Here is a 54,829-nt window from a genome sequence, read left to right as displayed (position 1 = left end):
ATTCCAAGACCCCGAGACTAATCCGCGTGGAGCTCAGCTGATCTTCACCACGCATGATACGAGCCTGCTCAACCACCTCAATCGGGATGAGGTTTGGCTGACCGAGAAGGGCTCTGACGGCGCAACCGTCCTTACTGCGTTAGCAGAATACGGTGGCGACAAGGTGCGTCGCTCTTTGAATCTGGAAAAGGCATACCTTCAGGGCAGATTTGGGGCCGTTCCCGAATTCGACCAGCATATCTTGCGTCGGGCACTAGGCCTCACTCCAGAGGGGCGCTAATGGGTCGGGACCGCCAACGAGGAACTACCTCACTAAGGCGAAGAGTTGGTGTACGGAGGCCCCGTAAGACTATAGCCATCTTTTGTGAGGGCGAACGAACGGAGCCCGAATACCTGGAAGCCTTGAAGCGACAACCTGCAGTCCGAGACGTTGCGGCCGTGGATCTGAGGATCGACACTCAGCATCTTGGATCAGTTCCGCTAACGCTTGTCAGGTTAGCCGTCGGGGCAAAAGAAAGGGCGGCTCGCGAAGAAGGCGAAATTGATGAGTTCTGGTGCGTATTCGACGTGGAGTGGCCGACGAATCACCCGGGACTTCGGGAAGCCCTAGAGCTAGCCAGTAGGTATGGCATCCATACGGCAGTTTCGAATCCATGCTTCGAGTTGTGGTTGGCACTGCACTTCCAGGATCATCGAGCCTGGCTCGATAATGATGCTGCACGTCGGCTTCGCCGTTCTCACGACCGTCAAGTCGATAAAGGACTTAAGGGAGCTGATTACATGGCGCACATCCAGCTGGCGGCCAGTCGGGCGGCCGCTCTGGAGCAATGGCATGCGGACAATGGGACGAGATTCCCTCACGACAACCCCTCATCCGGAATGCACCGTCTTATCATCTCCACTACGTTGCCGCCGTCATTTTGATGATCTCCTCGTCGGGCAGTTGCAGACCGTCCAGCCTCCCCGGACGGGGACAAGGTGGAGCGCCCTACCGGACGACCTTGGCCCCGTCCGGGGAGGCTGGTAGCCCTTGTGGTGCCCGGCGAGGTGATCCGCGGCCGATCTTTGAGGAGGGCCGGGGTTCGGGGCGGAGCCCCGAGGTCTTCATGGTCTGGTAGTCCCGAAGCATGGCCGGCCGGCCCGGCCGATGCCGGCCGGAGGTCGCCAGCAGGCCGGGGCCGGGCCGGCGCGGCCCGCTCGCGGGCCGCCTTGATCTGATAGAGCGGAATTCGGCAACCAACTGCTACCGCTGCTACCGCTGCTACCGCTGCTCGGCTGACCGTTTCCGGGTGAGGGTGACCCCGGCGAGGACCAGCGCGATGCCGGCGGCGATCGCGGCGGTGATGGCTTCGTCGAGAAAGAGCCACCCGAGGACCACGGCGACGATGGGCAGGAGGTAGGTGACGACCGATGCAGCGGTCGGGCCTTCGTCATCGATGATGCGGTAGTTCAGGACGTAGGCGGCTCCGGTGCCGAGTACTCCGAGGACCGCGATCACCAAGGATGTCTACGGGCACCTAATGGAGGGCGACCGCCGTTCTGCCGCCGAGGCCATGTCCCGTGCGCTGTTCGGGCAGTAAGGAATCCGGTGGCTCCCAACCTGGCTCCCACCGCCGCTCGAAGCCTGATTCCGGCGGACACGAAAGAACCCCCGACCTTGCCGTTTTGGCTGGTCGGGGGCTTCTTCTTGCTCTGTGCGCCCGAAGGGACTCGAACCCCTAACCTTCTGATCCGTAGTCAGATGCTCTATCCATTGAGCTACGGGCGCTCGTGCTCAGCCAGTCTACACACCCGGCTTTCGCGCGGAGACTCCGGGATTCGAACCCGGGAGGGGCTTTAAGACCCCAACCGCATTAGCAGTGCGGCGCCATAGACCAGACTAGGCGAAGTCTCCCAGGTGGCCCGCAGACCACCGCGCCCGAGGATACAGGTCGCTACCCGCCGGGAGCAAAACGACTTCCAGCGTACGTCCGCCACGACTCCTGCCAAGGGTGTTCCCGGCTGTGCGGCAGCGTGATCGGGACTAGGCTCCATCAATATGCAGGAGCAGCCGCCCAGCGAGCCGACCCGTCGAGAGCCTGCTGACCGAGCGCGGCGGCGCTCTCCGCGGGCGACGTTCACTCCGCCGACGGCCACTGAGCAGCCGGTCGAGAGGGCGACACCTCCTGGGCCGGCAGCGGCCGGTGCCGCACCGGCCGAACAGCGTCCGCGGCGTACCAGGCCCGCCCCGGCGGTGCTGTTCCAGCCACCGGAGCCGGACCGCTCCCTGCCCCGGCAGCCGGCCCGCTCGCCAGGCCTTCCGTCAGACAGCCAGCGAGCCCGGACGGCGGGCGCCGACAAGCAAGCCCCGACATCGGGCGCGAGCGAGCAGGCCCCGACATCGGGGGCCGATCAGGCAGCACCGGTGAGCGGTGCAGTGGCGGACGCCGAACACGCACCCGTCGACCCGCCGGCAGGCGTCGACCACCCCGGCCCAGCAGATGTCGCAGATGAAGCGGGCAGTGCCGATCCGAGCGGCTCGACAGCGCTGACCGCGGATGGGCGAGCGCCCGAGGAAAGCGCGGAACCACCCGCCGGCCCGGTGTCGCGGACGCCGAAGGCCCGCGCCACCCCCGCCCGGAAGGCTCCCGTCCGCAAGAGGACGGGAACGTCGGCCGACACCACGGCACCGCCGCCGCCCAAGCAGCCCGCAGCAGCCAAGCGAACCGTTCCGAGTAAACGAGCCGCACCCTCGGCGACCCCCGTCGAGCGCGCCGAGAAGGTGACCAAACGCGCGGCAACCCCCCGCAAGACCGCCGCGCCGAGGAAGGCCGTGGCAGCGCCCGAGCAGCCGCAACCGGACGCCCAGACGCCTCTCGCCACCACAGGCAGCGATGCCACCACAGACAGCGAGGCGTTCACCCCGCAGGCCGCGCACGAGCGGGCGCTGACTCTGGGGCGTACCCCCGAATTGGATTTGCGGGCGGTGACTGCCCGCGTGCTCGACCACCCGGGTTTCGCGCCGGAGTTGCTGGCCCCGGCGGCGGTGCGGGCGCTCGGGCCCGGTGCCGCCGAGTGGGCCGAGCAACTTCGGGCCCGCTACCCGGATGCCCCGGCGGACGGGCTGGCCCGGCTGGCGACCCGGCGGTTCGTTGGTGCGGCCGCTGCGGGTGGTGCGACGGCCGCGCTGGCCGGGTTCTTCGCGCCGTTGGCCGAGTTGGCCTCGGTGCTCTGGGCCCAGTCGAACCTGGTGCTGCACCTGGCTGCGGCCTACGGCCGGGATCCGGCGCATCCCGACCGGGCCGTGGAGTTGCTGGTGCTGACGCATGTGCATCCGGACCCGGCGAGCGCGCGTGCCGCGCTGGATGCCGCGCAGGCAGCCGGCGATCCGGTGGAGGAGGCGTGGCCGAGGGCTGCGGAGGCCGCGTGGCGGCTGGCCGCGCCGCTCACCGCGCAGGCCGGCGGCTGGGTTGCGTTGCGGCTGGCGGCCCGGCTGCTGCCGGGTGCGGCGGTGCTCGCCTCGGCGCTGGGCGACTCGGCGGCGGCCGACCGTCTCGCGGCGCGGGCGGTGGCCACCTACAGGCCGCGTCAGAGCCAGTCGAACCACTCGCGGGGCAGCAGCGCGTAGCCGACGAACGCGAACACGTCGAGCAGCGTGTGCGCGATGATCAACGGCATGACCCGCCGGGTACGCAGGTAGAAGAGGCTGAACACGACGCCCATCACGGCGTTGCCGACGAACGCGCCGAAGCCCTGGTAGAGGTGGTAGGAGCCGCGGAGCAGCGCGCTGGCCGCGATGATCGTGGCGAGCCGCCAGTGGAGTTGGCGCAGCCGCGTGACCAGGTAGCCGACCACGATCACCTCCTCCAGCACGGCGTTCTGGATGGCGGCGAGGATCAGCACCGGGACGGTCCACCAGAGGTCCGGCAGCGCGGCCGGCACCAGCGTGGCGTTGATGCCGAGCTGGGCCGCGACCCAGAACAGCGCCAACCCCGGCAGGCCGATCAGCGCGGCCAGGCCGACGCCACGGGCCACGTCCTGGCCGGGCCGCCGGGCGTCCAGGCCGAGGGTCCGCGCCGGGTCGCCGGGATCGCGGCTGAGCAGGTGTACGGCGAGCAGCACGGGCAGCAGCGCGAAGACGATGCCGAGCAGCTGGTACGTCAGGTCCAGCCAGGGACGGGCCGACGCCGAGGTGTTCAGCGAGGCAGTCTGCTTGGAGAGCGGCCCCTCGGCGGTCAGCTTCGCGATGATCGAGACCACCGCGTAGACCGCTGACTGGCCGAGGGACAGGCCGAGGACCAGCAGCGTCTCGGTCCCCAACACTCGACGGGACACCGGGCGGGTCAGCTCAACGGTCACCGCACCACTCTGCCCGACGGACGGCACCGCAGGCACGGCCGACCGGCCGGCGTGAACCGATCGCACATTCTGTGCGACCGGTCGACACGCTCCGTGGACATTCTATGAGCGCCCGATCCGCTGCCGTCTGGGGAAGGAGCACCGGTGGACAATGTCGCGCGGTTGCTGAAGGAGAGCTGGACCCTGGTCGAGGAGGACCGGGAGCGGCTCAGCGGCTACTTCTACGCACGGCTGTTCCTGCTCGACCCGGCCCTGCGGCAGCTCTTCCCGGTGCAGATGTCGGGTCAGGGCGACCGCCTGCTGGAAGCGATCATCACGGCGGTCCACACGGTGGACGACCCGGAGAGCTTCGACGAGTTCCTGCGGGCGCTGGGCCGGGACCACCGTAAGTACCACGTCGACGACAAGCACTACGCGACGATGGGCGTCGCGCTGCTGGACGCGCTGCGCACCACCGCCGGCGACGGCTGGAACCTGGAGTACGACCAGGCGTGGCGGGACGCGTACGCGGCGATCGCGGCGAAGATGGTGGCCGGCGCGGCCGACGACGACAACCCGCCGTTCTGGCATGCGGAGGTGCTGACCCACGAGCGGTACGGCCCGGACACCGCCGTGTTGACCTGCCGGGCGTTGCAGCATCCGCTGTCATGGCGCGCCGGCCAGTACGTCAGCCTGGAACTGCCCCGCTATCACCCGAGGGTGTGGCGCACCTACTCGGTGGCGAACGCCCCGAACGACGACAACGTGCTCGAATTCCACGTCCGGAGCTCCGGCGCGGGATGGGTGTCCGGGGCGCTCGTCCGCCGGGTTCAGCCTGGGCACCTGCTGCGGCTGGCGGCACCGATGGGTTCGATGACCCTGGACCGCTCCTCCGAGCGGGACATCCTCTGCGTGGCCGGCGGGGTCGGGCTGGCGCCGATCAAGGCCCTGGTGGAGGAGTTGGCGACCTACAACCGGACGCGCTGGGTGCACGTCTTCTACGGGGCACGGCAGGCGGCGGACCTGTACGGGCTGGCCGCGTTGCAGGAGTTGATGGCCGTACACCCGTGGTTGTCGGTCACGGCGGCGTGCAGCGACGACCCGGACTTCGACGGCGAGTTGGGCGACATCCCGGACGTGGTGGCCCGGTACGGCCCGTGGACGACGCACGACTGCTATGTCTCCGGTTCGGCCCGGATGGTTCGGTCCACGCTGCGGGTTCTGGCCGCGGACGAGGTGCCGCCTCCGAACATCCGCTACGACACATTCGGTGACCTGTAGACGTTCCTCCCCCCATGCCGGGGCGCGTGCCCCTGCCCCCTGGGGCACGCGCCCCGGCCCCCGTTCCCGCTCAGCGCCCGGCCAGGCGCTCGGCTCAGTAGCGCCAGGGTCGCCCGGTCTCCCGGTATTCCTCCACCGGCACCAGCGGCACGCCCGGTGCCATCCGGTCGACGTAGAGCCGGCCCTCCAGGTGGTCGATCTCGTGGGCGACGAGCCGGGCCATGCCGAACTCGAACGACGTGATGACCCGACTGCCGTCCCACTGGGCGTGCTCCACGTCGAGGCGCAGCGGCCGGGGCACCAGACCACGGTGGTCGAAGAAGGAGAGGCAGCCCTCGTACTGCTCGTCGGTCTCCGGGTCGGCGTCGACCACCCGAGGGTTGAGCAGGATGACCGGCTCCGCCGACCGGTCGGGAGGTCGGACGGCCGCCGCCGCCCGGCCGATGCCGAGCTGCGGGGCGGCGATGCCCACCCCCTTGCTGAACGGGTGCAACTCGTCGAGCCGGGCCAGTGCCGTGGTGAGCCGGTCGACGATCTCCCGGGCCACCTGCTCCTCGGCGGGCAGGTGGAACTGCCGGACGCGCTGCCGGAGGAGGTCGTCGCCGCGTTGGACGATGCCGAGCCCTCGCATCCGATCGCTGGGTCGGACCCGGATGCCACCGGGGCCGACGTCCGGGTCGGTGTCCGGGCGGGACCGGAAGCGCCACTGCATCCGGTAGCGGGCGTTCAGCGGCGGGTCGTCGGTGTGCCAGTCGAAGAGCGCACGGTCGCCCTCGTCGTGGCGCTGCGGCGCCGTCCGCAGGGGGCCCTCCTCCGCCGAGAGCGAGGTCTCCACGCCCCAGACCTGTGGGTCGAGCGCCGCCGGCAGGTCCAGGCGTACGGCGAGCTGCCGGGTGGGCAGCCGGACGGCCCGCTGGAACCAGGGGCCCCACTTCTCCTTGCCGACGCTGTACGCGTACTCGATGGTGGCCCGGTCACCGGGGTAGAGCGGGAAGCGCCGCTCACCGTTCTCGAACAGCAGCCAGATCTCCTTGAACGCGTCCCTGTCGTGTTTCGCCCGCCAGTGCATCGGCTCCGGGTCGCCGCCGCTGTCGTACCGGCGGGCCTGCAGTTGCAGTTCGGCGAAGGTGAGGGGGTGCTCGCGGTGGTGCCGGTTGGAGCGTCCGGGGTCGTTCGGGTAGCGGTCGACGGCGACGCGTACCAGGTAGCGGGTGACCGGTTCGGTGCCGGCGTTGTAGAGCTCGCGGCGGATGACGCACCGGTAACCCTCGTCGGTGTGGGTGAGGGTGGCCAGTTCCCGCTCCACGACGAGGCCGGTGCCGGGTGGCAGCCACTGGCCGGGCAGCGAGGGCTCGCGGTGCGGTTGGCCGGTGCGGGCGTGCCGGAGATTGTCATACTCCCGGAAACGCTGCCAGATCGCGCCGCTGGCCTCCAGGACGGCCTCGGCGCGGCGGGCGAAGTCCTCGGTCGGGCGGTGCCGGCGCCCCTCGACGTGGCTTACGTAGGACGGGTCGAACCCCATGAGGACGGCCAGTTGCTTCTTGGAGAGCCCGCGCCCGGTCCGCTGCCGGGCAAGCTCGGCCGCGAAGGAGTCGGCAGCCCGTTCGAGGGGGGATGTCGTCATCGTCGTCCTCGTGGCCGGGAGTATCATCTTCACGTTCTGTGGCCGAACGCACACTCATCTGGCAACTTGACGACACTCCGCTTGACAATCTCTCGGCGGCTCGCCGGGGTGTTTCGGCGTTTTCGAGGGCCCGTGCCGGGTAGTACGCGAAGCGCGGAGCATCCGCTTCCGCCGGGAGTCGACCCGATGTGACAGGGGCCTCCCGCTCCGATCGAGGTGAGGCTTCCCTTACTCGGTACGCGTGGTTAGGCTAGCCTTAGCTTGGACGCACTGATGTCCGCCGGGCACGCCTCGGCCACGCAGACAGGGGATGACACGGTGACAGCGGTGATGCCGAGGCGGGACATGTCCGCCGCGCCGCTCGCCCCCGTCACCGCGACCCTTCGGGCCATGTTCGGCACCGACGACCTCCCCGGGCTCGCCCGCGGCCTGCTTGTCGACGACGAGTTCGGTTGGGCACCCGCGACCACCCTTATCGACGGCACCCGGCTGCCGGAGCTGCTGCACGCGGCAAGCGTCCGCTGGCGCGGCACACCGCACGCCTGCGCCGCGCTGGCCTGGAAGTCCTACAGCTACTGGACGGCGCTGCCGGTCGTGCTCGGCTGGGCTTCGGCTCGGCGGGTTCCGCTGCTCGACCCGTCCGACGTGCTGATCCACTTCGAGGACCACCGGCCCCTGATCACACTCGGTCTGCGCCGCAGCACCACCGTGGCCGTGCTGCCGAACGACCCCTTGGCGGTGGCCGGCCTCCCTCAGGTACGCGTCGTCGCCGACGAGACGGCACTGCTGGGCGAGCTGCGCGCCTCACTACTCGACGCGCACCTGGCACCGCTCATCACGGCGATCCAGTCTGAAGTTCGGGTGGGCACCCGGACACTGCTCGGTTCGGTCGCGTCCGGCATCTCGCACGGCCTCCTGCGGGCCGCCGACGCGTTGCCCGGCCCGACGGTGCAGAACATCGAAACGGTGCTCGGGGCGCTCGATCTGGCTGACCTGGTCGAGCTGGTGCCCGGGCCGGCCGGCGAGCCGACGGTGCAGCGGCGCACCTGCTGCCTCGCCTTCACGCTGCCCAGCCCGAAGGTTTGCCAGGGCTGCTGCGTCCGCCAGCCCTGACCCCGCTCAGTCGGTAAGCGGCCGGACGTCCCACACCCACACACCGCCTGTGAACACCGGCTGGATCCCGGTCAGCTCGGTCATCCCCCGACGCAGCGCATCCTCGTGCTCCTGGGGCCCGAGAATGACCGCGCCGGCCCGCCAGTAGCGCAGGTCGTCGATCGCGCTCACCCGGTCCTGCGGGGTGATCGGCGGCACCGCGCCGGTGCGCCGGATGGTGGCGAAGAAGCTGCTTGTAGCGCGCGGCGGTGCGCTGAACAGCGCGACCTTCGGCGGATCCGCGCTCGGGCGGGTGTCCGGGCCGAGGAAGTAGCCCCGGGCCAGCGGCATGTCCAGCCGGGTGGCCGCCGACCAACGCAGCGGCTCCGCGTAGGTGGTGTCCGGCAGCGGCAGGGTCACCACACTGCGCCCACCGGCCACGTAGGGGCGCCAGGCTCCGCTTGTCACGAATGTGGGGACCGGGTCGAGACGGACAACGGGCAGCGGGGTGGGCAGGATCGGCAGCAGGGCCATCGTCAGCACTGTGGCGGTGGCGAAGCGGATCTGCCGCCGGGCCGTCGGGTGTGCGGCAGCCAGCTCGCGTACGCGCTCGGCGCCGTAGGCGAGCAGCACACCGATGATCGGGGTGATCGCCAACGCCCAGCGGGTCGGCACCACCGAGTGCAGGATCGGCAGGTTCTCCAGCGCGGCCCACGGCCCCGGCACACCGGTGCCCCGACCGGCGAAGCGGATCTCCCGACCGAGCGAGAGCACCGCGAAGAGCAGACCGAGCCCGGCCAGCGCGAGCACCACCACCGAGCGCCGCATCCACCAGACCACTGCGACCACAAGCACCAGCAGGGACCAGCCGAAGAAGCTGTTCTCCTCGGTCGGGTTCTTGGCCAAACCCGCGGCGGTGCGTGGGCTGCCGGCCAGCGACTCCCTGGCGTACGCGACAAACGAGGCGAGGTCGCTGGAGTAGCCGCGGATCAGGCTGGACAGCCCGGAGTACGCGCCGGGGCCGAAGAACTGCACATACAGCGGGTACGCCAGCAGCAGGGCGGCGACTCCGGCTGCCACGGCCAGGCCGGCGAGGAAGGGCCGTGCCCGCGACCGCAGGGCCGGGCGACCGATGGCGAGCGCCACGACGACCACGCCGAGCCCGATCGCGGTCATCAGCAGGATCTCCAGGTTGAGGAACGCCTGCCAGACGATCACCAGGGCGAGCAGCACCCCGTTGCGCAGCCAGCGACCGGGCTCGGCGAGCCGCAGCGTCCGCCAGATGATCAGGGGGACGACGAACTGCGACACGATGTTCGGGTGCGCGTTGGCGTGCGACACCATGGCCGGCGCGAAGGCGCAGAAGCCCGCGCCCAGCCACGCCGGCCCGCGAGCGCCGATGAGGACGCGGGAGAGCAGGAAGTACCAGGCGGTGGCGGTGGCGATCATCCCCAGTGTCAGGAAAAGCAGGAACGCCGCGCGTGGTCCCAGCAGCAGGGTGACAGGCGTCATTGGCAATGAAATGGATAATACGGACGTATTAGCCATGAGGTTGACGCCGTCGGGCACGTTCATCTGGCCGGAATGGAATGGATACACGAATTGCGTGACGACCCGCGCACCGTGCGCCATCATCCATTCGAACTGCGACTGGTCGGTGCGGTTGTCGCGCACCCCACTGCCCGGGTCCAACCAGAGGCGCCCGGTGACCCAGAAGGCCAGTGCCACGAAGCTCAGCACGGCAGCCAGGTCGACCCGCTTCCCGTTACGACGCAACCGATCGCCGCCAGCCCTCTCCACCGACGACACGGTGGCCGGGCCGTCGCTCGGCACGTCCGGTTCGGGAGTAGTCATGACAATTCATAGGGTAGTCAGCGCATGGCTCTGCCGTGACATGTTTCGGGGTACTGCCGTACTATGTGTCGGGTTCGCCGACCGCCGATCACGTGCCCACCCCCCGACCGCAATTCGGCCACAACGCTGCCCCGATTCTTCTGCCATCCAAGCGGATGATTCACTCTGTCGGTTCAGGCACGGGTCGAGTTCATATCGTGAGGAATCGACGCATGGCAGAAATCACTGGGGACCAACGCGTCCAGTCCGAGGTGCTGGAGGGTCTGGCGACGGCCGTCAACCACCGCCGCTGGTTCGTCGAACTGGCGGTGCCGTACCTCGGCGACGACCCGATCGAGATCGGCAGCGGCCTCGGCGACTACGCGCTGGAATGGTCGCAGCGGCTACCCCGGTTCACCGCCACGGAGGCCGACCCCGACCGGCTGGTGCAGCTCAAGGAGCGGCTCGCCGCCCAGCCCGGCGTCGACGTCCGGCAGATGCTGCTGCCGCACCACGAGCGGGGCGACTACAGCGCTGCCGTCTCGTACAACGTCCTGGAGCACATCGAGGACCACGTGGGCGCGCTGCGCAGCATGCGCGACCTGGTCCGCCCGGGCGGTGCCGTGATCATCATCGTGCCGGCCTTCGAGTTCGCGATGAGCCCGGCCGACGTCGCCACAGGCCACGTCCGCCGCTACACGAAGAAGACGCTGGGCACGGCGATGACCGAAGCCGGGCTGACGGTCGAGAAGATCCACTACGCCAACGCGCTCGGGTTGATCGGCTACTTCATGGCCACGAAGGTCTTCCGGCTGATGCCGAAGGAAGGCCCGATGGTCAAGGTGTACGACACAGTCGTACTCCCCGCTACCAAGGCCGCCGAACAACTAATCCGCCCCCCGTTCGGCCAGTCCGTCTTCGCAGTAGCCCGAGTCACCCCCTAAGTGACCCCCCAACCCCCACCCTCGCCCTCCCACCCCCCGCCCTCCCACCCCCGCGATCTTGCACTTTCGGTCGCCCTTGTGCGCGGTATGACAGATATGTCGGGGCAGAAAGTGCAAGATCGCGGGGAGGGTCGGGGGTTAGTCCTTGATCTGGTACGTGGGGCGGATTACCGCCCGGGCCAGGGTGTGGAAGGTCAGGTTGAAGCCGACGTAGGCCGGCGACGCGTCCGGGGTCAGATCGAGCCGGTCGACGTCGAGGGCGTGCACCGCGAAGACGTAGCGGTGCGGCCGGTCACCGGGCGGCGGCGCCGCCCCGCCAAAGCCCTGCTCGCCGTAGTCGTTGCGGACGGAGAACGCCCCGCCGAGATCGGCGGTCGCCGCGCCACCCGCGCCGCTGGGCAGTTGCGTGACGCTTGCCGGCACGTTCACCAGCACCCAGTGCCAGAAACCGCTGCCGGTCGGCGCGTCGGGGTCGTAACAGGTCACCGTGAAGCTCTTTGTCTCGGCCGGGAAATCCGACCAGGTCAACTGCGGAGATTCGTTGCCGCCCCCGGTGCTGCCGTGCGCGTGCCGGGCGTCCATCGGCTCGCCGTTCTGCACGTCGTCACTGGTCAGGGTGAACGAGGGCACCGTCGGCAGCAGCTCGTACGGGTCCGGGGCGATCGGTCGTTCCAGGGTCATCGGGACGCGTCCTTCCGGTGCGGGCAGATATCTGCCTCTTCATACCCCGTTCGGCGGCTTGAGACGACCCGGACGGCCACTGTCGGGGAGCCACCCCCGAAAAGCTATCGTTGCTGGCGCAACGTTCCACGGGGGGATTATTTGCCCAACATGTGGCGCGATTTTCTGATCGCCATCGTCACCGCGATGCGCAAGCCGGACGAGCAGTCGCTCGCCCGCGAACGCCGTCGTGCGGTCGAACGATTGGCCGACGAGACGATCCGAAAGAACAAGCCTCCCGCCGACCCGCCGGCGTAACGGAGGCTCGGCATGGCGGAGGGTGTGGGATTCGAACCCACGGGGGCTTGACCAGCGGGAACACCGCCAATCAGTTGCGTTTTTAGCGTTTACGGCGCATGCTCCACCTATGGCGACGACGGGTGGAGACCTTCTGACCACTGGTCAGGTTGCCAAGCTGCTGGGGTCGTCGCGTCAGCAGGTGGTCAACCTGTGCGAGCGTGGAAAACTACCGTTCGTGAAGGTCGGCATGCACCGGCGCATAGAGCGGAGCCAGGTTGAGGCGATGCTGCACCCCAAGCCGGAGCTGACCCGCGATCAACTCAAGTCACTGTGGCTGCACCAAGCGGTGGCGGGCAGCTTGGTTACCGACCCGGACGCGGTGCTGGGCAAGGCCCGGAAGAATCTTGATCGACTCCTCCAGCAGCACCGGGAGACCATGACCGAGGTGTGGCTGAAGCTCTGGCAAGACAAGATCGACGAGGGTGTCGGTGCCGTCCTCAGGGTGCTGACCTCCGAAGATCCGGAAGCTGTTGAACTACGACAGAACTCACCCTTCGCCGGGGTCCTGTCACAGTCACAACGCAAGAAGGTTCTTGAGTCGTTCACGCGCAGCGGTTGGCGACGAGCGGCGTGAAGCGCGAGCAACTGGAGCATGTCCTGCGGTCCGCGTGCCAGATCGCCGGAGACCCGGACGTCCTCGTCATCGGCAGCCAGTCGGTGCTGGGGGCGATCCCGGAGAGCAGACTCCCGCTGGAAGCCACCGCCTCCATGGAGGTCGACGTGGCATTCTTCAACGACCCGGACGACCGGAAGGCTGACCAGGTCGACGGCGCCATTGGCGAGCTCTCACCGTTCCACGAGACGAACGGTTACTACGCCCAGGGCGTGAGCGTGTCGACCGCGGTGCTGCCCGACGGCTGGCGCGATCGGTTGATCCTGGTGGAGTCTCAAAGCACACAACCGGGACGCGGCTACACGCTCGAACCGCACGACTGTGTCGTGTCCAAGCTGATAGCCGGCAGGGAGAAGGACCACGCCTTCGCCAACGCGCTGATCCGGGCCGGGCTCATCGAGCCATCACTAGTCGCCGAGCGGATCGAGATGGTCAACGTCCATCCTCTGGTGCTGAAACGGCTCAGGGACTGGATCACCATTTACCTGCCGGCAACCTGACGAGCGCAGACACGCCTCCTGACCAGCGTTGCGGTCAGGGGGCGTTTTCGCTGCCCAGAGGGGCGGAGGGTGTGGGATTCGAACCCACGAAGACATCGCTGCCTTACCGGTTTTCAAGACCAGCGCCATCGGCCACTAGGCGAACCCTCCCGGGCCGCCACCCAAGGGCGTACGGCCACGCATAGTCTGCCACGGCTCCCGCCGCGCGGCTCGGCGTCCCTCCCCGAATGGGCCGGCCAGGAGGGTCGGGCCGTCCACAGTGTTCGGTGGGATACGGCGGGTCCGCCTGCGGCCCGGTTGGGCGTCGGGTAAGACTGAGCCATGCGAGCCGTCACCATTCCGCAGCCCGGTGGACCCGATGCCCTGGTCTGGGCCGAGGTGCCCGATCCTGAGCCGGGCCCCGGTGAGGTGATCGTGAATGTGCGGGCCAGCGGGGTGAACCGCGCCGACCTGCTGCAACGGCAGGGGCACTACCCACCGCCGCCGGGCGCTTCCGCGTACCCCGGGTTGGAATGTTCTGGGGTTATCACCGAGGTGGGTGCGGACGTTGCCGGGTGGGCGGTCGGGCAGCAGGTCTGCGCGCTGCTGTCCGGCGGCGGGTACGCCGAGCGGGTCGCCGTCCCCGCCGGGCAGTTGCTGCCGTTGCCGGCCTGCGACCCGGTCGACGCCGCGGCGCTGCCCGAGGTGGCCTGTACGGTCTGGTCGAACCTGATCCAGGTGGGGCGGCTCAGCGCGGGTGAGACTCTGCTTGTGCACGGCGGCGGCAGCGGGATCGGCACGTTCGCCATCCAGTTCGGGGCGGCCCTCGGCGTCACAGTCCTGACCACGGCGCGGGCGGCCAAGCATCCCCGGCTGCGTGAGCTGGGCGCGGCACACACGATCGACTATCGGGAGCAGGACTTCGCCGAGGAGGTCCGGCGGATCACGGACGGCCGAGGCGTCGATGTCGTCCTCGACATCATGGGGGCGTCCTACCTGGGGCGGAACGTCTCCGCGTTGGCCACCGGCGGCCGTCTGGTGGTGATCGGGATGCAGGGCGGGCGCAAGGCCGAGTTGGATCTCGGTGCGCTACTGACGAAACGGGCGAGTGTCGCGGCGACGTCGCTGCGCTCCCGACCGCTCGCGGAGAAGGCGGAGATCGTCCAGGGCGTACGGGACGAGGTGTGGCCGTTGATCGAGGCGGGCAGGGTCCGGCCGGTGGTGGACCGGCGGCTTCCGATGGCTCAGGCGGCGGAGGCACACCGGCTTGTCGAGTCGAACGAACACCTCGGCAAGGTGCTGCTCACCCTGGGGTGACGGCGAGCGGAGCCGACCGCGCGAAAGGGCGCCGGCCGTCAGGCAGGCGGGTTCGCCGGTCGGGCCAGCATCAGACGGGGACCCGGCCCCTCGCCGGCCAGCGCGTCGCCGGGGTTGTTGAGCGTGCAGTGTTGCAGGGACAGGCAGCCGCAGCCGATGCAGCCGTCCAGGTCGTCGCGGAGCTTGGTGAGCAGCTGGATCCTCTCGTCCAACCGGCCCCGCCAGTTCGCGGACAGCCGCGCCCAGTCCTGCGGGCTTGGCGTACGGGCTTCGGGGAGGGAGTCGAGCGCCGCGCGGATCTCGTCAAGCGACACACCTACCTGCTGGGAGATCCGGATGAAGGCCACCCGCCGCAGCTCGGAGCGGGCGTACCGGCGCTGGTTGCCGCCGGTGCGGTCGGCGCGGATCAGCCCGAGTCGCTCGTAGTAGCGCAGCGCCGACGGTGCCACGCCGGAGCGGACGGACAGGTCGCCGATCGTCAACAGATCCTGCATCACCAAGGCCCTTGAGTTGAAGTGCACTTCAACTCACAGAGTAGTGACATGGCCACCACACTGACCACCGACACCGGCCCCCGGCTTCCCGGGCTGATCCGACGACTCACCGGCGACGAGAAGCACGCGCCCAGCGCGCACTCCACGATCGACGTGCTCCAGGTGCTCTACGACCGGGTGCTGCGAGTCACCCCTGACACCGTCGACGACCCGGAGCGGGACCGGTTTCTGCTCTCCAAGGGGCACGGACCGGCCGCCTACTACGCGGTGCTCGCCGCGCACGGCTTCATTCCGGACGCCTGGCTCGACGACCTTGCCGGGCCGGACAGCCGGCTCGGCCATCACCCGGACCGACTGCTGGTGCCCGGCGTCGAGATCGGCTCGGGCTCGCTCGGCCATGGGCTCGGGCTGGCCGTCGGCACCGCCCTCGGTCTGCGGGCGCAAGGGCTGATCAAACCCCGGGTGTACGTGCTGCTCGGCGACGCCGAGTTGGACGAGGGATCCAACCACGAGGCGATCGCGTACGCGGGAGCGACAGGCCTGGACAGCCTCACCGCGATCGTGGTCGACAACTCGTCGACCACGCACGGCTGGGCGGGAGGCATCGCCAGCCGGTTCACCGTCAACGACTGGACCGCCGACACCGTCGACGGCCGGGACCACACAGCCTTGTACACCGCGCTGACCGGGCACCGGCCAGCACGGCCGCACGTGGTTGTCGCCCGCGTCGAGACCAGGGGCTGACCGCCATGCGTAACGCCTTCATCGACACCACCACCTCGCTGCTCGACGATGATCCGCGTACCGCACTCGTGCTCGCCGACATCTCGGCCAGCCAGTTCGCGCCCGCCGGCCGCCGGCACCCGGACCGGGTGCTCAACGTCGGCATCCGCGAACAGTTGATGATCGGTGTGGCCGGCGGGCTCGCCCTGACCGGGCTCCGACCGATCGTGCACTCGTACGCGACGTTCCTGGTGGACCGGGCCTACGAGCAGATCAAGTTGGATCTGGACCACCAGGGCGTGGGAGCGGTCCTGGTCAGCATCGGCGCCTCGTACGACGGATCGAGGGAGGGCCGGACGCACCAGTCACCAGGTGACGTGGCGCTCTTCGACTCACTGGGCGACGGTTGGACGGTGCGGGTGCCCGGTCACCCCGACGAGGTCACGCCGCTGCTCCGAAGCGCGGCGACCACCGACGACCCGGTCTACCTGCGGCTCAGCGAACAACACAACGCACGCGGATACCCGGGTGCCGACCGGCTACGGGTGCTGCGGCGAGGCGGGGCGAACGCGCCGCTCGTGGTGGCTGTCGGGCCGATGCTCGACCCGACGTTGGAGGCGACCGAGCAGATGGACGTGACTGTCGCGTACACCCACACTGCCCGGCCCTTCGACACACCCGGGCTGCGGGCGCTCGCCGGGACCGATGTGGTGCTTGTCGAGCCGTACCTGGCGGGTACGTCGAGCGCGGTGGTCAGCCAGGCACTCGCGGACGTACCGCATCGGCTGCTGGCGCTCGGGGTTGCTCAGACCGACCTGCGACGGTACGGCGACCCGGCCGACCACGCCCGGTGGCACGGCCTGGACGCCGCCGGTCTGCGGCGGTCGATAAGCGCGTTCCTGGGGTCAGCGCGCGGCTGACGCGGCGGGACGGCGGCGTGCGCGCTCGCGGCCGAGGATCCAGATCGCCTCGACGCCGTCCTTCCAGGTGATCTTCTTGCCCTCTTCACGGCCGCGCGCCCGGTAGCTGATCGGCACCTCGTACGGCCGGATCCGCCGGCGCAGCAGCTTGCCGGTCACCTCCGCCTCCATGCCGAAACCACGGGAGCGCACCTCAAGCGACCGATAGAGCGCCACAGGCATCAGCTTGAAACAGGTCTCCAGGTCGCCGATGTACGAGTTGAACAGGACGTTCGCCGCCATCGTGACGCCCTTGTTGCCCATCACGTACCAGAAGCTGTAGGCGCTGTGACTGCCGAAGGTGCGATTGCCGTAGACCACCGTGGCCCGCCCGTCGAGCACCGGGTCGAGCAGCTTGGGGATGTCCTGCGGGTCGTACTCCAGGTCGGCGTCGAGGATGACCATGTAGTCGCCCTCGGCGCTGTCCACCGCGGTCTTGATGGCCGCGCCCTTGCCGGCGTTGCGCTGGTGGGTGATGACCCGCAGACGTGCGTCGTCGGCGCGGCCGAGGACCTCGCCGGTGCCGTCCCGGCTGCCGTCGTCGACAACGACCAGCTCGATCTCGCAGGGGTAGTCCACCGCCAATGCCTGCTTGAGGGCATCCGCGATGCGTTCTTCCTCGTTGTAGACCGGCATGAGGATCGACAGCTTCACGGGAATCTCCACGGTGGCGACAACACGTCGGGCATAGCCTAGCGTGGCTGGTCAGCCGAACGCTGGCCGCTACCGTCGGGCAGCCGGCGTGGCGGGCTCAGACAGATGGTGTTTACTTCCCGCCATGTCGGCTGCCGGCCCCCTGCTCGCGGCGTTACCCGCCGCCTCGGTGCTCCTGCTCACCGTTGCGACGAGGCCGCGCGGGACCGACGCGCTGGCACCGCTGCGACTCGCCGTGGTGCGGGCCGCCCTGCTCGTCGGGGCGTACGCGGTGCTCGTCGTCGAGCTGCTCGGCGCCCTGCACGCGCTGACCCGACCGGCGTTCGTCGTCGCCTGGCTGCTCTTCCTGCTGGCCTCCGCGACGGCTGCGGCGCTGCGGTGGCGCCGGGCCGCCGCGCAGGCGCCCGCCGCCGCACCCCAGCCGGTGCTGGTCGGCGCGGCGCTGACCGTCGGCGCAGGCACCGCGACGCCCGCCCCGGCCGGGCACGACATCGCGCCGGTCCAGCCCCATCGGGTACGCGTCAGCCTCCTCGCCAGGGCAGCCGAAGCCTGGCGTACGGCAGGTCGGGGCGAGCGGCTGCTCGCCGGCACCATCGGCGGCCTGGTGCTGCTGGAGTTGCTTGTCGCGCTGCTGGCCGAGCCGAACAACTTCGACTCGCAGACCTACCACCTGCCCAAGGTGGAACGGTGGGTGGCCCAGGGCGACCTCGACTTCTGGCCGACCGCCATCCACCGGCAGGTGACCATCCCGCCCGGCGCGGAGTACCTGCTGCTGCACCTGCGCCTGCTGACCGGCGGGGACGCGCTGTACAACCTGGTGCAGTGGGCCGCCGGGATCGTCTGCCTGGTGGCGGTCGCCCGGATCACCGCGCAACTCGGCGGCGGCCGGCGGGCTCAACTGATCACCGCGTTCGTGCTGGCCGGCACCCCAATGGTCGTACTGCAGGCGACGAGCACGCAGACCGACCTGGTCTGCGCGGCGTGGGTAGCGTGCGCGGCGACGCTGGTGCTGGACGGGCTGCGTCGGCGGACCGGCTTGGGCACCCTGCTGGGGCTGGGGGCGGCCACCGGGTTGACGGCGGTGACAAAGACAAGTGGCCTGATCGCTGTGGGGCCGCTGCTGGTGCTCTGGGGGCTGGCCCAGCTCCGGCTTGCAGTGCGCGGACGGACACCGGATGGTGGGGCCCGGCCGGTTGGTCCGGTGGCGCGCACCGTCGGTGGGTCGGTGCTGATCCTGCTGGTCGCGGCGACGGTGGTCGGCCCGTTCCTGGCCCGGGTGACTGCCGACTTCGGGCATCCGTTGGGCCCACCCCGGTTGCGCGAGTCAATCCCTATGGAACGGCACGATCCGCAGTCGATACTGGTCAACGCGCTGCGGATCGGGCACACCGCGTTCGACACGCCACTGGCGCCGCTGCGGCGTGCCGGCGCGGAGGCGATCATCAGCGGTGCGGAGGCGATCGGTGTCGACCCGCAGGACCGGGCCATCACCTTCGGCCGGGAGATCTTTCCGGAGCCCGCCTGGTATCCGGACGAGGACCGGGTGGCCTTCCCTATCGCCGGAGCGCTGGCGCTGATCGGCGCGGTGGTCGCGCTCACCCGACCGCGTCGGATCGATCCCGGGCAGGCGGGGCCGCTGCGCGCGTACGCCGTGGTGGTGCTGGTCGCCGTCCTGCTGCACACCTCAATGATCAAGTGGCAGCCGTGGGGCAACCGGCTGATCCTCTACGCGCTTGTCCTCGCCGTACCGCTGGCCGGGCTCTGGCTGGACGCGCTCTTCCGTCGCCACGCCCACGGAGCCGGCACGTCAGCCGACGCGGCGGGCAGTTCGGCCGGTGGGCCTGCGGCGGGCCGGGCCGGGATGACCGGCGGTGGGCGGCGGTCGGTGGCCATGATGCTGGCGGTCACCGTGCTGGGCACCTCGGCGCTGGCCGGGGTGCTCGCGTTGTCGTACGGCTTCCCGCGCCGACTCGTCGGCACCGGCTCCGTCTTCACCACCTCGGACTGGGAGACCCGTTTCCTGCGCCGCCCACAGTGGGCTGACGAGTTCCGTTGGGCGGCTGCCGCGGTCCGCGACAGCGGTGCCCAGCGGATCGGGCTGGTGGAGCAGAACGACAACTGGGAGTACCCGTGGTGGCTGCTGCTGCGGCATTCCGACGGGCGTTCGCCGGAGTTGGTGTCGCTTCAGTCAGTCCTGCCGGAACGGCCACCTGCCGACCCCGCCTCGGTGGACGCGATCGTCTGCACCGGCACCCAGCGGGCCTGCGCCAGGTTGGTTCCGGCTGGTTGGCGGCTGGAGTTCCGCGACTATGTCGGCTACGCGCTGCCGCCCGACCGCTGACCTCATCGGCTGATCGCACGACTGCCGCCCGGATTGTCCAATCCGGGCGGTTCGGCGGCCCGCGCGCAAGAATCCGAGGCGCATTCACATCCATTGATCATCGCGTTACCGTCTGGTAACTCAATCGACGTCCCGCGATTGAGTCGAAAGGAGTGCGTCGATGCCTGCTACCCCCGCCAGGCCCGAACGCGCGACCCGACGACGAGCCCTCACCGTCGCCGTTGCCGTCGCCGCTCTCGTCCTGCCGATGCTCGCCGGACCCGCCGCCCCGGCCACCGCCGCCGACCGACCGACAGTCCAACCACTCCCCGCCAACCTCGAGGCCATCCGGGCCGCCGAAGCGACGGCCCTCTACGGCACCCCGGTGATCCGCCCGATCGAGCAACGCCGCACCGCGCTGATCACCATGGGTGACAGTCAGATCTCCGGTGAGGGGGTCGGCAACTACGTCCCCGGCACCCACCAGAACGGCAACTGGTGCGACCGCTCGTACGACCAGGCGGTGTTCCGCACCGGCATCCCGTCGGACACGCGATACAACCTCGCGTGCTCCGGCGCGACCCCGTGGAACCTGATCGCTGGTGGCCCGACGCAGCACAACGAGCTGAACCAGGGCGATTACCTGGGCATCAAGGCGCGCAACACGCACGTCAAGCTGATCTGGGTGGTGGTCGGCGCGAACGGCGACGGCACCATCCAGTTCGGTCCAGTCGCCACCGACTGCGCCGTACGCCGGGTCTTCTTCCAGGGCAACTGCTACCCCACCTACACCGACCAGTGGACGATCCGCACCGACGGCAGCCGGCGCGCCGTGCAGGATGCGCTCACCGACATCCGGGCGACGATGACCAAAGCCGGCTACCTACGCTCCGACTACGAGTTGGTGCTGATGTCGTACCCCGGCCCGGCCAGCCCGGACGTGGAGGACAACCCGAACTTCCCCGGCTGGTACTCCGGTGGCTGCCTGCTCTACCTCGCCGACGCGGCGTTCGCCCGGAACAAGGCGGTGCCGCTGTTCGAGTCGGCGCTGCGCTCGGCCGCCGCGAACACCGGCACCCGCTACCTCGACGCGAGCCGGCTGTTCCACGGCCACGAGGTGTGCACCGACAACACCTCGGTCCGCGGCCTCTTCATCGAGGTGGGGATCTGGAACGAGAACGCCGCCCGGCAGTCGTTCCACCCCAACGCCCGTGGGCACGGCATGTTCGCCCAGTGCATCACGCAGTTCTGGAACTCCGGGCAGAACCAGGCCACCTGCGTCGACCCGGCCAGCACCGGCAGCGGCGTGCTCTACCCCGGCCTGCTCCAGTTCAAGCAGTTGCGCAACCTGGCCACGAACACCTGCGTCGACGGTAAGGGCTACGACTCGCGCAACGGCACTCCGCAACAGTCGTACGGCTGCCACGGCGGGCGTAACCAGGGCTTCTGGTACGACTCGACCCGGCGTTCGCTGCACTCGGAGCTCTCCCACGACCGCTGCCTGGATGTCGCGGGTGGATCGATGACCTCCGGCACCGCTGTCAACATCTACGACTGCAACGGCACCCCCGCCCAGCAGTTCTCCTTCATCGGCAACCAGCTCAAGCCGACAAGCGCCAGCAATCTCTGCGTCGCGTTCGACACCGCGGGCACTCCCCGGTTGCGGTTGGCCGCCTGCTCCACGAGCAACCGGCAGCAGTGGTCGTCCGAGGCCCGTACCGCCGCCAACCCGGTCGGCTACGGTCACGGCGACTTCGTCGGCTCCCGCGTCTACTGACGAACGAGGGGGCCCTGGCGTCGACCAGGGCCCCCTCGCTCACTTAGTGCGGGGGATGAGGATCAGCCGGGCCACGCCCTTGTCGCCGTCCTTCGCGCCTGCGACGCCGAGCTTCGCGCCCACCTTGACCTCGCTCGGCTGCACGGTGGCGCGACGCTCGACGATCCGCAGGTCGTCGCCGAACGTCCAGGTCATCGTGAAGCCGTCGGTGGACTTGACGGTCATCGAGTCGCCGTCGATCGCGGTGACCTCGCCGCGCTGCACGGCCACGGTCCGCGTGCCGCCGTCCTTGGTCTGCACCGCCACCTCGCCGTGCATTGTGTTCTTCCGCAGCAGCACCCGGGCCTGGCGACGCTTGCGCCACTCCTCGCCGCGCTTCGGCCGCGCCTTCTCCGCCGCACTGGGGGAGGGACTTGCCGGCGCGGCGACATTCTGCACGTCCAGGTCGTCGGCGTCGAAGCCCATCGCGGCCAGCGCCTGCCCGTCCACGCCCATGGCGGCAGAGACTTCGACGGCGGCCTCGCGGGCGGGTTGACCGGCCACCTCCGCCGCACCGCAGCCGCTGACACCGAGCGCGACCGCCGCGAGCAGTGCCGTGGTGCCAGTGGCGATTCCCCAACGTGACATGGCTTCCCTCTCGTCCGTGGAGCCCTCAGCATGTCCCGGGACGACGAGCGGAGCGTCAGGCCGATGTTCGGGCCAGGTAAGGATCTGCGGGCAACCGGACCGTGAAGGCCGCTCCGCCCTCCGGCGCGTGCCCCGCAGCGATGTCCCCACCGAGCCGACGGACCAGCCCGGCCGCCAGCGCCAGCCCCAGACCGCTGCCCACCTTGCGCACCCCCCGGTAGCGCTCGTGCAACGCTCCCCGCTCGAACGCCACGGCAAGGTCGTCGTCGGTCAGGCCCGGTCCGCCGTCACGGACCTCCAGCACGCCGCCGGCGGCCGGGTCCGCGCCGGCCGGCCGGACCGCGAGCACCACGGGCGCCCCCGGGGGTACGACCCGCAGCGCGTTCTCCAACAACCCGTCCACCACCTGCCGGATCCGACCCGGATCGGTGTACGCCGGGACCGGCCGACCAGGGCTCTCGACCCGGAACGACACTCCCACCGCCGCGCACCGGCCCGACCAGGTCGGTTCGGCGTCGGCGGCGAGCCGGGTCAGGTCCACAGGCGTCGGTTCGAGGGGGAAATCGGCGGCTTCCAGTCGGGCCAGCGCCAACAGGTCACCGATCAGCCGGTCGAGGTGCTGGGATTCGGCGAGCATCGTCCGGCCGGCGGCAGCCGTGTCGTCCGCCTCGATCACCCCGTCGGCGAGTGCCTCGGCGTACCCGCGGATCGCGGTCAGCGGGGTCCGCAGCTCGTGCGAGACGGAGAGCAGGAACTCCCGCTGCCGCCCCTCGCTCGTAGTCAGCGCGGCGGCCAGCCCGTTCAACGCCTCCGCCAGGTCGGCGACCTCGTCCGGCGGCTCGACCGGCACCCGGACGGCGCGGTCCCCGGCGCGCAGTCGGGCCGCGGCGGTCGCGGCGACGCGGATCGGCCGGGCCAGGCGGCGTGCCAGCAGCAGCCCGGCCACCACGCCGGCGGCCAGCCCGGCCAGCAGCGGCAGCCAGAGGCTGAGCAGCACCTGCCGCCACAGCCCCGCCGACGATTCGCGGGAAAGCACCACCCCGTTGCCGCCGGGCAGGGCCCGGCCCTCGACGAGGGCGCGGTGCCCGTTGACCGGGCGGCGGGCCGACACGTTGCGGCCCTGCCCGATCCGCTGCACCAACCGGGGTGGCAGGCCCGGTCGGTCGACGGTCCCGCGCCTGATCAGGTACGCGTCGATGCCCTGGTTGCGTAGTTGCTGGATGAGCCGCTCCTCGTCGGCGGTGCGGCCCCGGTCCAGCCGGGTACGCAGCACCTCGGCGGCGAGCCGGGCCTGCGCGGAAAGCGCCTCCTGGTCGCGTCGCTCCGCGCCCCGGATCGCCAGCGGCACCGCGACGATGGCGGTGACCAGCACCGACACCAGTGCCACAGTGCAGGTGACGAGCACCGCGCGGGCGGTGAGCGTTTCGCCGAACCGGCTGCGTCGGGGTGCTGCCGGCGAGGGGACGGCGACCGGCGGCAGTGCCACGGTCGGCGCTTCGGGACACCCGGGCTGTCGCGGGCCGGGACGGTCAGGCATCGACGGCGTACCCCACGCCCCGGTGGGTGCGGATGACACTGGCTGGGCCGAGCTTGGCGCGCACCTGGGCGACATGCACGTCGACGGTGCGCGTGCCGGCGTGCGCGGCGTAGCCCCAGACCCCGGCCAGCAACTCCTCCCGGCTGAAGACCCGCCCAGGTCGGGCCATGAGGTGAGCCAGCAGGTCGAACTCGGTGGAGGTGAGCTGCACCGGGGCACCTGCGGCGGTGACCGTGCGGCGGGCCGGGTCGAGCGTCACCGGGCCGACGACGCGCGGACGCTCCGCCCCCTCAGGGCCACCGGATGCGCGGCGCAGCACGGCGCGTACCCGGGCGACCAACTCACGCGGGCTGAACGGCTTGGTGACGTAGTCGTCGGCGCCCAGTTCGAGGCCGACGATCCGGTCCACCTCGTCGTCGCGGGCGGTGAGGAAGATGACGGGCGTCCAGTCGCCGGCCTCGCGCAGCTGGCGGCAGATCTCGGTGCCGGGGAGGCCGGGCAGTGCGATGTCCAGGACGCAGGCCACCGGTCGCAGCCGGCGGGCGGCGCTCAGGCCTGCCTCGCCGTCGCGTTCCAACTGCACGCCGAACCCGTCGCGGGTGAGATAGAGCCGCACCAGGTCGGCGATGGCCGGCTCGTCCTCGACCACGAGGACGAGCCCTCGGTGCGGCGGTTCGGCGGTCACCGGCCCATGATTGCCGACCTGGCGGTCTCCGCGCGATCGGCGTGTGTTCGGGTTCGGTAAAGGCGACGTGCCTGCCGGTCTGGCGTCAGCGCGCCACGGCGGGGCGGAACACGCTTGGGCGTGCGGCCGCTGGCGCGTCGCCGATGGTGGCGACGATGCGCTCGCGGGGCGTCCGCAGTCGGGTCCGGAAGGCGTGGTTGAGCAGGGCGTCCAGCTGCCACACCTGCTTGGGGTGGTTGGTGCGGATCAGGAACCGCTCGCGCATCCCGTCGATCGCGGTGGCGGCCAACTCGACCGAGTGCAGCCGCGGGTCCGGGCTCCAGGTGACGTTGCTCAGCTCGCGCAGCTCGGTGTTGAGGTGCAGGCGCAGCCGGTGCAGCAGTCGGGTCTGTTGGGTCACCACCAGGCGGCGGTGGGTGAGCAGCAGCAGGTAGTCGCCGGTGACCGGACGGTCGGGGCGGCTGCAACGGGTGACCAGGACTGTCGCGTCACCGGAGCCGACGCAGCGCCGGAAGACCGGCATGTGCCGACTCACGGTCTGCACGGCCAGGCCAGCCTCGGAGGCGGCCGGAAGGAACGTTCGGGAGAAGACGTCCATGACCTGCCCAACGACCTCCTCAGCGGGGTGACGTGGGTCACGCCGACTTTTTGGAAGTTCCACGCGGCCGTGTCGCACTGCCTGTCCGACATTGGACGGGGACGGATCCCGGTCAGGTTTCGGGCTGCAGCGGGGTGGCGGCGAACAGTTCGGCGAGCCAGCCCGGCACCGCCTCGGCGTACTCGGCGCGGCTCGGGTCGGCGGTGTCCAGAGCCCGCCGCCAGGACAGCGCGCGGCTCACCGCGCCCAGGTTCATCGCCAGGTCGGCGGCCTCGACGAGCGTCCGGCGGTCGTACCTGTCGGTCCACGCCTCCAGGTAGCCGTCGCGCAGCCGGACCAGCCGGGCGTCGTCGGCCGCCAGCTTGGTGGCGTGCCGGATCGAGCGCAGCGTCACCAGCAGCGTCCCGAACGGGTGCGCCACCGAGGCGTCGCCCCAGTCGAAGTACCGGTAGCCGGCCGGGCCGGCGAAGACGTTGCCGTCGTGCAGGTCGTCGTGCTGCACGGTGGCCGGAATCCCGAGGTCGGCGAGCCGGCGACAACGCTCGGCGTACGCCGGCAGTTCCGCCCGCAGCCGCTCGTACGTCTCGGGGGCGAGACCGTCCTCGGCGCCGATCCGCAGCGACTCGCGGTCGTCGAGCAGGTCGGCGAGCAGCCCGGCCAGCACCTCGGGGCGGTGATCCGGCACACCGAGGGTGACCAGCTCCTCGACGCGCGGCGCGGTGGCGAGTTGGAGTGCGGCGTAGCCGGGCAGCGCCCGTTCCCAGTGCGCCAGGTCCGGATCGCGGCCCAGGACGTCGCGCAGCGACTCCCCGCCGTCGGGCAGCAGCGACCAGCCCTGCGCGGGGTCCACGGCGATCGGTGTCAGCACGTGATCGGGGGTCAGCTTCGCCAGCGTCGCGATCAGGACGGCCTCGTGCACAGTGCCCCTGTTGTTGGCCTTGAACCAGACCGGCCCGTCGTCGGTGGGCACCCGCCAGACCAGTGACCAGGGGCGTACCCGGGGCTCCACCGCACCGGTCACCCGCCGGCCGGCTTTCGCGAGCTGCCCGTCGACCCAGTCACGAGCCTGCGTCTGCCACTGCTCACTGGACCAGTCCGGGACAGGCTCATCGGTGATCGTCGTCACGATTGGCACCCTAGGTGCGGTTGTCCCTGCCGGGCCACACCTTTTCAGCGCGACAGCTCGCCCGCCGCAGAAAGGTCAGACCAGCTCGACGATCGTGGCGTTGGCCATGCCGCCACCCTCGCACATGGTCTGCAGGCCGTAGCGGATCCCGTTGTCCCGCATGTGCTGGAGCATCGTGGTCATGATCCGGGCACCGGAGCCGCCGAGCGGGTGACCGAGCGCGATCGCACCGCCGCGCGGGTTGAGCCGCTCCGGGTCGGCCTCGGTCTCCGCAAGCCACGCCAGCGGCACCGGGGCGAACGCCTCGTTCACCTCGTACACCCCGATCTCCTCGATGCCCAGCCCCGCGCGGCGCAGCGCCTTCGCGGTGGCCGGGATGGGCGCGGTGAGCATGGTGACCGGATCGTCGGCGGCGACCACTGCGGTGTGGATCCGGGCCAGGGGGCGCAGGCCGTGGCGGCTGGCCCACTCGGAGGTGGTCACGGCGAGCGCGGCGGCGCCGTCGGAGATCTGGGACGCGGAGCCGGCGGTCACCACGCCGTCGGCGCGGAAGGGGGTGGCCAGCTCGCCGAGCTTGTCCAGTGAGGTGTCCCGGCGGATGCCCTCGTCGGCGGCGAACTTGCCGCCGTCGGCAAGCGACACCGGCGTCAGCTCCGGGTCGAACGCACCGGCGTCCTGCGCGGCGGCGGCCTTCTCGTGGCTGGCAAGCGCGAACTCGTCGAGTTGGGTACGCGAGAGGCGCCACCGCCGGGCGATCAGCTCGGCCCCGACGCCCTGGTTGAACGGCAGCGGCTCGTCGTCGGCGAAGCCCTCGACACCCCGGTAGCGGGCGCGGAGTTGCTCGCTGAACGGCATGCCGCCGCCCACGCTGGAACCCATCGGCACCCGGGTCATCGACTCCACCCCGCCGGCGACCACCAGATCGGCCTGGCCGGAGAGGACTGTCGCGGCGGCGAAGTGCAGTGCCTGCTGGCTGGAACCGCACTGCCTGTCGAGCGTGGTGCCGGGCACCGTCTCGGGCCAGCCGGCGGCGAGCACGGCGTTGCGGGCGATGTTCCACGACTGCTCGCCGACCTGGGACACGCAACCCCAGAAGACGTCGTCGACCTGAGCCGGGTCGAGCCCGGTGCGCTCGGCGAGGGCGCGCAGCACGTGCGCCGAGAGATCGACCGGGTGGACGCCGGCGAGGCTGCCCTTGCGCCGCCCGACCGGGGTGCGTACCGCGCCGACGATTACCGCGTCACTCATGTTTACTCCCCGGTAACTTGGGCTGCCCTGATCCTACGTCGTCGGTGGACCGGTCGTCCGCCCGCGGGCATGCTGGGCGGATGGATGAGATCTCCCCGGCCCGACAGTGGCGGGTGCCCGCGAGCCTGCCGGCGGCGAAGCTGGCCGGCGCGGCTGCGCTCGTCGCGCTCGGGCTGCTCTTCGCCGACGGCGACACGGTACGGCTGGTCCTCGCCTGCCTGGCGGCCGTCGCGCTGGCGGGCTGGGCGGTACGCGATCTGATCGCGCCGGTCCGGTTGGCGGTCGACCCGGAGGGGGTCACCGTCATCCACGGATTCGCTGGCCGGCGGATGCTGCCGTGGCCGGCGATCGAGGCGATCACCGTGGACCGTCGACCCCGGTTGGGGCTGACCACCGAGATGCTGGAGATCGACGCGGGCGAGTCGCTGCACCTCTTCGGTCGCTACGACCTGGGCACCATGCCCGAGGAGGTGGCCGCCGAGCTGCACGCCGCCCGTCCGGGCGCGACCGGATAACCTGCGGTCAGCCCACACGACCGGACAGCCGGCGGTCAGCCCAACAGTTGCGCGGTGCGGAACAGGACAAGGGCCAGCAGGATGAGCAGGATCACCGCAGCGCCGCCGACCTGCACCAGCGTGCGCCGGCCCCGGGGCGCGTAGGCGAGAACTAGGGCCATCGCGGCACCGACCGCGAGGCCGCCCAGGTGTCCGGGGATCGAGATGCCCGGCACTGTCAACGTGAACACCAGGTTGATCACCAGGATCGGGATCACCTGGGAGATGTCACGGCCCAGCTTGCGCTCGATGATGATCAGCGCGGCGAAGAGACCGAAGACGGCGGTGGACGCACCGGCGGTGGCCGAGTTCTGTGCGCTGAACAGGTAGGCGGCGACGTTACCGCCGAGGCCCGCGATCAGATAGAGCGCAGCGAAACGGGCCCGCCCCAGGTTGGCCTCCAGCGAACGGCCGAGCACCCAGAGCGCCCACATGTTGAGCAGCAGGTGGATCACGCCGTAGTGCAGGAACATCGCGGTGACCAGCCGGTACCACTGGCCGTCGGCGATGCCCCCGAGCGTGCCGTCGGGGAAGACCGCCAGCCCGAGCACCGAACCCCAGTTGGTAAGCGGCGTGCTGCCGCCCATCAGACCGCCGAAGCCGGAGCCGCCCACCGCCGCGTCTCCACCCCGGTCGGAGGCGATGGAGAGCACCATGAACAGCACGTTCAGCGCGATTAGCGCCTTGGTGACGTAGCCGTGCCGGCCGGCCGCACCACCACCGAAGGCGGTACGCGCCGGCCGGACACTGCGGCGACCCTCGTTGACACACTCCGGGCACTGGTGCCCGACGGACGCGTCCCGCATGCAGTCCGGGCAGATCGGCCGGTCGCAGCGGGTGCACCGGACGTAGGTCTCCCGACCGGGGTGCCGGTAGCAGACCGGGGTGGTCGGCGGGGACTCGCTCACCGGGCCGACCCTCCGTCCGTCACCGCGCGGGGCACCGGCGCCAGCCGGTGCGGTGCTCCGGAGCGCTCAATCATGCGAGCAAAGGTACCTCGCGGGTTCGTCAGGCAGCAGACCGCTCGATCTCGACCCGCTCGATCACCACGTCCTGGAGCGGACGGTCACTCGGGCCGGTCGGGGTGTTCGCGATCGAGTCGACAACCTTCACCGACTGCTCGTCGGCGACCTGCCCGAAGATGGTGTGCCGGTTGTTGAGGTGCGGCGTCGGCGACACGGTGATGAAGAACTGCGAACCGTTGGTGCCCGGTCCGGCGTTCGCCATCGCCAGCAGGTACGGCCGGTCGAAGCGCAGGTCCGGGTGGAACTCGTCGGCGAACTTGTAGCCCGGCCCGCCCCGACCGGTGCCGGTCGGGTCGCCCATCTGGACCATGAAGCCGCTGATCACCCGGTGCGAGATGGTGCCGTCGTAGTACGGCCCGCTGCCCGGCTGGCCGGTGCGCGGGTCGGTGTACTCCCGGTTGCCCTCGGCCAGGTCGATGAAGTTGCGGACCGTCTTCGGCGCGTGGTTCGGGAAGAGCTCCAGCCGGATCGGGCCAGCGTTGGTGTGCAGGGTGGCGTAGACAGCCTCGGCCACGGGTACTCCTCACTTGTTGGTCAGTTCCATGCGGATCCTCCCATGTGCCCGATCTGGCATCGCGGAGGCATCCGAAGGTGGAGGATGACGAAGGAACAACTCCCAGGAGGTGGGACCGTGTTTGGAATCGGGCGGCGTAAGTCCCGGGGTCAGTTGGCCAAGGCAGAGCTGACCCAGAGCATCAGCCACCTGATGCAAGCAGCCAACCACGCCGCTAAGGGCGCCGGTGCGACCGTCGGCCCGCGGGTGGAGGTTGCCCGCGGCTACGTCGGGCCGACCGCGGCGAAGGTGCGCGACCGCGCGTCGACCGGCTGGGGGACGACACTCACCACGCTGGCACCGCTTGCCGCGGCGGCTCGTGACGGCGCCGCGCAGGCAGGGCCGATGACCAGGAAGGCCAGGTCGAAGAGCATGCGGATCACTGGCAGGAAGAAGCAGCCGCGTCGTCGCGGCTCGATGATGACCGGCCTTCTGGCAGCGGGCGCCATCGCGGGCTTGGCCGGCGCGGTCGCCCTGCGCCGCCGCCGGGAGCAGCAGGAGTGGGCCGAGTACGACCCGACCCGCACCATGGAGCCGATGCGTGACGAGGTCGAGTCGTTCGAGGTGCGTACCTCGTCGGCGACGAAGGGGAACGACGGGTCCGCCATGGCCGGGATGACCGGCGCTGGCAGTTCGGCGGTGGCCGGCGGCGACAGCGCCAGCACCACCGCCGCGGCCAAGCCGAGCAGCGTCCGCCCGACCGACAAGGTTCCGGCGGTCGCCGAGGGCGCCAAGGACGTCTCCGGCCGTCCGGCCGACGATCTCACCAAGGCACTTGGCAAGGACACGGCCCGCACCAACGGCCGCCGCTGACCCCAGCGGAAGCGCACCGAGCGCCGGCGACGCGGGTCTCCCCGCGCGCCGGCGCTTTCGCGCGCTCAGCTCGTCGGCGCCGGGGGCGTGGTCAGAGCCAGCCGTTGCGGCGGAACCAGCGGTACAGGGCCAGGGAGACCCCGAGCATCAGGGCGAGTACGACGGGATAGCCGTACGTCATCTTCAGCTCGGGCATGTTCTCGAAGTTCATCCCGTATATCCCGGCGATGGCGGTCCACACGGCGGCGATGGCCGCCCAGGCGGCGATCTTGCGCATGTCGTTGTTCTGGTCGACTGTGACCTGCGCCAGTCGCGCCTGGAGGATCGAGTTCAGCAGGTCGTCGTAGGAGTTGACCTGCTCGACCGTGCGGCTCAGGTGGTCCTGCACGTCCCGGAAGTACCGCCGGATCTCCTTGGGCACGTCCCGGTTGACCTGGGAGGTCAGGGTCATCAGCGGGCGCTGCAACGGGATCACCGCACGCTTGAACTCCACCAACTCGCGCTTCATCTGGTAGATCCGCTGGATCCGGCCCCTGCCGCTGCGGTCGAAGACCTCGGCCTCCAGCACGTCCAGGTCATCCTCAAGCTGGTCGGCGACCTCCAGGTAGAGGTCGACCACCCGGTCGGTCACGCCGTACGCCACTGCCCACGGACCTTGCAGCAGCAACTCCCGCTTGGTCTCCAACGCGGCACGGACCGGGGAGAGCCGGCAGGCGTCCCCGTGCCGCACGCTGATCAGGAACTTCGGGCCGATGAACAGCATCACCTGGCCGGTCTCGACGACCTCTGAGTTCTCGGTCAGTTCGGCGTGCTCGCAGTATCGGGCAGTGCGCAGCACCAGGAAGGTGACGTCGTTGAACCGCTCCAACTTGGGCCGCTGCGCTGCCTTCACCGCGTCCTCGACGGCCAGCTCATGCAGACCGTAGGTCTCCGCGATGGCGGTCATCTCGGTCAACTCCGGCTGGTGCAGCCCGAGCCAGACGAAGCCGTGCTCCTCGCGGCGAGCCGCCTCCAGCGCGTCCGCGTACGTCCAGTCGCCCGGCTGCCGCTTGCCGTCGATGTAGAGAGCGCAGTCGACGACACCACTGCGCCCGGTGCCGGCGGGGGCCGGCGTCGGCGGCGAACCGTCGGCGTTGAGCATCCGAGTCATCACCCGGACCGGGGACGGCCACGCCCGGGGTCGCAGCACCCGGCCGGGGCTCGACGGCACCGTCCGGCCTCGCTCTGCCCGATCCGTCATCGCGACACCTCCCCGCGCTCGGCTGCGGCTTGCAGGCTACGCCGATGGTCGCCACCGGCAGGTGTGACGGCGGTCGCGGAGGCGGCGCCGGGCGGGCCGGGTCGAGTCGGGGGTGAGAGGACGACACGGCCCACCCGGCGCCCTTGGGGGCGGGGGTTGTGCTGCGGGCGTGACCCGGACGGCGCGGGGTGGTCTGTGACCCCCGCGACACCGCACGGGTGACGCTCGCAGCATTGTGAGCCGCCGGCCGCCCGGGCGGCAGCCCGGGACAGCCAGCATCATCGTTTTGTCGGGAACCCGACAGATAAATCAGCTCCGGATGGCCTCGACGGCTGCCGCGAGCCGGCGGACACCCTCGTCGATCCGGTCGGCGGTCACCGCCGAGAAGGCCAGCCGCAGGGCGTGCTGCCCGCCGTCCAGCACGAAGTCGCTGCCCTTGACCACAGCCACCCCGCGCTCGGCCGCCGCCGGGGCGAGCTTGTCCACAAGCACGTCCTCCGGGAACTCCACCCAGAGGAAGTAGCCGCCGTCGGGCTCCACGAACCGGGTCTGCGGCAGGTGCCGGCGCAGCGACTCGGCAAGCACCTGGGACCGCTCGCCAAGCGCCGCCCGTACGGTGTCGATCGAGCGGTCGATGTCACCGGACACGCAGAACTGGTGCACGATCGCCTGGGACACCATGCCGGGCGAGATGTAGAGACTTGTCGCGTTCTTGGCGATGTCGGCGATCAGGTCCGCCGAGCCCACCAGGTAACCGACCCGGACCCCCGGGCAGACCGTCTTGGTGAAGCTCGACGCGTGCACGACCACGTTGCGGGTGTCCAGCGACAGCATCGACGGCAGCGCCTCGCCACGGAACCGGATGTCCGCGTACGGGTCGTCCTCGAAGATGATGAACCCGTATTCCGCGGCCAGGTCGAGCAGCTCGCGGCGCTTCTCCAAGGACAGCGTCACGCCTGCCGGGTTCTGGTAGTTCGGGATGATGTGCGCGAGCCGGGGACGCACCCCGGACTCCAGCAGCTTGCGCAGCTCGGCGGTGTCCACGCCGTCCGGCTGGACCGGGACGCCGTACACCTCGCTGCCCATCCGCTGGAGGTTGAGGAGCGTGCGGTCGTACGTCGGACGCTCCACCACCACCGCGTCACCGGGACGGACCAGGTGGTCGAAGAGGAACGCGTCGGCCTGGAGCGACCCGTTGGTGACGAGCACCTGGTTGGCTTCGACCCCGTGCTTGTCGGCGATCCACTTCCGCAACGGAAGGTAGCCGACGGAGGTGCCGTACGCCGTGATCCCCGCAGGGTCGGCGTCGAAGGCGCGTACGGCGGCGGCCTTGAGCCCCTCGACATCGACGATGTCCAGCGAAGGCGCCCCACGGGCAAAGGAGATCAGCTGCTCGGCGGTCATGGCCATTGAGCGTACGGGCGGCGGCGGGGCACGCGCGGACGGCACGGCGATGTCCGCATCCTGAGCCACCGAGACGGGTGACCCGACTCCACCGGTCGCCGTCAGATCAGACCGGAAGTGCGAGCGAGTCGTGCTGCGCCGACCGGGAAAGCCCCTCAAACTGCACGCCGAGCGCGTCGAGCAGGTGGCTCCAGTCGAAGTAGGAACGCCACGCGACGATCCGACCCCGGCGGACCCGAACCACGTCGGCCACCTCCCAGCTCACCGACCGGCCGGTGGGCGCGATGGTGCCGTACGGCGAGTGCAGCGTGCCGGTGTGGGTGCCGGTCAGGCGCAGCTCCACGGCCGCGCCCCCGGACGTGCGCACCGAGCCCTGCGGATCGACCCGCAGGTCAGGGAAGGCACCCGTCCAGGTACGCAGCAGGGCGGGCAGCTCGATCGGCCGGACCGTGACACCCGGCATGGCGTAGAACGCCTCCGGTGCGTACAGATCCGGCAGCCGGGCCACGTCCCGACTCAGAAGCATGGCGTACTGCTGCTCGACCAGCCGCTCCGCGTCGCGCATCGGGCCCTCCCCCGCGGGCGACGGCATCTCCGCGCCCGCACGGAATCCTTACCCGTCGATTCCGCCGGGCACACCCGCACGCCGGGACCGGTCAGGTCGTGGCGGCCGCCGAACTCTCCGCCCAGACCCGCATGATGTCCCGCACGGAGATCACCCCGGCCACCTCCCGGCCGTCCAGCACCACGAGGTGCCGGAAGCCACCCCGGGCCATCGCGGCGGCCGCCTCGGCGACTGTCCACTCCGGCCCGGCATAGACGACGTCCCAGGTCAGGTGGGCGCGAGTGCGTTCCACGTCGCAGTCGAGGCCCGCGCCGATGGCCTTCAACACATCACGTTCGGTCATGATCCCAACCCCCTCGGACTCCGGGTCGATCACGACTGCCGACCCGACACCGCGGGCCGACATCATCCGGGCCGCCTGGCGAAGCGTGTGCTCCGGACCGACAACGAGGACCTGGCTGGACATCGCATCCCGTACCTGCATCACGCATCACCCCTTTGGGACGGTGGCATTCGGTAGAGACATGGTGGTCCGTGGATGTTTCCTGGACAAGACCGGCCATCGCCGAAACACAGGGCCGCTCGCTACTGTCGAGCAGTGTCCACCGAGCCCCTGCGCTGCGCCGGCGCCCTGATCGTCGACCACGACGGCCGCATCTTCTTTCAGCGCCGGTCGCCGCACCGACGCCTCTTTCCCAACTGCTGGGACATTGTCGGCGGGCACCTGGAGCCCGGCGAGGAGATCGACGAGGCGCTCGGTCGGGAGATCACCGAGGAGACCGGCTGGATCCTGTCGCACGTCCTCGGTCCGGTAGGTGAATACCGGTACGTCGGCGACGACGGCCTGGCCCGGGTCGAGCACGACTTCCTGGTCCGGGTCGACGGCGACCTCACCCGCCCGACGCTGGAGGCCGGCAAGCACACCGAGTACCGCTGGCTGGCCGAGCACGAGGTGACCGTGCTGGACGAGAATCGCGACGTCAACGACGGGCTGATCCGGCGGATCGCGGAGGAGGGCTTCGCCGTCCTGCGGTCGATCGGACTGTGAACATCGTCGAACTGGCGCCCCACCGGACCGCCGGGCTGGTCGCCCCCGCCGTGGACCGCGCGTACCGCGCCGGCATGCTTGCCGGTCACGACGGCGGCGGCGCGGAGCTGAGCCAGCGGTACGGCGGACCCGCCGCCACCGGCTTCCTGGTCGAGATGCGCACCCGGCTGGCCGCACCCGGCGGCACGGTCGACGAGGCAGGGCTCGCGGCCATCACCCGGTACCTCGATCCGGTGGTCAGCCGTCGGGCTGTGGACAAACACGTCGCGCACGGCATGATCCACCGCCGCCCCGACGGTGGGCTCTGCGCCACCGAGCGCGGAGCCGCCTTCCTCACCGAGTTGTTCCAGGTGCACGCGGAGGTGACCGAGGAGCTGTGGGCCGGGCACGACGAGCGGGTGGCGCGGCTTGTCGCGTCGCTCGGCCGGGTGTTGGCGTGCGCCCTGGTGCTCGCCGACGAGGCGGGTGCCCCGGACGGCTCGGCATTCACCGCGATGGCACCACCGCACGAGCCGGACGGCACCCCGCCGGGCGTGCTGCTGCTCAACCGGCTCGGCACGCTGCGCTACCACCGGGCCGACGCGCACGCCGCCGCCTGGACCGCCGCCGGGCACACCGCATCGAGTGTCGCCGCCCTGCCGCCCGGCCCGGAACGGCTCGCCATCGAACTGGAGACCGACCGACGGGCAGCCGGCCCGTACGCCGTGCTCAGCGCGGACGAGCGGCTGACCATGCTCGCCGACCTCGCCGCGTTGCCCGGCTGAGCCGCAGAGGTGCCGGGCTGGCCTGGTGACACTGCCCGGCTGAGCCGGTTGGCCGGAGTCACCGGGCCGCCCGGGGCTATCCTCCACCGGTGACGGGGAGCAGCACGAGGGAGGATTCGCGATGATCGGTTTGGTGCTCGCGGCCGGAGCAGGGCGCCGGCTGCGCCCGTACACCGACACGCTGCCGAAGGCGTTGGTGCCGGTGGACGGCGAGATCACGATCCTCGACATCGCGCTGGGCAACCTCGCCGAGGTCGGGCTCACCGACATCGTGATCGTGGTCGGCTACGCGGCGGACGCGGTCGTCTCCCGTCAGGCGGACCTGGAGAAGAAGTACGGCGTCACCCTCACCCTTGTGCACAACGACAAGGCCGAGGAGTGGAACAACGCGTACTCCCTCTGGCTGGCTCGGGAGCACTTCAAGCGGGGCGTCCTGCTCGTCAACGGCGACACCGTGCACCCGGTGAGCATCGAGAAGACCCTGCTCGCCGAGCGCGGCCCGGGCATCCTGCTCGCTGTGGACACCCTCAAGGCGCTTGCCGAGGAGGAGATGAAGACCACCTTCGACGCCGCCGGCCAGCTCACCCGCATCACCAAGATCATGGACCCGGGCGAGGCGTACGGGGAGTACATCGGCGCGACGCTCATCGAGCCGCAGGTCGCCGACGCGCTCGCCGACGCCCTGGAGGCGACCTGGCGGCGCGACCCGAACCTCTACTACGAGGACGGCTACCAGGAGTTCGCCGACCGGGGCGGAGAGGTGCGGGCGGCTCCCATCGGCGACGTCCCCTGGGTCGAGGTCGACAACCACGCCGACCTGGCCCGCGCACGGGAGATCGCGTGCCTCTACTAGCCCGGAGCGTCCTCACCCCGCTGCACATCGACGTACGGCGGGGCGCGGTCGCCGACCTGGGCGCGATCCTTGCCGACGGGCGGATCTCCGCCGGCGGTGATGTCGCGGTGGTGGTCGGCCCGGGTCAGGGTGCCCAGATCGCGGAGCTGATCCGGCCGTCGCTGCGGACTGCCGACGTGTTCACCGTCGCCGGGGCGACCCTGGACGCCGCCGACGACCTGGGCGGCAAGCTCCGCGCCCGGTCGTACGACGCGGTGGTCGGGATCGGCGGCGGCAAGACGATCGACGTGGCCAAGTACGCGGCGACCCGGCGAGGGCTGCCGATGGTGTCGGTGGCGACAAGCCTCGCCAACGACGGGATCGCCTCACCGGTGGCCAGCCTGATCACCGACGGGATCAAGGGCTCCTACGGGGTGCACATCCCGATCGCGGTGATCGTCGACCTGGATTTCGTGGAGAGCGGCCCCGACCGGCACAACCGCGCCGGCATCGGTGACGTCATCAGCAACATCAGCGCCCTGGCCGACTGGGAGCTGGCCCGGCAGGTACGCGGTGAGCCCGTCGACGGGTTGGCGGCGTCGCTGGCCCGAGCGGGCGCCGAGGCAGTGCTCAATCACCCGGGCGACATGACCGACGACGCCTTCGTGATCGTCCTCGCCGAGGCGCTGATCTCCAGCGGCCTGGCCATGGCTGTCGACGGCACCAGCCGGCCGTGCAGCGGTGGCTGCCACGAGATCATGCACGCGGTGGACTCGCTCTTCCCCGGCACCGCCTCACATGGCGAACTCGCCGGGCTGGGCGCGCTGTTCTGCACCTGGCTGCGCGGGGACCTGCGCCGCTTCGGGGAGATGTCGGCCTGCCTGGCCCGGCACGGGCTGCCCCGGCTCCCCGCCGACGTCGGGCTGACCGACGACCAGTTCATCGAGGCGGTGCAGTTCGCGCCGCGTACCCGACCGGACCGCTACACCATCCTCGAACACCTGGCACTGTCGCCTACCGAGACGCGGGAGCGGCTGGCAGACTACGCCGGTGCAATCCGCGACCAGCTTGGCTGACCCCCGTCCCACCGTCGCCGACTTCCACCGGGTGAACCGGGGCGGCGGCCTGTTCAGCGAGTCGATCAGCCAGTGGCTGGGCGCCGTCTTCGCGCTCGTCGCCCAGCGGCTCGGGCTGCGCCCCACAGCGCTGACCCTCACCAACCTGGTGCTCGGGCTGGCCACCTCGGTCACAGTTGTGGCGCTCGCCGGGCCGGTCGCCTCCGGTGACGTACCGGCCTGGGTGGTCGGTGTGCTCGCCCTGGTCGGTTGGCAGGTGGCGTACTCGCTGGACTGCGCGGACGGGCAGCTCGCCCGGGTGACCGGCCAGGGCAGCGCGGCCGGCGCCCGGATCGACATTCTCTGCGACGTTGCGGCGCAGATCGCCCTCGTGGCCGCGCTGGCCGCGACGGCGGTCGCGCAGGAGCCGGGCACGCCAACCTGGCTGGTGGCGGCCTTCGCGGGCACCTGGATGGTCAACCTGGTCACGTCGGTGATGCAGTCCGGCCCCAACGCGGCAAGCATGGTCACCTCGACCTCGCTGCCGGTCCGCCTGGTGAAGCTGGTCCGCGACTACGGCGCGGTGATCTTCGTAGCCGCCGTGGTGCTGGCCGTAGCCCCCGCCCTGACCCTCTGGGTGATGGTGGCGTTCACGGTGGTCAACGGCGGCTTCCTGCTAGCCAGCATCGCCTTCTCCGCCCGAGCCTCCCTGTAGCCCCCCACCCCCCACCCCGGCGATCTTGCAGTTTCGGTCGCCGGTATGGGGTGGTTTGTCTTTTTTGTCGGGGCAGAAAGTGCAAGATCGCGGGGGTTAGCGGGGGCGGGGCAGGCCCGCGTAGATGTTTATTAGCTGCTTTGTGACCACGTCGGGGTGGAAGGTTCGCTCGTAGCGGGCGCGGGCGGCCGGGGCCAGCTCGGACGCGTTGGCCCGGGCTACCGGGAGCGCGGCGGCCAGCGCGGCCGGTTCCGGGGCCACCACCCAGCCGGCCTCGCCCAGACCGATGCCGGCGGGCATGGCCGGCCCGTCGCGCCCGACGACGGCCGAGGCAATCTCGGCCGGGCCGGTGCCGGCGGGCTCGTGCGGGGCGTCCGCTCCGACGAGGTACGGGATGCCGCCCAGCGCGGTGCCGAGCACCGGCCGGCCACTGGCAAGCGCCTCGATGATCACGGTCGGCAGCACGTCGTGCCACATCGAGGCGGCGATCACCACGGCGCTCGCCTCGACGGCGGCCCGTACCCCGGCCCGGTCGAGCTGGCCGAGGTAGACCACGTCCGGTCGCTCCGCGGCCGCCGCCTCCACAAGCGGGCGCAACTCGCCGTCACCGGCCACCCGCAACGTGCCAAGCGCGCCCACCGGGTGCCGCCGCCAGGCGTCCAGCAGCAGGTCGACGCCCTTCTCCGGGCTCAGGCGGGCCATGTAGAGGAACCCGTCGCCAAGCGGCGCCGGCCGGCCCGGGTCGGGCACGGCGTTCGGCTTCACCACGATCCGATCGTCCGGAATGCCGTACTCGCGTAGGTGGTCGGCGATCGCCGTGGTGAGCGCGACGTAGCGGTCCACCGACCGCCAGGTGCCCCGGTGCACGGCCAGGGTCGTCGCCATCAGGGCGCTCTGCGCGGCCGAGTCGCGATAGCAGCGGTGCTTGATCGCCGGAATGCCCAGCGCCCGACCCTTGCAGTCCTGACAGATCACCCCGTCGCGGAAGTAGATCCCCGAGGAGCAGACCTGGCGGTAGTTGTGCACCGTCTGCACCACAGGCACGCCGTGCTTGTGCGCGGTCCGCACCACCCAGGGCGAGATCAGGGGGTACGGGTTGTGCAGGTGCAGCGCGTCCGGCCGATGCTCGGTGAGCAGCCGGCTCAGGTCCTGCTGGGCACGCGGCGCCCAGATCGGCGAGATCGGCAGCAGCGCCTTGGCCGCCTTCGACATCGACGGGATCTCGTCGGAGCTGCGGATGAACGGCAGCACCTCGACCCCGGCAGCGGTGAGCTGAGCGATCTCCGAGTCGACGATCGTGTTCTCGCCGGAGGGCTGAGCTTCCCGGTACCGGTTGTGTGCCACCACGATTCTCACGGGAAAGAAGGCTACCGTTGTGTCGTGCCCGAACTACCGGAGGTTGAGGCGCTCGCGGGTTACCTGCGACAGCGCGCGGTGGGGCGGCGTGTCGACCGGCTGGAGATCGCCGCGATAAGCGCCCTGAAGACGTACGACCCGGCACCGTCCGCGGTCGCCGGCCGGGCTGTCGTCGACGCCCGCCGGCACGGCAAGTTCCTCGACGTGTTCATCGAGGGTGACCTACATCTCGTGGTCCACCTGGCCCGGGCCGGCTGGCTGCACTACCGGGAGGCGTTCCCGTCCGCGACCCCGCTGCGTCCCGGCAAGGGTCCGATCGCGGTACGGGTCCGCCTCGACGACGGCTCCGGCTTCGACCTGACCGAGGCCGGCACCCAGAAGAAACTAGCCGCGTACCTGGTCACCGACCCGGCGGCGGTGCCCGGCGTGGCCAAACTCGGCCCGGACGCGTTGGCTGCCGACCTGCCCACCTTCAGCGAGCGCCTACGCAGCCGGCGCGGGCAGGTCAAGGGGGTGCTGACCGACCAGTCGGTGCTCTCCGGGGTGGGCAACGCGTACTCCGACGAGATCCTGCACGCCGCGAAGCTGTCCCCGTTCGCGATCACCGACCGGCTCACCGACGCCCAACTCGCCGCCCTGCACGCGGCGACCCGGCAGGTGCTCGGGGACGCGGTCGAGCGGTCCGTCGGTCAGCGCGCCGCGGAGTTGAAGGGCGAGAAGCGCGCCGGGTTGAAGGTGCACGCCCGCACCGGGCTGCCCTGCCCGGTGTGCGGGGACACCGTGCGGGAGGTGTCGTTCGCCGACTCCAGCCTCCAGTACTGCCCGACGTGTCAGACGGGCGGCAAGCCGCTCGCTGACCGACGGTTGTCTCGCCTCGTACGGTGAGTAGTTCAACTCGGCGACTACAGAGCGGAATCGGCCCGACTGAGCCGAAGCTCCGGTCCACCGTTCTCGCCACACGCGTATCCATCGGTATAGTGGCCCGGTCCCCGGCTTCTGAAATGGTGCGGAGCCGGCCAGATCCCAGCGACACCATCGGTCGCCAATCTCCTTCGGGGCGACGACCGGTCGGAGGCCGCGTGGGAGACTGGGACGGTGGGCGACCCGGGCCCTCACGGCGAGTGAGCGGCACGAGTCATGCGGGAGGACATGGGTGAGGTGACGACAAGCCTCCAGCGCCCGGTAACCAACGAAGGCCGGAGCAGACTCGTGCGGCACGTCGACAGCTTCGAGATCCAGCCGCCGACGCCGCCGTCACACAACGGCGTCCCCCGGTCGGCGTGGGCCCGAGCGCGACGCCGCGTCTCCCGCTGGCACCGCCCCTACACGGCGATCCTGCTGCTGCTCGACTTCGGCGCGGCGGCGTTCGCCAGTTGGATCGCGATCCAACTGTTCGACCAGGCCGCTTCCGGGTTCTCCGGCACCCACCAGGACCCGACCTGGTTCCACACCGTCTCCTACCTGCTGCTGCCCCTCGGCTGGGTGGTGATCCTCTGGAGCAACCGGGCGTACGACCGGCGCTATCTGGGGCTCGGGCCGGACGAGTTCAAGCGGGTCATCCGGGCCGCCGTCACTGTCGCGGCCAGCGTCTCGTTCCTCGCGTTCGCCACCAAGACCGCGCTGTCCCGGTGGACGGTCGGCACGGCGCTGCTCGGGGCGTTGCTGCTGATCCTGTGGGGCCGCTTCGTGGCCCGCTGGGCGCTGCACTACATCCGGCGTCGGGCCGGCCAGGCCGCGCACCGGATGGTGCTCGTGGGCACTCTGCCGGAGTGCCTGGAGGTGTACGCGGCTGTCACCCGCAGCCCGAACGCCGGGCTGGTGCCGGTCGCCATCCACATCACCGACGGGTACGCGGCGGCGCGTGGGGTGCCGACCCCGGTGCCGGTGCACGCGGGGCGCGACGTCCTGGCCCTGGTCCGGGAGGTCGGTGGGGACACCATCGCGGTCTGCGGGTCGGCCAGCGCCGAGCCGGGCGAACTGCGCCGGTTGGCGTGGCAGTTGGAGGGCTCCGGTGTCGACCTGGTGGTCGCCCCGCAGTTGACCGACATCGCCGGCCCCCGGGTGCACATCCGGCCGATCGAGGGCCTGCCGCTGCTGCACGTCGAGGAGCCGACCCTGTCCGGGCCGGCGCTGCTGGCCAAGAACCTGATGGACCGGGTTGCCGCCGGCCTCGGCCTGCTGCTGCTGATCCCGCTCTTCGTCACCATCGGCGTGGCGATCCGGATCTCCGACCCTGGGCCGGTCTTCTTCCGCCAGCCCCGGGTGGGGCACGAGGGGCGCACGTTCCGGGTATGGAAGTTCCGGACCATGTACGTCGACGCCGAGGACCGCCTGGCCAGCCTGACCGACCAGAACGAGACCGACGGCATGCTGTTCAAGATGAAGGAGGATCCCCGGGTCTTCCCGGTGGGTCGCTTCCTGCGGGCCACCTCGCTGGACGAGCTGCCGCAGTTGATCAACGTGCTGTGGGGTGAGATGTCGCTGGTGGGGCCGCGCCCGCTGCCCGCCGACGACGGTGACTTCCTGGGCGACGTGCGGCGCCGGCTGCTGGTCCGTCCGGGCATGACCGGCCTGTGGCAGGTCTCCGGCCGCTCCGACCTGTCCTGGGACGAGGCGGTCCGACTGGACCTCTACTACGTCGACAACTGGTCCCTGGCGTACGACCTGAGCATCCTCTGGCGCACCGTCGGGGTGGTGCTCGCCCGAAAGGGCGCGTACTAGGGGCTTGGCGCGCCGGGCCGCAGGGGCCAGGATCGCTGCGTGGGTGGCAACCTCTCCGCCGTCGTCGGCGTCGTCTCGCTCGTCACCGCGCTCACCGCTGCGCTGCTGGCGGTGTTGCGGCTGCGCGCCCGGCGCGGCATCGCCACGGCCACCCAGCGGGCCACCTACGAGGTGCTGCACACCGCCGGGCTGGCCGCCGAGCCGCTGCGGGCGGGGCTGAGCGCGGCGGGCGCGGCGAAGGCCGTACGCCATCTGCGTGCCCTGGTGGGCGCGGCCGGCCTGGCCCTCACCGACGCCGAGCAGGTGCTCGCCCTCGACGGGCGGGGCACGCACCACGGCGAGCAACTGCTCGCGGCGGCCCAGCGGGCGGTGGCCAGCGGGCGCTCGACGGTGCTCGGGCAGTCCGACCTACGCTGCGATCGGGTCGACTGCCCGATCCGGGGGGCGGTGGTGGCGCCACTGCACGGGCCGGACGGGCGGGTCGTCGGTGCGTTGCTCGCGATCGCCGACAGTCCACCGGCGCCCGGGCTGGTGCAGGCCACCCTGGAGACCGCGCACTGGGCCGGCAACCAACTCGCCCTGGCCGAGCTGGACTCGTCGCGGGAGCGGCTGGCACGCGCGGAGATCCGCGCCCTGCGGGCACAGATCAGCCCGCACTTCATCTACAACGCGCTCACCGCGATCGGCTCGTTCGTCCGCACCGACCCGGAGCGGGCGCGGGAGTTGATCCTGGAGTTCGCGGAGTTCACCAGGTACTCGTTCCGGGCGCACGGGGAGTTCACCACCCTCGCCGAGGAGCTGCGGTCGATCGACAGGTATCTCACGATCGAGCGGGCCCGGTTCGGCGACCGGTTGCAGGTGCGGCTCCAGATCGCCCCGGAGGTGCTGCCGGTGACGCTGCCGTTCCTCTGCCTGCAACCGCTTGTGGAGAACGCCGTCCGCCACGGGTTGTCCCGCAAGCCGGGCACGGGCATGGTGAGCATCGAGGCCCGGGACGCGGGCGCCGAGTGCCACATCACCGTGGAGGACGACGGGGTGGGAATGGATCCGACCGCGCTGACGGCCGGCATCGCCGAGCTGGCCCGCGCCGCAGGCGATCCGGGGGACGACCCGGGCCAGCACGTCGGCCTCTCCAACGTCGACGAGCGGCTGCGGTCGGTCTTCGGGGACCGCTTCGGCCTGGTCGTCGAGACGGGCCTGGGGTCGGGCACGAAGGTGAGCATGCGGGTGCCGAAGTTCCACCCGGGTGTACGGGCCGGCTCGTGACCACTGGTTTCCTGCGGGTTCTGGCGGTGGACGACGAGCCGCCCGCGCTCGACGAGTTGGCGTACCACCTGCGGGCCGACCCTCGGGTGGCCCGGCTGCACACCGCCGGGGACGCCACCGAGGCGCTGCGGTTGCTCCGTGACGGCGACGTGGACGTGGTCTTCCTGGACATCCGGATGCCCGGCCTGGACGGCATGGAGTTGGCCCGGGTGCTGCGCCGCTTCGCCAGGCCACCGGCGATCGTCTTCGTCACCGCGTACGACGACGGCGCGGTGGACGCGTTCGACCTGGGCGCCACCGACTACGTCCGCAAGCCGGTACGCGCCGAGCGGCTGGCCGAGTCGTTGCGCCGGGTGATCGGCTCGCGGGTGGTGCCGTCGCATCCGGCGGCGCTGGCCCGGGCCGAGGAGGATCCGACGATCCCCATCGAGCTCGCCGGCACCACCCGCATGCTGCCCCGGTCGGCGGTGCGCTGGGTGGAGGCGCAGGGCGACTACGCCCGACTGCACACCGCTGAGGGGTCACACCTGGTGCGGGTCTCGCTTGCCACGCTCGCCGAGCGGTGGGCCGACGCGGGCTTCGTACGCGTCCACCGGTCGTACCTGGTGCAGTTGAAGTTGATCGCGGAGCTGCGCCTGGTCAACTCCGGCTACGTGGTGGTGGTCGACTCCACCGAGTTGCCGGTGAGCCGGCGGCACACCCGGGAGCTGAAGGACAAGCTGGTCAGGGCGGCCAAGCAGGATTGGAGTCGATGAGTCGGGAATGATAGCGAGCATCCCGTACGTTGTACGCTAGGCCGTACGACTCCTGGGAGGCTGCCGTGACCGAGACTCTGTTCGACGTCGAAACCGAATTCGACCGCCAACTCGACCGACTCGTGCAGCTGGGCTATCCCGCCTTGGCCGAGCTGTCCGAGAGCGCCTTCCGCGACCTGATCGCCCCACTGCGGGCCCAGGCCGTCAAGGGTGCGACCGGTCTGCCGGCACCCACCGACGCCCGGGTGCCGTTCCTGCTTGTCATCACCCGCGACCTGATCGCGGTGGAGGCCCGGCTCGGGCTCACCACCCTGGCCGGCAAGCGCAAGCCAGGCGTCGTCGATCGGAACTACGCCGAGGACGACCTGCCGCGCTTCGACCCGATCAAGGAACTGGAGGTTCCGGCCGGGCCGGCGTACCTGCTCTTCGACGTCGACCGGGGCGAGGAGTTCCGCAACCTCGCGCCGGCCGTGGCCCTGGACGGGATGACCGCACAGGGTCGGCTGCCGCTCACCATCGACGAAGGACTCGCCTTCATCACGCTGCACCCGGCAGCGCTGGCCAGCAACAAGTGCTTCTCGCTTGTCGGCTCCCGCTGCGGCGACAAGCGGGTGCCGGCGCTGTGGATCAGCCAGGGCGCGCCGAAGCTGGGCTGGTGCTGGTACGGCAACCCGCACACCTGGCTCGGCTCCGCCTCGGCCCGCCCGGAGCGCATCGGCCTGGACTGACCGACCTGCGGTTGGCCGGCTCAGAAGAGGTCGGCCAACCGCAGCTCGAGTGGGAACGGCTGCTCGGTGCGGTAGACCTCGCCGATCGGGACGAGTGCCTGCTCGCGGTAACCGCCCGCACCGTTCACCAGCACGGTGAGCGTCTGCTCCACCAGCCAGTAGTGGGAAATGCCGGCCGCGGCGTACTCATGGCGTTTGAGGACCAGGTCGCGGCCGGCGTTGTTCGGCGAGATCACCTCGACGACAAGGAGCACGTCGGCCGGGTCGAGCGCGGTGCCGCCGCCGGCCAGTGCGCTCTCCATCGCCACGAAGAGATCGGGCACGAAATAGGAGGAGCGTCGGGCACTGACCCCGATGTCCTGGCCGACGAGCATGCCGGCGGGAGCCTGCCGATCGAGAATCCGTCGGAGGCGGTTGGCGACCGCGCCGTGGAAGACGTCCGCATGGGGGGACACGAGCAGGCTCCCGTCGAATATCTCGTAGACCTGGTCGTCCTCGGGGAGGTCCTGGAGGTCGTCCACAGTCCAGGCAGCGCCCCGGTCGGGCCGCGCAGGGTTCGTCACCGTCACACCCCCTCTCTACCGCCTCACCCTGGCAGCTCCGTTCGTCGTCCACAACGAGGCGCGGGCGTTCACGGAGGTTGGCGGCCCGTCCGTGGAGTTATCCACAGGCGTGAGCCGTTCTCCACAGGTTGTTCACAACGCGACCCACTGATCTCCACGGCGGCTCCCTACAGTCAGAGCCCATGAAGGAACGCCGGGTCCTGGTGGTCGAGGACGAACGCACAATCGCCGAGTCGGTCGCCGCCCGACTGCGCGCCGAGGGTTTCCTCGTGGAGATCGCCACCGACGGCCCGAGCGCGGTCGAGCGGTTCCGCACCGGGCAGCCCGACCTCGTCGTACTCGACGTGATGCTGCCCGGCTTCGACGGCCTGGAGGTGTGCCGACGGATCCAGGCAGTCCGGCCGGTGCCGGTGCTGATGCTCACCGCCCGCGACGACGAGACCGACCTGCTTGTGGGGCTCGCGGTCGGCGCGGACGACTACCTCACCAAGCCGTTCTCCATGCGCGAACTGGCCGCCCGGGTGCACGTGCTGCTGCGCCGGGTGGAACGGGCCGCCGCCCCCGCTCCACCAACCATCCGCCTCGGCGACATCGAGATCAACGAGGCCGAGCGGCGGGTTCGGCGGGCCGGCGCGGACGTCCACCTCACGCCTACCGAGTTCGACCTCCTGGTGCACCTCGCGGGACGCCCGCGCACGGTCCTTCCCCGGGAACGGCTGCTCGCCGACGTCTGGGGATGGGGCGACAGCAGCGGCACCCGCACCGTGGACAGCCACGTCAAGGCGCTGCGCCGGAAGCTCGGCGCCGACCTCATCCGGACCGTCCACGGCGTCGGGTACGCCCTGGAGGTGCCCGCGTGATCAGCCGGCTGCACGACTGGCTCGATCGGGTGCTACCCCGCCCACTGGATCCGGTCCGCTCGATCAAGATGAAGCTCGGCGTCCTGCTTGTCGCCTCCTGGGCCGTGGCCATCGGCTACTTCTGGTACGGCATCGGCTGGCTCCCACCGGGCACGTCGATCACTGTCATCTGCATCGCGCTTGTCACCTCGCAGGTGCTCGCCCACGGGATGACCTCGCCGCTGCGGGAGATGACCGCCGCCGCCGGGGCGATGGCCCGGGGCGACTACACCCGGCGGGTGCGCGCCACGTCCCGGGACGAGGTCGGTGAGCTGGCCCAGGCGTTCAACAAGATGGCCGAGGACCTGGACGCCGCGGACCAGCGCCGACGCGAACTGATCGCGAACGTCTCCCACGAGCTGCGTACGCCGATCACCGCGTTGCAGGGCGTCCTGGAGAACATGGTGGACGGGGTGGCCGAGCCAGAACCGGCGGCGCTGCGCGCGGCGCTGTCCCAGACCCAGCGGCTCGGGCACCTCGTCGCGGACCTGCTCGACCTGTCCCGCCTCGACGCTGGAGTGGTGCCGCTGCGCCGGGTCCGCATCGACGTGGGAGATTTCCTCGACGAGGCGGTGGAGCACGCCACCGCGAGCGCTCTCGGCGCGGGGCTGGACGTGCACTTCAGGCTCCACGAGCCGGCGGTGCCGCTGACCGTGCACGCCGACCCGTGGCGGCTGCACCAGGTCTTCGCGAACCTGCTGGACAACGCGGCGCGGCACAGCCCACCCGGCGGCACCGTCCGGGTCAGCGCCGAGGAGCACGCCGGCCAACTCCACTTCGAGGTGAGCGACGAGGGGCAGGGAATCCCGTCGGCGGAACGTTCCCGCGTGTTCGAGCGGTTCACCCGTGGCGACCGGGCGGCCGGCGGTGGGACCGGCCTGGGCCTGGCCATCGCCAGGTGGGTCGTCGAACTCCACGGCGGCCAGATCCGCGTCCTCGACCCGGTCGGAGCCGGTTCCCAGCCCGGCTGCCACATCCAGGTCACCATCCCGATCGACGGGCCACAGCGAGAAGAGGCCGCATGACCAGCCCCGGCAGCATTCCCGTACCGGCCAACGGCCCGACCCGGCCGCAGCCCTCGCCACCCGGTGGGGCCGGGCAGCCTCGGTCCGGTAGCGGGCCGGCGACCCCGCCGGCGGCCGGCCAGCCCCAAGCCTGGCCGCTCCAGCCGGGCGCGCCACGGCCACCCTCGCTGATCCAGCAGCGTTGGCCAGGACCGACCCGGGCGCCCCACCCACTGCTGCTCGCCGTGCTGGCGGCGGCGACCATACTCGGCGCCTCGGCGCTGACCGTGGTCCGTCCCAGCCTCGGCTGGCTGGTGGCCGCGCTGGCGGGCACCGCCGCGCTCGCCGTAGCCGGGGCCACCCGGCCACGACAGTCAACGCAGGCCGATGTCGGCGAGCGGCCAGCGGCAACCACGCCCACCCCGGCCACGCCCACCCCGGCCACGCCGACGCCGGCCACGCCGACCCCCGCTACAGCCACGCCGACCCCGGCTACAGCCACGCCGACCCCGGCCACGCCAATAGCGGCCACGGCTACGGCCACACCGGCGGCCGCCACGGCCACACCGGCGGCGACCACGGCCACACCGGCGTCGACCACGCCCGGCCAGGCCCGGCCGACTCCGGCCGAGCCAGTCCCGGCCAGGCCGGCGGCCACCGCCCGTCCCGATGCCACGGGGGCACCGGGGCGGGCGGCGCAGGCCGCCTGGGCGGCCGCGACTGTCGCGCTGGTCGCCGTGGGCACGTTCCGGGCCGCCGGCTGGCTCTTCGTGCTCTGCCTGCTCGCCGCCGCGGTCACCGCGACGCTCGCGGTGACCGGCGGGCGGAGCCTGTTCGGGATGCTGCTGGCCGCGACGCTGCCGCCTGCCGCGACGGTTCGGGCGCTCCCCTGGGCGGTACGAGGGCTGAGCCGCGTCGGCCCGGGCGGCCCGGGGATCGGCCGGATCCTGAGCAGCCTCGCGATCTCGGCCGGTCTCCTGACCCTGTTCGGCCTGCTCTTCTCCTCCGCCGACGCGGTCTTCGCCGACCTGGTGATGGGCCTGCTGCCCAACATCTCGCCCGATGGTGTGTTCGGCTGGCTGGTGCGGCTGGGGCTGATCGGCATGGGCCTGCTCGGCGGCGCGTACCTGGTCAACCGCCCGCCCGACCTGGACGGTCTGCGAGCAACCCCGGTTCGGCCGGCACATCGGCTGGAATGGACCCTGCCGCTGGTGTTGCTCGACGCCCTGTTCGCCGCGTTCGTGCTGGTGCAGATGACTGTGTTCTTCGGCGGCGCGGACCACGTGCTGCGCACGGCGGGGCTCACCTACGCCGAGTATGCCCGCGGCGGGTTCTGGCAACTGCTCGCCGTCACCGCGCTCACCCTGCTGGTGATCGCTGTCGCCGCCCGCCGAGCGCCGAAGGCGACCCGAGCCGACCGGCTGCTGGTCCGCACGCTCCTCGGCCTGCTCACCGCGCTCAGCCTGGTTGTCGTCGCCTCGGCGCTCTATCGCATGCAGGTCTACTCCGACGCGTACGGCGCCACCCGGCTGAGGCTCTTCGTGGCGACCGTCGAGCTGTGGCTCGGGCTGCTCTTCATCCTGGTGGGCGTGGCCGTGGCTCGACTCCGGGCGGACTGGCTGCCCCGGCTGGTGATCGGCACTGCGGTGCTGGCTCTGCTCGGGTTGGCCCTGGTCAACCCGGATCGGATGATCGCCGATCGGAACGTCGACAGGTACCTGGCGACCGGCCGCCTCGACGTCAGCTACCTGTCCGGGCTCTCCGCCGACGCCGTACCGGCTCTGGACCGGCTGCCCGAGCCGATGCGGACGTGCGCGCTGTGGGAGATCGCGGCCGAACTGCCCCGGGACGGCTTCTGGGCGACGAACCTCGGTCGGGAACGGGCACGGCGGGTGCTCGACCCGATACTTGCCACCGGCAGCCCCGCAGGCTGTATCGGGATGCATCGCTGGTAGGCGGGAACGCTTGACATTCGCGCCGGGCGGGCAAGACTGCCGGGGTGGCCAAGCAACTCCCCGACGTGGGGTCGGGCGGTGCGACACCGCCACCCCAGCGCGCCCGGATCGTGCTTGCCGAGATCACCCGGCGGGACAGCCGCGCCGAGCGGACCCGCACCGAGTTGGCCCAGCAGACCCAGGTCGGTGAGGCGCTGGTCCGTGGCCTGGTCCGGGCCCAACTCGCACTGGCGCTGCGGCTCTCGCTTGTGGTCGTCATCGGGCTGGGCGGGCTGCCGTGGCTGTTCGCCATCGCGCCGTCGCTCGGCCGGACCACAGTCGGGGGCGTCAACCTGCCCTGGCTGCTGCTCGGCGTGGCCTCCTTCCCGTTCCTGATCGCGGTGGGCTGGGCGTACGTGCGGCTGGCCGAGCGCAACGAGCAGGACTTCACCGACCTGGTGCAGCGGCCGGAGCGCTGAGTGGGCAACGACTACGTGGTTCCGGCCATCGTCGCGGTCACCCTTGTCACCCTCGGGATCGGTTTCTACGGACTGCGACTGGGTCGGACGACCTCCGACTTCCTGGTCGCGTCCCGGGTGATCAGCCCGACCTGGAACGCCGCGGCGATCGGCGGGGAGTACCTGTCGGCGGCGAGCTTCCTCGGCGTCGCCGGCCTGGTCCTGAAATACGGCGTGGACGTCCTCTGGTATCCGGTCGGGTTCGCCGCCGGCTACCTGGCCCTGCTGCTCTTCGTGGCGGCACCGCTGCGCCGCTCCGGCGCGTTCACTCTGCCGGACTTCTGCGAGTTGCGGCTCGGCTCGCGGCGCCTGCGCATCCTGGCCACCGCCTTCGTGATCTTCATCGGTTGGCTCTACCTGGTGCCGCAGCTTCAGGGCGCCGGCCTCACCCTGTCCACGTTGGCCGGCTCCCCGTACCCGGTCGGTGCCCTGCTGGTGGCCGCCGTGGTCACCGCCAACGTGGCGCTCGGCGGGATGCGGGCCATCACCTTCGTGCAGGCGTTCCAGTACTGGCTCAAGTTGACAGCTCTCGCCGTACCCGTGATCTTCCTGGCGTTGCAGTGGCAGGCCGACGGCCGCCCGGCGGTGACGCCGCCCGACGGGCCGACGTTCCGGACCGCGACCACAGTCGTGGTCGAGCACCGCGCGACCCTCACCCTGCCCAACGGCGACATCCAGGAGGTACGCCCCGGCGACGAGCTGTCCTTCGCTGCCGGTGACCCGGTGCCGCAGGTGTCCGGGGTGGCCATCGACGCCGGGGACTGGCTGCTGCCCAGCGCCGCAGGTGACGACGACCGAGGGCTGTTCGCCACGTACTCGCTGATCCTGGCCACGTTCCTCGGCACCATGGGTCTGCCGCACGTGCTGGTGCGCTTCTACACCAACCCCGACGGCGCAGCGGCCCGCCGGACGACGCTTGTGGTGCTGGCCCTTGTGGGTGTCTTCTACCTGCTGCCCACCCTGTACGGGGTGCTGGGCCGGATCTACACACCACAACTGCTGATCAGCGGGCAGACCGACGCGGTGGTGGTGCTGCTGCCCGGTGCGGTCCTCGGTGGCGGGTTGGTCGGGCGGTTGCTCGCGGCGCTTGTCGCGGCGGGCGCGTTCGCGGCCTTCCTCTCCACCTCGTCCGGGCTGCTGACAAGCGTCGCCGGGGTGATCTCGACGGACGTGCTCGGCCGGGGTTCGGTGCGCAACTTCCGGCTGGCCACCGTGATCGCGGGTGCCGTGCCGGCGGTGCTGGCGCTGCGTCTCTCCGGGCTGGACGTGTCCCAGGTGGTCGGGTTGGCCTTCGCGGTCGCCGCGTCGAGCTTCTGCCCGCTGCTGGTGTTGGGCATCTGGTGGCGAGGACTCACCGATCTGGGTGCCGCAGCCGGGGTGCTTGTCGGCGGCGGCGCGGCGATCGGCGCTGTGCTTGTCACAGTGCTCGGCCCGCCGCTGTCCGGCTGGCCTGCCACGCTCATCGCGCAGCCGGCCGCCTGGACGGTGCCGCTGGCCTTCACCGTGATGATCGCGGTGTCGATGGCAACCCGCCGACGAGCACCAGTAGACGTAGCAGCAACAATGCTCCGCCTACACACCCCAGAATCCCTCCGCCTCTAACCCCGCCCGCCCTCCCCGCGCCTCCCCCCTCCCCCCTCCCTCGCGATCTTGCACTTTGTGCCGGGGCGAAACGTACTTATCACCTCAATAGGGCGACCGAAACTGCAAGATCGATGGGGTGTTTGTGGTGCCCCGGGCGATTTCGGGGCTGAGCTAGCGGTGGTTGGCTTACTACACTGCCGGTCGTGGCGAATCCCTCGGATCTGAGCAGGTCAATTTCCGAGCTGCTGTCGACGCTCGATCGGCGTGGCGTCGACGGCGGTGCCGAGGCGACGGCTCCGATCGAGGGCGTCGGCGAAGCGGCCGACGGGATGGTCCGAGTGGTGGCGCGCCCGGGTGGACAGATCGAATCGGTGTGGATCGACCCGAGGCTGATGCGGTCGGGGTCGGAGAGCCTGGCCGACGAGATCCGTACCGCCACCAACGCCGCTCTGACGGACCTCCGGGCGGCGCTGGCCGACGTCGCCGCAGCCCCGGACACGGCGGCGATGCTGGAGCAACTGCGCGAGCTACAGCGCAGCGCCGTGCCGCAGTTGCAGGGCTTCATCGACAGGCTCAGCAGCGTCCAAGAGGGACTTTCCTCTGGCAGGAGGCCTGGATCGTGACCCGGATGGTGGACCCGGACGGGCTGCGGGGCGCCGGCACCAACCTCCAGGACATCTCCGACCGTTTCCTCACCGAGCTGCGTACGTTCCTGGCCGACCTGGAAGGGTTCGGTGCGCCGTGGGGCGACGACGACATCGGCGGCCTGATCGGCGCGGCCTGCCAGGAGGTGACCGCGTACGCCGCCGAGTGCTTCGAGTCCGCGATCGAGGAACTCGGCGTGGTCGGTGTCGACCTCAACCGGATGGCGCACCTCGTCGAGGAGGACGAGCGGGCCATCACGGCCCGTCTGACCGGGCTCGGCCACGAACTGGGGTGAGCTGACGTGGGGCTGCAACTACCGGGCGAACTGGCCACCTTCCTCAGCATGATCGGGTACGACTGGCCGCAGGCGGACGAGACGGCGCTTGTCGAGATGGGGCAGCGCTGGCTCGACTTCAGCGGCAGGCTCCAAGCCCTGACGGCGGAGGCGTGGCAGGCGGCCCAGCCGGTCGGGGCCGGCAACACGGGCGCCGACATCGACGCCTTCCAGCGGTACTGGACCGAGCAGGACGGCCCGGTGCAGGTGTTGCAGGACGGCGCGCTCGCCGCCACCCTGGCCGGCACCGGTCTGATCATCGTCGGCGCCATCGTGTTGGCGCTGAAGATCCAGGTCATCGTGCAGTTGGTGATCCTCTCGGTGGAGATCGCCCAGGCGGTGGCCACCGCGGTGGCGACGTTCGGGGCCTCGCTGGCCGAAATCCCGATCTTCCAGATGATCACGCGGGAGATCGTCGGTCTGCTGATCGACGAGGTGATCGGCGCGCTCCTCGATGGGTAAGCGCGCACGGGGGAAATTCATCCGGTCGGCCCTTTCCCACCTGCGCAAACAGAAGGCACGCGCACGCCGTGGACAACGTACCGGCGGCATGACCCCGGAACGTCTCCGGCACACCCTGCTCGGCGAACGGGATGGGCGAGCCTCGGGCTGGCACCACCGCCCCGGCGGCATCGACCCGCCCGGCGCCAAACTGCATGAGGTGACGGCTCGGGACCAGAGGACCGGGGTCTACCACGGTCGCGTGTCATTCCAGAACCGCCGAACCGGGGAATGGCGGGAGAAACGAGGTGGCAGCACCTTCTTCCCCGACGATTGGACGCCGGACCAGGTGGACCGTGCGATCACCCGCGGCTTCGAGGCGCCCGATCTGGTCAAGGATTCCGATGGACGCTGGAGCGGAACGTTCCGAGGTATCAAGCTGCGCGGGTTCTACGACACAGAGACTGGCAAACTGTTGCACGGGTACCCGGTGATGGATTGAGTATGGAGGCAGCCCTGAACGGCGTGGATTTCTATCGCGACAGTCGGGGGTATATCGAGTTTCGGTCCGATGCCCGGCTGCGATATCTCGGCATGTGGCTGGTGGACGACGTCCACGGCGTACATGACACATGCCTGGACCTGTTAGCCGACCTGGAGGACATTGCCGCCGGCCGCAAGCAACGGGAGAGCTGGGAGGGCAATGCCTGGGCGGCCGAGCTCAGCGCCACCGGCGTAGACCTGCAAAATCTCTGGCGGGACCAACTCGCCGCCCATTACGCCTTGGCTGAGACCCAACGCCACGTCCGAGAGTACTGGCGGCTGCTTGCCCAGAGCCCTCAGCGCGGCCCGGCGGTAGCCCGGTGGGAGGAGCGCAACGGCCGTCGCCACCCCTACTCAGGTCTCTGAACCTGTGCCGATCCAGGGTGTCCTCAGCGCTCTGAGGGCTCTGCTACGCCTTCAGGATGACCGCGGGTCCGTCGGCCGCCGGACGGCAGAACTGGTGGTCGGCGGTTAACGTCGGCTCCATGACTGGTGAGCACCCCGCGCTCGCGCTGCGTGGCCTGGCGAAGCGGTTCGACGGCACGATCGCGGTGGCAGGCGTCGACCTCGACGTCCCCGCCGGCTCCTTCTATGGCCTGCTCGGTCCGAACGGTGCCGGCAAGACGACCACCCTGTCGATGGCGGTGGGTCTGCTGCGGCCGGACGCGGGCTCGGCCTGGGTGCTCGGTCACGACGTGTGGCGGGATCCGGTGACCGCAAAGGCGCTGCTCGGCGTGATGCCCGACGGGGTACGCCTGTTCGACAGGCTGACCGGCGCGGAGCTGCTTGCGTACAACGGGTTGCTGCGGGGGATGGACCCGGCGGTCGTCGACCAGCGTGCGGCGGAGTTGCTGGACGTGCTGGCGCTCGGCGACGCCGGACGGACGCTTGTGGTGGACTACTCGGCCGGCATGAAGAAGAAGATCGGCTTGGCCTGCGCGTTGCTGCACGGCCCTCGGGTGCTGGTGCTGGACGAGCCGTTCGAGGCAGTCGACCCCGTCTCGGCCGCGCTGATCCGCGACATCCTCACCAGGTACGCGGCCGGCGGCGGCACTGTCGTCTTCTCCAGTCACGTGATGGAGGTCGTCGAGCGGCTGTGCTCGCATGTGGCGATCCTGGCCCAGGGCGTGATCAAGCGGGTCGGCACGCTCGCGGAGGTCCGTGGCGAGCGTTCGCTGGAGCAGGTCTTCGTCGAGGTGGTCGGTGGGCGCACCGCGACCGGTGACGAGTTGTCGTGGCTGTCCCGGTGAGCGTCGACGCCGCGCCCGCCGGTCCGGTGCGGGCGGTCTCCGCACGGCACTTCGTGCGGCTCAAGCTGCGGGTGATGGGCAACAATTTCCGGGGCCAGGGCTGGCGTGTCGCGCTGTTCGTCGGTGGTGCGCTGTTCGGGCTGTGGATCGCCGCCACCGGTTTCTTCCTGTTCGCCGCGCCGGGCCTGACCGACAACGGCCGGTACGCGGTGCTGATCGCGGCGGCCGGCGGCGGGCTGCTGGTGTTGGGTTGGCTCCTGCTGCCGCTTGTCTTCTTCGGGGTGGACGAGACGCTGGACCCGGCCCGGTTCGCGTTGCTGCCGCTGCCCCGCCGCACGCTTGTCACCGGCCTGTTCGCCGCCGCGCTGGTGAGCGTTCCGGTGCTGGCGATGTTGATCGCGTCGTCGGGGCTGGTGCTGACGTCCTGGGCGCTCGGGGGTTGGTCCGCCGGT

Annotated in this window: 59 protein-coding genes and 3 tRNA genes (2 of these 62 only partly in view); 38 read left to right on the top strand and 24 right to left on the bottom strand. The window is 70.7% G+C overall.

Translation table 11 applies throughout. The annotated features are described in order from the left end of the window. Both ACFY2Q_RS04280 and ACFY2Q_RS04275 read left to right on the top strand, forming a co-directional pair. On the top strand, window positions 1-280 hold the 3' end of the coding sequence (locus ACFY2Q_RS04280; protein ID WP_387127426.1) for an ATP/GTP-binding protein. It extends 1,040 nt beyond the left edge of the window; only the last 280 of its 1,320 coding nucleotides appear in the window; its start codon lies off the left edge, out of view; its stop codon occupies window positions 278-280. Next, window positions 280-924: an RloB family protein gene (locus ACFY2Q_RS04275; protein ID WP_387127424.1), complete on the top strand. Its 645-nt coding sequence runs from the start codon at window positions 280-282 to the stop codon at window positions 922-924. Before ACFY2Q_RS04280 ends, ACFY2Q_RS04275 begins: the two co-directional genes overlap by 1 nt. 337 nt (window positions 925-1,261) lie before the next feature. Here the strand turns inward: ACFY2Q_RS04275 and ACFY2Q_RS04270 are convergent, their stop codons facing one another. The 3 genes from ACFY2Q_RS04270 to ACFY2Q_RS04260 all read right to left on the bottom strand — a co-directional run bounded on the left by ACFY2Q_RS04270 (window position 1,262) and on the right by ACFY2Q_RS04260 (window position 1,894). Continuing rightward, window positions 1,262-1,498 (bottom strand): EamA family transporter, encoded by a 237-nt coding sequence (locus tag ACFY2Q_RS04270; RefSeq protein WP_387127422.1) that lies wholly within the window; start codon window positions 1,496-1,498, stop codon window positions 1,262-1,264. Window positions 1,499-1,695: 197 nt separating this feature from the next. Then, window positions 1,696-1,768: transfer RNA gene (locus ACFY2Q_RS04265), tRNA-Arg, on the bottom strand. A 35-nt stretch (window positions 1,769-1,803) separates the two neighbouring features. Then, window positions 1,804-1,894 (bottom strand) — tRNA-Ser (locus ACFY2Q_RS04260). Window positions 1,895-2,812: 918 nt separating this feature from the next. On the opposite strand from ACFY2Q_RS04260, the gene ACFY2Q_RS04255 reads away from it, so the two are divergent. Continuing rightward, window positions 2,813-3,607, top strand: coding sequence for a hypothetical protein (locus ACFY2Q_RS04255; RefSeq protein ID WP_387127420.1), 795 nt, complete (start codon window positions 2,813-2,815; stop codon window positions 3,605-3,607). Here the strand turns inward: ACFY2Q_RS04255 and ACFY2Q_RS04250 are convergent. Further along, window positions 3,568-4,338 (bottom strand): CPBP family intramembrane glutamic endopeptidase, encoded by a 771-nt coding sequence (locus ACFY2Q_RS04250; protein ID WP_387127418.1) that lies wholly within the window; start codon window positions 4,336-4,338, stop codon window positions 3,568-3,570. The two genes, ACFY2Q_RS04255 and ACFY2Q_RS04250, sit on opposite strands and share 40 nt — an antisense overlap. Window positions 4,339-4,482: 144 nt before the next feature. On the opposite strand from ACFY2Q_RS04250, the gene ACFY2Q_RS04245 reads away from it, so the two are divergent. Continuing rightward, the gene (locus ACFY2Q_RS04245; protein ID WP_387127416.1) at window positions 4,483-5,598 is read left to right on the top strand and encodes a globin domain-containing protein; all 1,116 of its coding nucleotides are present in this window, start codon (window positions 4,483-4,485) and stop codon (window positions 5,596-5,598) included. Window positions 5,599-5,692: 94 nt separating this feature from the next. Here the strand turns inward: ACFY2Q_RS04245 and ACFY2Q_RS04240 are convergent, their stop codons facing one another. After that, window positions 5,693-7,222 carry a peptide deformylase gene (locus ACFY2Q_RS04240; RefSeq protein WP_387127414.1) on the bottom strand — a complete coding sequence of 510 codons (1,530 nt, stop codon included), beginning with the start codon at window positions 7,220-7,222 and terminating at the stop codon, window positions 5,693-5,695. A gap of 330 nt (window positions 7,223-7,552) precedes the next feature. Between ACFY2Q_RS04240 and ACFY2Q_RS04235 the strand changes: the two genes are divergently transcribed. Beyond that, window positions 7,553-8,335, top strand: coding sequence for an IucA/IucC family C-terminal-domain containing protein (locus ACFY2Q_RS04235; protein ID WP_387127609.1), 783 nt, complete (start codon window positions 7,553-7,555; stop codon window positions 8,333-8,335). A gap of 6 nt (window positions 8,336-8,341) precedes the next feature. On the opposite strand, the gene ACFY2Q_RS04230 is transcribed toward ACFY2Q_RS04235, so the two are convergent. Continuing rightward, entirely contained in the window at window positions 8,342-10,168 is a 1,827-nt protein-coding gene (locus ACFY2Q_RS04230; protein WP_387127412.1) for a hypothetical protein, read from the bottom strand. A 212-nt stretch (window positions 10,169-10,380) separates the two neighbouring features. On the opposite strand from ACFY2Q_RS04230, the gene ACFY2Q_RS04225 reads away from it, so the two are divergent. Further along, window positions 10,381-11,091: a class I SAM-dependent methyltransferase gene (locus ACFY2Q_RS04225; protein WP_387127410.1), complete on the top strand. Its 711-nt coding sequence runs from the start codon at window positions 10,381-10,383 to the stop codon at window positions 11,089-11,091. Between the two features lie 138 nt (window positions 11,092-11,229). Here ACFY2Q_RS04225 and ACFY2Q_RS04220 read toward each other — a convergent pair whose 3' ends face one another. Beyond that, on the bottom strand, window positions 11,230-11,772 hold the full coding sequence (locus ACFY2Q_RS04220) for a YbhB/YbcL family Raf kinase inhibitor-like protein (protein WP_387127408.1): 543 nt from the start codon (window positions 11,770-11,772) through the stop codon (window positions 11,230-11,232). A 150-nt stretch (window positions 11,773-11,922) separates the two neighbouring features. Here ACFY2Q_RS04220 and ACFY2Q_RS04215 point away from each other — a divergent pair, with 150 nt between their 5' ends. From ACFY2Q_RS04215 to ACFY2Q_RS04205, 3 genes are all read left to right on the top strand, one after another. Then, complete coding sequence (locus ACFY2Q_RS04215; protein ID WP_387127406.1) at window positions 11,923-12,069, top strand: hypothetical protein; 147 nt, start codon at window positions 11,923-11,925, stop codon at window positions 12,067-12,069. Between the two features lie 109 nt (window positions 12,070-12,178). Further along, a complete protein-coding gene (locus tag ACFY2Q_RS04210; protein ID WP_387127404.1) occupies window positions 12,179-12,685 on the top strand; it encodes a helix-turn-helix domain-containing protein in 507 nt (168 codons plus the stop codon). Then, on the top strand, window positions 12,682-13,224 hold the full coding sequence (locus tag ACFY2Q_RS04205) for a DUF6036 family nucleotidyltransferase (protein WP_387127402.1): 543 nt from the start codon (window positions 12,682-12,684) through the stop codon (window positions 13,222-13,224). The genes ACFY2Q_RS04210 and ACFY2Q_RS04205 overlap by 4 nt, the downstream gene beginning before the upstream one ends. 63 nt (window positions 13,225-13,287) lie before the next feature. On the opposite strand, the gene ACFY2Q_RS04200 is transcribed toward ACFY2Q_RS04205, so the two are convergent. Next, a tRNA-Ser gene (locus ACFY2Q_RS04200) sits at window positions 13,288-13,374 on the bottom strand. A 171-nt stretch (window positions 13,375-13,545) separates the two neighbouring features. Between ACFY2Q_RS04200 and ACFY2Q_RS04195 the strand changes: the two genes are divergently transcribed. Further along, window positions 13,546-14,520 carry an NAD(P)H-quinone oxidoreductase gene (locus ACFY2Q_RS04195; RefSeq protein ID WP_387127400.1) on the top strand — a complete coding sequence of 325 codons (975 nt, stop codon included), beginning with the start codon at window positions 13,546-13,548 and terminating at the stop codon, window positions 14,518-14,520. A 38-nt stretch (window positions 14,521-14,558) separates the two neighbouring features. Here the strand turns inward: ACFY2Q_RS04195 and soxR are convergent, their stop codons facing one another. Continuing rightward, window positions 14,559-15,014: a redox-sensitive transcriptional activator SoxR gene (gene soxR / locus ACFY2Q_RS04190; protein WP_387127398.1), complete on the bottom strand. Its 456-nt coding sequence runs from the start codon at window positions 15,012-15,014 to the stop codon at window positions 14,559-14,561. Window positions 15,015-15,062: 48 nt separating this feature from the next. Here soxR and ACFY2Q_RS04185 point away from each other — a divergent pair, with 48 nt between their 5' ends. Next, on the top strand, window positions 15,063-15,758 hold the full coding sequence (locus ACFY2Q_RS04185) for a transketolase (protein WP_387127396.1): 696 nt from the start codon (window positions 15,063-15,065) through the stop codon (window positions 15,756-15,758). Between the two features lie 5 nt (window positions 15,759-15,763). Then, entirely contained in the window at window positions 15,764-16,657 is an 894-nt protein-coding gene (locus ACFY2Q_RS04180) for a transketolase family protein (RefSeq protein ID WP_387127394.1), read from the top strand. Here ACFY2Q_RS04180 and ACFY2Q_RS04175 read toward each other — a convergent pair. Next, entirely contained in the window at window positions 16,643-17,350 is a 708-nt protein-coding gene (locus tag ACFY2Q_RS04175; protein WP_387127392.1) for a glycosyltransferase family 2 protein, read from the bottom strand. The genes ACFY2Q_RS04180 and ACFY2Q_RS04175 overlap by 15 nt on opposite strands. Before the next feature lie 124 nt (window positions 17,351-17,474). On the opposite strand from ACFY2Q_RS04175, the gene ACFY2Q_RS04170 reads away from it, so the two are divergent. Next, window positions 17,475-19,691 (top strand): hypothetical protein, encoded by a 2,217-nt coding sequence (locus tag ACFY2Q_RS04170; RefSeq protein ID WP_387127389.1) that lies wholly within the window; start codon window positions 17,475-17,477, stop codon window positions 19,689-19,691. Between the two features lie 160 nt (window positions 19,692-19,851). Beyond that, window positions 19,852-21,447, top strand: coding sequence for a ricin-type beta-trefoil lectin domain protein (locus ACFY2Q_RS04165; protein WP_387127386.1), 1,596 nt, complete (start codon window positions 19,852-19,854; stop codon window positions 21,445-21,447). A gap of 39 nt (window positions 21,448-21,486) precedes the next feature. Here the strand turns inward: ACFY2Q_RS04165 and ACFY2Q_RS04160 are convergent, their stop codons facing one another. From ACFY2Q_RS04160 to ACFY2Q_RS04135, 6 genes are all read right to left on the bottom strand, one after another. Continuing rightward, a complete protein-coding gene (locus tag ACFY2Q_RS04160) occupies window positions 21,487-22,074 on the bottom strand; it encodes a hypothetical protein (protein WP_387127384.1) in 588 nt (195 codons plus the stop codon). A 55-nt stretch (window positions 22,075-22,129) separates the two neighbouring features. Beyond that, a complete protein-coding gene (locus tag ACFY2Q_RS04155; RefSeq protein ID WP_387127382.1) occupies window positions 22,130-23,611 on the bottom strand; it encodes a histidine kinase dimerization/phospho-acceptor domain-containing protein in 1,482 nt (493 codons plus the stop codon). Then, window positions 23,604-24,296, bottom strand: coding sequence for a response regulator transcription factor (locus ACFY2Q_RS04150; protein ID WP_387127379.1), 693 nt, complete (start codon window positions 24,294-24,296; stop codon window positions 23,604-23,606). Before ACFY2Q_RS04150 ends, ACFY2Q_RS04155 begins: the two co-directional genes overlap by 8 nt. Before the next feature lie 85 nt (window positions 24,297-24,381). Further along, complete coding sequence (locus ACFY2Q_RS04145; RefSeq protein WP_387127377.1) at window positions 24,382-24,894, bottom strand: hypothetical protein; 513 nt, start codon at window positions 24,892-24,894, stop codon at window positions 24,382-24,384. 112 nt (window positions 24,895-25,006) lie between these two features. After that, complete coding sequence (locus ACFY2Q_RS04140; protein WP_387127375.1) at window positions 25,007-26,020, bottom strand: aminoglycoside phosphotransferase family protein; 1,014 nt, start codon at window positions 26,018-26,020, stop codon at window positions 25,007-25,009. A gap of 75 nt (window positions 26,021-26,095) precedes the next feature. Next, window positions 26,096-27,268 carry a thiolase family protein gene (locus ACFY2Q_RS04135; RefSeq protein WP_387127373.1) on the bottom strand — a complete coding sequence of 391 codons (1,173 nt, stop codon included), beginning with the start codon at window positions 27,266-27,268 and terminating at the stop codon, window positions 26,096-26,098. 80 nt (window positions 27,269-27,348) lie between these two features. On the opposite strand from ACFY2Q_RS04135, the gene ACFY2Q_RS04130 reads away from it, so the two are divergent. Further along, a complete protein-coding gene (locus tag ACFY2Q_RS04130) occupies window positions 27,349-27,783 on the top strand; it encodes a PH domain-containing protein (RefSeq protein ID WP_053651505.1) in 435 nt (144 codons plus the stop codon). Between the two features lie 35 nt (window positions 27,784-27,818). Here ACFY2Q_RS04130 and ACFY2Q_RS04125 read toward each other — a convergent pair whose 3' ends face one another. Together ACFY2Q_RS04125 and ACFY2Q_RS04120 are read right to left on the bottom strand one after the other, a co-directional pair. Then, window positions 27,819-28,730, bottom strand: a complete 912-nt coding sequence (locus tag ACFY2Q_RS04125) for a rhomboid family intramembrane serine protease (protein ID WP_053651508.1) — start codon at window positions 28,728-28,730, stop codon at window positions 27,819-27,821. Window positions 28,731-28,830: 100 nt separating this feature from the next. Continuing rightward, window positions 28,831-29,361, bottom strand: a complete 531-nt coding sequence (locus ACFY2Q_RS04120) for a peptidylprolyl isomerase (protein ID WP_387127370.1) — start codon at window positions 29,359-29,361, stop codon at window positions 28,831-28,833. 84 nt (window positions 29,362-29,445) lie between these two features. On the opposite strand from ACFY2Q_RS04120, the gene ACFY2Q_RS04115 reads away from it, so the two are divergent. Beyond that, entirely contained in the window at window positions 29,446-30,213 is a 768-nt protein-coding gene (locus ACFY2Q_RS04115) for a hypothetical protein (RefSeq protein ID WP_387127368.1), read from the top strand. A 91-nt stretch (window positions 30,214-30,304) separates the two neighbouring features. On the opposite strand, the gene corA is transcribed toward ACFY2Q_RS04115, so the two are convergent. From corA to ACFY2Q_RS04095, 4 genes are all read right to left on the bottom strand, one after another. Continuing rightward, a complete protein-coding gene (gene corA / locus ACFY2Q_RS04110) occupies window positions 30,305-31,453 on the bottom strand; it encodes a magnesium/cobalt transporter CorA (RefSeq protein ID WP_387127366.1) in 1,149 nt (382 codons plus the stop codon). 309 nt (window positions 31,454-31,762) lie between these two features. Continuing rightward, window positions 31,763-32,857, bottom strand: a complete 1,095-nt coding sequence (locus ACFY2Q_RS04105) for a PLP-dependent aminotransferase family protein (RefSeq protein ID WP_387127364.1) — start codon at window positions 32,855-32,857, stop codon at window positions 31,763-31,765. 106 nt (window positions 32,858-32,963) lie between these two features. Further along, window positions 32,964-33,422, bottom strand: coding sequence for an ester cyclase (locus tag ACFY2Q_RS04100; protein WP_387127362.1), 459 nt, complete (start codon window positions 33,420-33,422; stop codon window positions 32,964-32,966). A gap of 91 nt (window positions 33,423-33,513) precedes the next feature. Continuing rightward, the gene (locus ACFY2Q_RS04095; RefSeq protein ID WP_387127360.1) at window positions 33,514-33,906 is read right to left on the bottom strand and encodes a cyclic nucleotide-binding/CBS domain-containing protein; all 393 of its coding nucleotides are present in this window, start codon (window positions 33,904-33,906) and stop codon (window positions 33,514-33,516) included. 114 nt (window positions 33,907-34,020) lie between these two features. Here ACFY2Q_RS04095 and ACFY2Q_RS04090 point away from each other — a divergent pair, with 114 nt between their 5' ends. The 5 genes from ACFY2Q_RS04090 to ACFY2Q_RS04070 all read left to right on the top strand — a co-directional run bounded on the left by ACFY2Q_RS04090 (window position 34,021) and on the right by ACFY2Q_RS04070 (window position 37,836). Then, window positions 34,021-34,470, top strand: coding sequence for an NUDIX domain-containing protein (locus ACFY2Q_RS04090; RefSeq protein WP_387127358.1), 450 nt, complete (start codon window positions 34,021-34,023; stop codon window positions 34,468-34,470). After that, window positions 34,467-35,234, top strand: a complete 768-nt coding sequence (locus ACFY2Q_RS04085; protein WP_387127356.1) for a hypothetical protein — start codon at window positions 34,467-34,469, stop codon at window positions 35,232-35,234. Before ACFY2Q_RS04090 ends, ACFY2Q_RS04085 begins: the two co-directional genes overlap by 4 nt. Before the next feature lie 121 nt (window positions 35,235-35,355). Further along, window positions 35,356-36,087, top strand: a complete 732-nt coding sequence (locus ACFY2Q_RS04080) for a sugar phosphate nucleotidyltransferase (RefSeq protein WP_387127354.1) — start codon at window positions 35,356-35,358, stop codon at window positions 36,085-36,087. Next, on the top strand, window positions 36,075-37,142 hold the full coding sequence (locus tag ACFY2Q_RS04075; protein WP_387127352.1) for an iron-containing alcohol dehydrogenase family protein: 1,068 nt from the start codon (window positions 36,075-36,077) through the stop codon (window positions 37,140-37,142). Before ACFY2Q_RS04080 ends, ACFY2Q_RS04075 begins: the two co-directional genes overlap by 13 nt. Continuing rightward, window positions 37,117-37,836: a CDP-alcohol phosphatidyltransferase family protein gene (locus tag ACFY2Q_RS04070; protein WP_387127350.1), complete on the top strand. Its 720-nt coding sequence runs from the start codon at window positions 37,117-37,119 to the stop codon at window positions 37,834-37,836. Before ACFY2Q_RS04075 ends, ACFY2Q_RS04070 begins: the two co-directional genes overlap by 26 nt. A gap of 96 nt (window positions 37,837-37,932) precedes the next feature. Here ACFY2Q_RS04070 and ACFY2Q_RS04065 read toward each other — a convergent pair whose 3' ends face one another. Next, a complete protein-coding gene (locus ACFY2Q_RS04065; RefSeq protein ID WP_387127348.1) occupies window positions 37,933-39,192 on the bottom strand; it encodes a glycosyltransferase family 4 protein in 1,260 nt (419 codons plus the stop codon). A gap of 24 nt (window positions 39,193-39,216) precedes the next feature. Between ACFY2Q_RS04065 and ACFY2Q_RS04060 the strand changes: the two genes are divergently transcribed. The 5 genes from ACFY2Q_RS04060 (at window position 39,217) to ACFY2Q_RS04040 (ending at window position 44,662) form a co-directional block, all read left to right on the top strand. Further along, window positions 39,217-40,077, top strand: a complete 861-nt coding sequence (locus ACFY2Q_RS04060) for an Fpg/Nei family DNA glycosylase (protein ID WP_387127346.1) — start codon at window positions 39,217-39,219, stop codon at window positions 40,075-40,077. 264 nt (window positions 40,078-40,341) lie between these two features. Further along, window positions 40,342-41,913: a sugar transferase gene (locus ACFY2Q_RS04055; RefSeq protein WP_387127607.1), complete on the top strand. Its 1,572-nt coding sequence runs from the start codon at window positions 40,342-40,344 to the stop codon at window positions 41,911-41,913. Window positions 41,914-41,952: 39 nt separating this feature from the next. Beyond that, a complete protein-coding gene (locus ACFY2Q_RS04050) occupies window positions 41,953-43,179 on the top strand; it encodes a sensor histidine kinase (protein WP_387127344.1) in 1,227 nt (408 codons plus the stop codon). Next, entirely contained in the window at window positions 43,176-43,934 is a 759-nt protein-coding gene (locus ACFY2Q_RS04045) for a LytTR family DNA-binding domain-containing protein (RefSeq protein ID WP_053651534.1), read from the top strand. The genes ACFY2Q_RS04050 and ACFY2Q_RS04045 overlap by 4 nt, the downstream gene beginning before the upstream one ends. A 65-nt stretch (window positions 43,935-43,999) precedes the next feature. Further along, window positions 44,000-44,662, top strand: a complete 663-nt coding sequence (locus ACFY2Q_RS04040) for a DUF5701 family protein (RefSeq protein WP_387127342.1) — start codon at window positions 44,000-44,002, stop codon at window positions 44,660-44,662. Window positions 44,663-44,682: 20 nt separating this feature from the next. Here the strand turns inward: ACFY2Q_RS04040 and ACFY2Q_RS04035 are convergent, their stop codons facing one another. Further along, window positions 44,683-45,225: a Uma2 family endonuclease gene (locus tag ACFY2Q_RS04035; protein ID WP_387127341.1), complete on the bottom strand. Its 543-nt coding sequence runs from the start codon at window positions 45,223-45,225 to the stop codon at window positions 44,683-44,685. A gap of 182 nt (window positions 45,226-45,407) precedes the next feature. Between ACFY2Q_RS04035 and ACFY2Q_RS04030 the strand changes: the two genes are divergently transcribed. The 12 genes from ACFY2Q_RS04030 to ACFY2Q_RS03975 all read left to right on the top strand — a co-directional run. Then, the gene (locus ACFY2Q_RS04030) at window positions 45,408-46,085 is read left to right on the top strand and encodes a response regulator transcription factor (RefSeq protein ID WP_387127339.1); all 678 of its coding nucleotides are present in this window, start codon (window positions 45,408-45,410) and stop codon (window positions 46,083-46,085) included. Then, window positions 46,082-47,149, top strand: coding sequence for an ATP-binding protein (locus tag ACFY2Q_RS04025; protein WP_387127337.1), 1,068 nt, complete (start codon window positions 46,082-46,084; stop codon window positions 47,147-47,149). The genes ACFY2Q_RS04030 and ACFY2Q_RS04025 overlap by 4 nt, the downstream gene beginning before the upstream one ends. Next, complete coding sequence (locus ACFY2Q_RS04020) at window positions 47,146-49,083, top strand: DUF4153 domain-containing protein (RefSeq protein ID WP_387127335.1); 1,938 nt, start codon at window positions 47,146-47,148, stop codon at window positions 49,081-49,083. Before ACFY2Q_RS04025 ends, ACFY2Q_RS04020 begins: the two co-directional genes overlap by 4 nt. Before the next feature lie 44 nt (window positions 49,084-49,127). After that, complete coding sequence (locus ACFY2Q_RS04015; RefSeq protein ID WP_387127333.1) at window positions 49,128-49,541, top strand: hypothetical protein; 414 nt, start codon at window positions 49,128-49,130, stop codon at window positions 49,539-49,541. Continuing rightward, a complete protein-coding gene (locus ACFY2Q_RS04010; protein WP_387127331.1) occupies window positions 49,542-51,182 on the top strand; it encodes a cation acetate symporter in 1,641 nt (546 codons plus the stop codon). 185 nt (window positions 51,183-51,367) lie between these two features. After that, window positions 51,368-51,787 carry a YbaB/EbfC family nucleoid-associated protein gene (locus ACFY2Q_RS04005; protein WP_387127328.1) on the top strand — a complete coding sequence of 140 codons (420 nt, stop codon included), beginning with the start codon at window positions 51,368-51,370 and terminating at the stop codon, window positions 51,785-51,787. A gap of 5 nt (window positions 51,788-51,792) precedes the next feature. Next, the gene (locus ACFY2Q_RS04000) at window positions 51,793-52,104 is read left to right on the top strand and encodes a hypothetical protein (RefSeq protein ID WP_387127605.1); all 312 of its coding nucleotides are present in this window, start codon (window positions 51,793-51,795) and stop codon (window positions 52,102-52,104) included. Window positions 52,105-52,110: 6 nt separating this feature from the next. Continuing rightward, window positions 52,111-52,605 (top strand): hypothetical protein, encoded by a 495-nt coding sequence (locus ACFY2Q_RS03995; protein WP_387127326.1) that lies wholly within the window; start codon window positions 52,111-52,113, stop codon window positions 52,603-52,605. 88 nt (window positions 52,606-52,693) lie between these two features. Continuing rightward, on the top strand, window positions 52,694-53,086 hold the full coding sequence (locus tag ACFY2Q_RS03990; RefSeq protein ID WP_387127324.1) for an EndoU domain-containing protein: 393 nt from the start codon (window positions 52,694-52,696) through the stop codon (window positions 53,084-53,086). A 2-nt stretch (window positions 53,087-53,088) separates the two neighbouring features. Continuing rightward, window positions 53,089-53,493, top strand: coding sequence for a hypothetical protein (locus ACFY2Q_RS03985; RefSeq protein WP_387127322.1), 405 nt, complete (start codon window positions 53,089-53,091; stop codon window positions 53,491-53,493). A 119-nt stretch (window positions 53,494-53,612) separates the two neighbouring features. Next, complete coding sequence (locus ACFY2Q_RS03980) at window positions 53,613-54,377, top strand: ABC transporter ATP-binding protein (RefSeq protein WP_387127319.1); 765 nt, start codon at window positions 53,613-53,615, stop codon at window positions 54,375-54,377. After that, window positions 54,374-54,829: the start of an ABC transporter permease gene (locus tag ACFY2Q_RS03975; protein WP_387127602.1), read on the top strand. 1,236 nt of this gene lie beyond the right edge of the window; the window shows 456 of its 1,692 coding nt (coding positions 1-456); it begins with the start codon at window positions 54,374-54,376; its stop codon lies beyond the right edge, outside the window. The genes ACFY2Q_RS03980 and ACFY2Q_RS03975 overlap by 4 nt, the downstream gene beginning before the upstream one ends.

The sequence above is a fragment of the Micromonospora sp. NPDC000316 genome (assembly GCF_042898885.1).
Taxonomy (GTDB): Bacteria; Actinomycetota; Actinomycetes; order Mycobacteriales; family Micromonosporaceae; genus Micromonospora.
The sequence above is the reverse complement of the archived record's forward strand: the minus strand, read 5'-3'. Positions and strand labels throughout refer to the sequence as shown.

Bases quoted from the DNA above. Each gene is read 5' to 3' on its own strand.
- ACFY2Q_RS04275 (WP_387127424.1), top strand. From the start codon at position 280: ATGGGTCGGGACCGCCAACGAGGAACTACCTCACTAAGGCGAAGAGTT.
- ACFY2Q_RS04240 (WP_387127414.1), bottom strand. From the start codon at position 7,222: ATGACGACATCCCCCCTCGAACGGGCTGCCGACTCCTTCGCGGCCGAG.
- ACFY2Q_RS04235 (WP_387127609.1), top strand. From the start codon at position 7,553: ATGCCGAGGCGGGACATGTCCGCCGCGCCGCTCGCCCCCGTCACCGCG.
- ACFY2Q_RS04230 (WP_387127412.1), bottom strand. From the start codon at position 10,168: ATGACTACTCCCGAACCGGACGTGCCGAGCGACGGCCCGGCCACCGTG.
- ACFY2Q_RS04225 (WP_387127410.1), top strand. From the start codon at position 10,381: ATGGCAGAAATCACTGGGGACCAACGCGTCCAGTCCGAGGTGCTGGAG.
- ACFY2Q_RS04220 (WP_387127408.1), bottom strand. From the start codon at position 11,772: ATGACCCTGGAACGACCGATCGCCCCGGACCCGTACGAGCTGCTGCCG.
- ACFY2Q_RS04215 (WP_387127406.1), top strand. From the start codon at position 11,923: ATGTGGCGCGATTTTCTGATCGCCATCGTCACCGCGATGCGCAAGCCG.
- ACFY2Q_RS04210 (WP_387127404.1), top strand. From the start codon at position 12,179: ATGGCGACGACGGGTGGAGACCTTCTGACCACTGGTCAGGTTGCCAAG.
- ACFY2Q_RS04195 (WP_387127400.1), top strand. From the start codon at position 13,546: ATGCGAGCCGTCACCATTCCGCAGCCCGGTGGACCCGATGCCCTGGTC.
- soxR (WP_387127398.1), bottom strand. From the start codon at position 15,014: ATGCAGGATCTGTTGACGATCGGCGACCTGTCCGTCCGCTCCGGCGTG.
- ACFY2Q_RS04185 (WP_387127396.1), top strand. From the start codon at position 15,063: ATGGCCACCACACTGACCACCGACACCGGCCCCCGGCTTCCCGGGCTG.
- ACFY2Q_RS04180 (WP_387127394.1), top strand. From the start codon at position 15,764: ATGCGTAACGCCTTCATCGACACCACCACCTCGCTGCTCGACGATGAT.
- ACFY2Q_RS04170 (WP_387127389.1), top strand. From the start codon at position 17,475: ATGTCGGCTGCCGGCCCCCTGCTCGCGGCGTTACCCGCCGCCTCGGTG.
- ACFY2Q_RS04165 (WP_387127386.1), top strand. From the start codon at position 19,852: ATGCCTGCTACCCCCGCCAGGCCCGAACGCGCGACCCGACGACGAGCC.
- ACFY2Q_RS04160 (WP_387127384.1), bottom strand. From the start codon at position 22,074: ATGTCACGTTGGGGAATCGCCACTGGCACCACGGCACTGCTCGCGGCG.
- ACFY2Q_RS04155 (WP_387127382.1), bottom strand. From the start codon at position 23,611: ATGCCTGACCGTCCCGGCCCGCGACAGCCCGGGTGTCCCGAAGCGCCG.
- ACFY2Q_RS04145 (WP_387127377.1), bottom strand. From the start codon at position 24,894: ATGGACGTCTTCTCCCGAACGTTCCTTCCGGCCGCCTCCGAGGCTGGC.
- ACFY2Q_RS04135 (WP_387127373.1), bottom strand. From the start codon at position 27,268: ATGAGTGACGCGGTAATCGTCGGCGCGGTACGCACCCCGGTCGGGCGG.
- ACFY2Q_RS04130 (WP_053651505.1), top strand. From the start codon at position 27,349: ATGGATGAGATCTCCCCGGCCCGACAGTGGCGGGTGCCCGCGAGCCTG.
- ACFY2Q_RS04115 (WP_387127368.1), top strand. From the start codon at position 29,446: ATGACGAAGGAACAACTCCCAGGAGGTGGGACCGTGTTTGGAATCGGG.
- corA (WP_387127366.1), bottom strand. From the start codon at position 31,453: ATGACGGATCGGGCAGAGCGAGGCCGGACGGTGCCGTCGAGCCCCGGC.
- ACFY2Q_RS04105 (WP_387127364.1), bottom strand. From the start codon at position 32,857: ATGACCGCCGAGCAGCTGATCTCCTTTGCCCGTGGGGCGCCTTCGCTG.
- ACFY2Q_RS04100 (WP_387127362.1), bottom strand. From the start codon at position 33,422: ATGCGCGACGCGGAGCGGCTGGTCGAGCAGCAGTACGCCATGCTTCTG.
- ACFY2Q_RS04095 (WP_387127360.1), bottom strand. From the start codon at position 33,906: ATGCAGGTACGGGATGCGATGTCCAGCCAGGTCCTCGTTGTCGGTCCG.
- ACFY2Q_RS04080 (WP_387127354.1), top strand. From the start codon at position 35,356: ATGATCGGTTTGGTGCTCGCGGCCGGAGCAGGGCGCCGGCTGCGCCCG.
- ACFY2Q_RS04055 (WP_387127607.1), top strand. From the start codon at position 40,342: ATGGGTGAGGTGACGACAAGCCTCCAGCGCCCGGTAACCAACGAAGGC.
- ACFY2Q_RS04030 (WP_387127339.1), top strand. From the start codon at position 45,408: ATGAAGGAACGCCGGGTCCTGGTGGTCGAGGACGAACGCACAATCGCC.
- ACFY2Q_RS04020 (WP_387127335.1), top strand. From the start codon at position 47,146: ATGACCAGCCCCGGCAGCATTCCCGTACCGGCCAACGGCCCGACCCGG.
- ACFY2Q_RS04000 (WP_387127605.1), top strand. From the start codon at position 51,793: ATGGTGGACCCGGACGGGCTGCGGGGCGCCGGCACCAACCTCCAGGAC.
- ACFY2Q_RS03990 (WP_387127324.1), top strand. From the start codon at position 52,694: ATGACCCCGGAACGTCTCCGGCACACCCTGCTCGGCGAACGGGATGGG.
- ACFY2Q_RS03985 (WP_387127322.1), top strand. From the start codon at position 53,089: ATGGAGGCAGCCCTGAACGGCGTGGATTTCTATCGCGACAGTCGGGGG.
- ACFY2Q_RS03980 (WP_387127319.1), top strand. From the start codon at position 53,613: ATGACTGGTGAGCACCCCGCGCTCGCGCTGCGTGGCCTGGCGAAGCGG.